The 57,384-nt window shown below is 71.1% G+C and carries 49 protein-coding genes (1 of these 49 cut by a window edge); 25 read left to right on the forward strand and 24 right to left on the reverse strand.

Features of this window, described 5'->3' with window-relative positions; genetic code table 11:
* Positions 1-135: 135 nt before the first annotated feature.
* Together ACFWYW_RS40670 and ACFWYW_RS40675 are read left to right on the forward strand one after the other, a co-directional pair.
* Entirely contained in the window at positions 136-1,383 is a 1,248-nt protein-coding gene (locus ACFWYW_RS40670) for an LLM class flavin-dependent oxidoreductase (RefSeq protein ID WP_379620565.1), read from the forward strand.
* Complete coding sequence (locus tag ACFWYW_RS40675) at positions 1,380-2,228, forward strand: TIGR03619 family F420-dependent LLM class oxidoreductase (RefSeq protein ID WP_379620563.1); 849 nt, start codon at positions 1,380-1,382, stop codon at positions 2,226-2,228. Before ACFWYW_RS40670 ends, ACFWYW_RS40675 begins: the two co-directional genes overlap by 4 nt.
* Here ACFWYW_RS40675 and ACFWYW_RS40680 read toward each other — a convergent pair.
* Complete coding sequence (locus tag ACFWYW_RS40680) at positions 2,212-2,748, reverse strand: hypothetical protein (protein WP_379620561.1); 537 nt, start codon at positions 2,746-2,748, stop codon at positions 2,212-2,214. The genes ACFWYW_RS40675 and ACFWYW_RS40680 overlap by 17 nt on opposite strands.
* Entirely contained in the window at positions 2,732-3,139 is a 408-nt protein-coding gene (locus ACFWYW_RS40685) for a hypothetical protein (RefSeq protein ID WP_379620559.1), read from the reverse strand. The genes ACFWYW_RS40680 and ACFWYW_RS40685 overlap by 17 nt, the downstream gene beginning before the upstream one ends.
* A gap of 63 nt (positions 3,140-3,202) precedes the next feature.
* Between ACFWYW_RS40685 and ACFWYW_RS40690 the strand changes: the two genes are divergently transcribed.
* From ACFWYW_RS40690 to ACFWYW_RS40700, 3 genes are all read left to right on the forward strand, one after another.
* A complete protein-coding gene (locus ACFWYW_RS40690; protein WP_379620557.1) occupies positions 3,203-3,742 on the forward strand; it encodes a TetR/AcrR family transcriptional regulator in 540 nt (179 codons plus the stop codon).
* Positions 3,743-3,980: 238 nt separating this feature from the next.
* Entirely contained in the window at positions 3,981-4,787 is an 807-nt protein-coding gene (locus ACFWYW_RS40695; protein ID WP_379620555.1) for a HipA family kinase, read from the forward strand.
* Entirely contained in the window at positions 4,784-5,179 is a 396-nt protein-coding gene (locus ACFWYW_RS40700) for a DUF3037 domain-containing protein (protein WP_379620553.1), read from the forward strand. Before ACFWYW_RS40695 ends, ACFWYW_RS40700 begins: the two co-directional genes overlap by 4 nt.
* On the opposite strand, the gene ACFWYW_RS40705 is transcribed toward ACFWYW_RS40700, so the two are convergent.
* From ACFWYW_RS40705 to ACFWYW_RS40715, 3 genes are all read right to left on the reverse strand, one after another.
* Positions 5,165-6,097, reverse strand: a complete 933-nt coding sequence (locus ACFWYW_RS40705; RefSeq protein ID WP_379620551.1) for a GTP cyclohydrolase, FolE2/MptA family — start codon at positions 6,095-6,097, stop codon at positions 5,165-5,167. The two genes, ACFWYW_RS40700 and ACFWYW_RS40705, sit on opposite strands and share 15 nt — an antisense overlap.
* A gap of 25 nt (positions 6,098-6,122) precedes the next feature.
* Entirely contained in the window at positions 6,123-6,791 is a 669-nt protein-coding gene (locus ACFWYW_RS40710) for a dihydrofolate reductase family protein (protein WP_379620548.1), read from the reverse strand.
* Between the two features lie 204 nt (positions 6,792-6,995).
* Positions 6,996-7,367, reverse strand: coding sequence for a nuclear transport factor 2 family protein (locus ACFWYW_RS40715; protein WP_379620546.1), 372 nt, complete (start codon positions 7,365-7,367; stop codon positions 6,996-6,998).
* A gap of 84 nt (positions 7,368-7,451) precedes the next feature.
* Between ACFWYW_RS40715 and ACFWYW_RS40720 the strand changes: the two genes are divergently transcribed.
* Positions 7,452-8,102, forward strand: a complete 651-nt coding sequence (locus ACFWYW_RS40720; RefSeq protein WP_379620544.1) for a TetR/AcrR family transcriptional regulator — start codon at positions 7,452-7,454, stop codon at positions 8,100-8,102.
* Here ACFWYW_RS40720 and ACFWYW_RS40725 read toward each other — a convergent pair.
* The 3 genes from ACFWYW_RS40725 to ACFWYW_RS40735 are packed head-to-tail and all read right to left on the reverse strand — an operon-like array spanning position 8,074 to position 11,147.
* Positions 8,074-8,589 carry a disulfide bond formation protein DsbA gene (locus ACFWYW_RS40725; protein ID WP_379620542.1) on the reverse strand — a complete coding sequence of 172 codons (516 nt, stop codon included), beginning with the start codon at positions 8,587-8,589 and terminating at the stop codon, positions 8,074-8,076. The genes ACFWYW_RS40720 and ACFWYW_RS40725 overlap by 29 nt on opposite strands.
* A gap of 50 nt (positions 8,590-8,639) precedes the next feature.
* Complete coding sequence (locus tag ACFWYW_RS40730; protein WP_379620649.1) at positions 8,640-9,482, reverse strand: GNAT family N-acetyltransferase; 843 nt, start codon at positions 9,480-9,482, stop codon at positions 8,640-8,642.
* Positions 9,483-9,518: 36 nt separating this feature from the next.
* On the reverse strand, positions 9,519-11,147 hold the full coding sequence (locus tag ACFWYW_RS40735) for an alpha/beta hydrolase (RefSeq protein WP_379620540.1): 1,629 nt from the start codon (positions 11,145-11,147) through the stop codon (positions 9,519-9,521).
* A 136-nt stretch (positions 11,148-11,283) separates the two neighbouring features.
* Between ACFWYW_RS40735 and ACFWYW_RS40740 the strand changes: the two genes are divergently transcribed.
* Positions 11,284-13,515 carry a xanthine dehydrogenase family protein molybdopterin-binding subunit gene (locus ACFWYW_RS40740; protein WP_379620538.1) on the forward strand — a complete coding sequence of 744 codons (2,232 nt, stop codon included), beginning with the start codon at positions 11,284-11,286 and terminating at the stop codon, positions 13,513-13,515.
* Here the strand turns inward: ACFWYW_RS40740 and ispG are convergent.
* From ispG to ACFWYW_RS40755, 3 genes are read right to left on the reverse strand one after another with little or no spacing between them, the layout of a single operon-like run.
* On the reverse strand, positions 13,499-14,671 hold the full coding sequence (gene ispG / locus ACFWYW_RS40745) for a flavodoxin-dependent (E)-4-hydroxy-3-methylbut-2-enyl-diphosphate synthase (RefSeq protein WP_379620536.1): 1,173 nt from the start codon (positions 14,669-14,671) through the stop codon (positions 13,499-13,501). The two genes, ACFWYW_RS40740 and ispG, sit on opposite strands and share 17 nt — an antisense overlap.
* 10 nt (positions 14,672-14,681) lie before the next feature.
* A complete protein-coding gene (dxr, locus tag ACFWYW_RS40750) occupies positions 14,682-15,914 on the reverse strand; it encodes a 1-deoxy-D-xylulose-5-phosphate reductoisomerase (RefSeq protein ID WP_379620534.1) in 1,233 nt (410 codons plus the stop codon).
* Between the two features lie 34 nt (positions 15,915-15,948).
* Positions 15,949-17,091, reverse strand: coding sequence for a mandelate racemase/muconate lactonizing enzyme family protein (locus ACFWYW_RS40755; protein WP_379620532.1), 1,143 nt, complete (start codon positions 17,089-17,091; stop codon positions 15,949-15,951).
* 146 nt (positions 17,092-17,237) lie between these two features.
* Between ACFWYW_RS40755 and ACFWYW_RS40760 the strand changes: the two genes are divergently transcribed.
* From ACFWYW_RS40760 to ACFWYW_RS40800, 9 genes are all read left to right on the forward strand, one after another.
* The gene (locus ACFWYW_RS40760; RefSeq protein WP_379620530.1) at positions 17,238-18,209 is read left to right on the forward strand and encodes a LacI family DNA-binding transcriptional regulator; all 972 of its coding nucleotides are present in this window, start codon (positions 17,238-17,240) and stop codon (positions 18,207-18,209) included.
* Positions 18,210-18,279: 70 nt separating this feature from the next.
* The gene (locus tag ACFWYW_RS40765; protein ID WP_379620528.1) at positions 18,280-19,638 is read left to right on the forward strand and encodes an ABC transporter substrate-binding protein; all 1,359 of its coding nucleotides are present in this window, start codon (positions 18,280-18,282) and stop codon (positions 19,636-19,638) included.
* Positions 19,635-20,501: a carbohydrate ABC transporter permease gene (locus ACFWYW_RS40770; protein WP_379620526.1), complete on the forward strand. Its 867-nt coding sequence runs from the start codon at positions 19,635-19,637 to the stop codon at positions 20,499-20,501. Before ACFWYW_RS40765 ends, ACFWYW_RS40770 begins: the two co-directional genes overlap by 4 nt.
* Positions 20,498-21,346, forward strand: coding sequence for a carbohydrate ABC transporter permease (locus ACFWYW_RS40775; protein WP_379620524.1), 849 nt, complete (start codon positions 20,498-20,500; stop codon positions 21,344-21,346). Before ACFWYW_RS40770 ends, ACFWYW_RS40775 begins: the two co-directional genes overlap by 4 nt.
* A gap of 21 nt (positions 21,347-21,367) precedes the next feature.
* The gene (locus tag ACFWYW_RS40780) at positions 21,368-23,644 is read left to right on the forward strand and encodes a hypothetical protein (protein WP_379620522.1); all 2,277 of its coding nucleotides are present in this window, start codon (positions 21,368-21,370) and stop codon (positions 23,642-23,644) included.
* Positions 23,644-25,836, forward strand: a complete 2,193-nt coding sequence (locus tag ACFWYW_RS40785) for an FAD-dependent oxidoreductase (RefSeq protein WP_379620520.1) — start codon at positions 23,644-23,646, stop codon at positions 25,834-25,836. Before ACFWYW_RS40780 ends, ACFWYW_RS40785 begins: the two co-directional genes overlap by 1 nt.
* Positions 25,836-26,678 (forward strand): NAD-dependent epimerase/dehydratase family protein, encoded by an 843-nt coding sequence (locus ACFWYW_RS40790; RefSeq protein ID WP_379620518.1) that lies wholly within the window; start codon positions 25,836-25,838, stop codon positions 26,676-26,678. The genes ACFWYW_RS40785 and ACFWYW_RS40790 overlap by 1 nt, the downstream gene beginning before the upstream one ends.
* Before the next feature lie 121 nt (positions 26,679-26,799).
* Positions 26,800-27,789 (forward strand): trypsin-like serine peptidase, encoded by a 990-nt coding sequence (locus tag ACFWYW_RS40795; protein WP_379641244.1) that lies wholly within the window; start codon positions 26,800-26,802, stop codon positions 27,787-27,789.
* A gap of 55 nt (positions 27,790-27,844) precedes the next feature.
* Positions 27,845-28,969, forward strand: a complete 1,125-nt coding sequence (locus ACFWYW_RS40800; protein WP_379620514.1) for a trypsin-like serine peptidase — start codon at positions 27,845-27,847, stop codon at positions 28,967-28,969.
* A 12-nt stretch (positions 28,970-28,981) separates the two neighbouring features.
* Here the strand turns inward: ACFWYW_RS40800 and ACFWYW_RS40805 are convergent, their stop codons facing one another.
* Positions 28,982-29,623, reverse strand: coding sequence for a DNA alkylation repair protein (locus ACFWYW_RS40805; RefSeq protein WP_379620647.1), 642 nt, complete (start codon positions 29,621-29,623; stop codon positions 28,982-28,984).
* A gap of 57 nt (positions 29,624-29,680) precedes the next feature.
* On the reverse strand, positions 29,681-30,256 hold the full coding sequence (locus tag ACFWYW_RS40810; protein WP_379620512.1) for a TetR/AcrR family transcriptional regulator: 576 nt from the start codon (positions 30,254-30,256) through the stop codon (positions 29,681-29,683).
* A gap of 127 nt (positions 30,257-30,383) precedes the next feature.
* Here ACFWYW_RS40810 and ACFWYW_RS40815 point away from each other — a divergent pair, with 127 nt between their 5' ends.
* Positions 30,384-31,292, forward strand: a complete 909-nt coding sequence (locus ACFWYW_RS40815; protein ID WP_379620510.1) for an alpha/beta hydrolase family protein — start codon at positions 30,384-30,386, stop codon at positions 31,290-31,292.
* Between the two features lie 10 nt (positions 31,293-31,302).
* Here ACFWYW_RS40815 and ACFWYW_RS40820 read toward each other — a convergent pair whose 3' ends face one another.
* The 4 genes from ACFWYW_RS40820 to ACFWYW_RS40835 all read right to left on the reverse strand — a co-directional run bounded on the left by ACFWYW_RS40820 (position 31,303) and on the right by ACFWYW_RS40835 (position 37,989).
* The gene (locus ACFWYW_RS40820) at positions 31,303-31,920 is read right to left on the reverse strand and encodes a LysE family translocator (protein WP_379620508.1); all 618 of its coding nucleotides are present in this window, start codon (positions 31,918-31,920) and stop codon (positions 31,303-31,305) included.
* The gene (locus ACFWYW_RS40825; RefSeq protein ID WP_379620506.1) at positions 31,920-33,449 is read right to left on the reverse strand and encodes a B12-binding domain-containing radical SAM protein; all 1,530 of its coding nucleotides are present in this window, start codon (positions 33,447-33,449) and stop codon (positions 31,920-31,922) included. The genes ACFWYW_RS40820 and ACFWYW_RS40825 overlap by 1 nt, the downstream gene beginning before the upstream one ends.
* A gap of 254 nt (positions 33,450-33,703) precedes the next feature.
* Complete coding sequence (locus ACFWYW_RS40830) at positions 33,704-36,541, reverse strand: NACHT domain-containing protein (RefSeq protein ID WP_379620504.1); 2,838 nt, start codon at positions 36,539-36,541, stop codon at positions 33,704-33,706.
* Between the two features lie 20 nt (positions 36,542-36,561).
* A complete protein-coding gene (locus ACFWYW_RS40835) occupies positions 36,562-37,989 on the reverse strand; it encodes an aldehyde dehydrogenase family protein (protein WP_379620502.1) in 1,428 nt (475 codons plus the stop codon).
* A 361-nt stretch (positions 37,990-38,350) separates the two neighbouring features.
* Here ACFWYW_RS40835 and ACFWYW_RS40840 point away from each other — a divergent pair, with 361 nt between their 5' ends.
* The gene (locus ACFWYW_RS40840) at positions 38,351-38,983 is read left to right on the forward strand and encodes a TetR/AcrR family transcriptional regulator (RefSeq protein ID WP_379620500.1); all 633 of its coding nucleotides are present in this window, start codon (positions 38,351-38,353) and stop codon (positions 38,981-38,983) included.
* Here the strand turns inward: ACFWYW_RS40840 and ACFWYW_RS40845 are convergent.
* Positions 38,973-40,340, reverse strand: a complete 1,368-nt coding sequence (locus tag ACFWYW_RS40845) for a PucR family transcriptional regulator ligand-binding domain-containing protein (protein WP_379620498.1) — start codon at positions 40,338-40,340, stop codon at positions 38,973-38,975. The two genes, ACFWYW_RS40840 and ACFWYW_RS40845, sit on opposite strands and share 11 nt — an antisense overlap.
* Positions 40,341-40,459: 119 nt before the next feature.
* On the opposite strand from ACFWYW_RS40845, the gene gabT reads away from it, so the two are divergent.
* Together gabT and ACFWYW_RS40855 are read left to right on the forward strand one after the other, a co-directional pair.
* Complete coding sequence (gene gabT, locus ACFWYW_RS40850) at positions 40,460-41,776, forward strand: 4-aminobutyrate--2-oxoglutarate transaminase (RefSeq protein WP_379620496.1); 1,317 nt, start codon at positions 40,460-40,462, stop codon at positions 41,774-41,776.
* Between the two features lie 177 nt (positions 41,777-41,953).
* A complete protein-coding gene (locus tag ACFWYW_RS40855; RefSeq protein WP_379620494.1) occupies positions 41,954-42,169 on the forward strand; it encodes a hypothetical protein in 216 nt (71 codons plus the stop codon).
* Positions 42,170-42,173: 4 nt separating this feature from the next.
* Here the strand turns inward: ACFWYW_RS40855 and ACFWYW_RS40860 are convergent, their stop codons facing one another.
* The 4 genes from ACFWYW_RS40860 to ACFWYW_RS40875 form a co-directional block, all read right to left on the reverse strand.
* Positions 42,174-43,379: a saccharopine dehydrogenase family protein gene (locus tag ACFWYW_RS40860; protein WP_379620492.1), complete on the reverse strand. Its 1,206-nt coding sequence runs from the start codon at positions 43,377-43,379 to the stop codon at positions 42,174-42,176.
* Positions 43,380-43,540: 161 nt separating this feature from the next.
* Positions 43,541-44,665 (reverse strand): extracellular solute-binding protein, encoded by a 1,125-nt coding sequence (locus tag ACFWYW_RS40865; protein ID WP_379620490.1) that lies wholly within the window; start codon positions 44,663-44,665, stop codon positions 43,541-43,543.
* A 66-nt stretch (positions 44,666-44,731) separates the two neighbouring features.
* Positions 44,732-46,237 (reverse strand): CoA-acylating methylmalonate-semialdehyde dehydrogenase, encoded by a 1,506-nt coding sequence (locus ACFWYW_RS40870; protein ID WP_379620488.1) that lies wholly within the window; start codon positions 46,235-46,237, stop codon positions 44,732-44,734.
* Positions 46,224-47,498 (reverse strand): aspartate aminotransferase family protein, encoded by a 1,275-nt coding sequence (locus ACFWYW_RS40875; protein ID WP_379620486.1) that lies wholly within the window; start codon positions 47,496-47,498, stop codon positions 46,224-46,226. Before ACFWYW_RS40875 ends, ACFWYW_RS40870 begins: the two co-directional genes overlap by 14 nt.
* A 149-nt stretch (positions 47,499-47,647) precedes the next feature.
* Between ACFWYW_RS40875 and ACFWYW_RS40880 the strand changes: the two genes are divergently transcribed.
* Positions 47,648-51,028 carry an FHA domain-containing protein gene (locus tag ACFWYW_RS40880; RefSeq protein WP_379620484.1) on the forward strand — a complete coding sequence of 1,127 codons (3,381 nt, stop codon included), beginning with the start codon at positions 47,648-47,650 and terminating at the stop codon, positions 51,026-51,028.
* On the opposite strand, the gene ACFWYW_RS40885 is transcribed toward ACFWYW_RS40880, so the two are convergent.
* Complete coding sequence (locus ACFWYW_RS40885; RefSeq protein WP_379620482.1) at positions 51,001-51,897, reverse strand: DUF6531 domain-containing protein; 897 nt, start codon at positions 51,895-51,897, stop codon at positions 51,001-51,003. The genes ACFWYW_RS40880 and ACFWYW_RS40885 overlap by 28 nt on opposite strands.
* Before the next feature lie 238 nt (positions 51,898-52,135).
* On the opposite strand from ACFWYW_RS40885, the gene ACFWYW_RS40890 reads away from it, so the two are divergent.
* Positions 52,136-52,840, forward strand: a complete 705-nt coding sequence (locus ACFWYW_RS40890) for an alternative oxidase (RefSeq protein WP_379620480.1) — start codon at positions 52,136-52,138, stop codon at positions 52,838-52,840.
* Here ACFWYW_RS40890 and ACFWYW_RS40895 read toward each other — a convergent pair.
* Positions 52,837-54,297, reverse strand: coding sequence for an MFS transporter (locus ACFWYW_RS40895; protein ID WP_379620478.1), 1,461 nt, complete (start codon positions 54,295-54,297; stop codon positions 52,837-52,839). The two genes, ACFWYW_RS40890 and ACFWYW_RS40895, sit on opposite strands and share 4 nt — an antisense overlap.
* Positions 54,298-54,352: 55 nt before the next feature.
* Here ACFWYW_RS40895 and ACFWYW_RS40900 point away from each other — a divergent pair, with 55 nt between their 5' ends.
* From ACFWYW_RS40900 to ACFWYW_RS40910, 3 genes are all read left to right on the forward strand, one after another.
* Positions 54,353-55,054, forward strand: a complete 702-nt coding sequence (locus tag ACFWYW_RS40900; RefSeq protein ID WP_379620476.1) for a TetR/AcrR family transcriptional regulator — start codon at positions 54,353-54,355, stop codon at positions 55,052-55,054.
* A 13-nt stretch (positions 55,055-55,067) separates the two neighbouring features.
* Entirely contained in the window at positions 55,068-56,675 is a 1,608-nt protein-coding gene (locus ACFWYW_RS40905; RefSeq protein ID WP_379620474.1) for an AMP-binding protein, read from the forward strand.
* Between the two features lie 101 nt (positions 56,676-56,776).
* On the forward strand, positions 56,777-57,384 hold the beginning of the coding sequence (locus tag ACFWYW_RS40910) for a PucR family transcriptional regulator (RefSeq protein WP_379620472.1). Its footprint extends 1,009 nt past the window's final position; only the first 608 of its 1,617 coding nucleotides appear in the window; it begins with the start codon at positions 56,777-56,779; the stop codon falls past the right edge of the window.

Below are 57,384 nucleotides of genomic sequence, written 5' to 3' on the forward strand. Positions count from 1 at the left end.
ATCGCCAGATCGGTGGAGAACATCGTGACGCCCAGCCGCATTGCCGACCTCCCATGTCAACCAAGCGATTGCTCGGCTAAGATTCTTAGAGTAGCTTGCCGGTCAGAGAAACGCCCCGCGGAAAGAGGACTCCCGGTGAAGTTTTCCATCTTCCTGAACCCGCAGATTCCAGGCTCCGGATATGCCGCCGAGGAGAACGCCAAAGCCAAGCGGCCCATCGGACGGGACACCGAGTCATACCAGCGACTGCTGCACGAGGTGCGGGAGATCGCCGTCCACGCCGACCAGATCGGCTTCGACGCGCTCATGATGACCGAGCACCACTTCCACTCGGAGGGGATGGAGTTCTCGGTCAACCCGCTGATGTTCCTCACCGACCTCGCGGCCCGCACGGAACGCATCCTGCTGGCCCCGCTCGGCATGGTCCTGCCCGCCTGGGACCCGATCCGGGCCGCCGAGGACGTGGCGCTGCTCGACCAGTTCTCCAAGGGACGGCTGCGCCTGGGCGTCGCCCGCGGCTACCAGAACCGCTGGATGAACGTCCTGGGCCAGCGCTGGCACGCCGCCGCGGCCCGCTCGGACGGCTCGGCGTCGGACACGCGCAACTTCGACGTGTTCGGCGAGGTCCTGAAGATCATGAAGATGGCCTGGACCCAGGAGACGCTGCGTTACAAGTCCGACGTGCTGGACTACGAGGTGCCCTTCCCCTTCGACGGCATCGAGGGCTGGCCGGCGCAGGAGTGGACGAAGACGTTCGGCGCGCCCGGCGAACTCGACGACGACGGGAAGGTCCAGGCGGTCTCCGTCTGCCCGCGGCCGTACCAGAACCCCCACCCGGAGCTGTGGCAGCCGTTCACGATCTCCGACCGCTCGGTCATCCGCGCCGCGCAGGAGAACATCCTGCCCTGGATGTTCACCCCCAACCCCGACGACCACGCCGCCAAGGCCAAGCTTTACCAGGAGGAGTCCGCCCGGCAGGGCCGCGACTACAAGCTGGGCGAGCACACCGGCATCCTCAAGATCGTCGGCATCGCGGACACGACCGAGGAGGCCATCAACACCTTCGGCCGCAGCATCCCCAAGGACTTCGCCGCCTTCTTCGGCCCCTTCGGCTACCTGGAGGTGCTGCGCAAGAAGGAGGACGAGAAGCACAAGCCCATCTCCCCGGAGAAGGGCGACGCCAAGCGCATGAACGACGTCGAGATGGCCCTGTTCGGCACCCCCGACGACGTCAAGCGCGGCATCCAGCGCATGCTCGACCGGATGCCCGACCTGGAGTGGTTCGGCCTGTACATGCAGGGCCAGCAGGGCGTGCTGCCGCTCGACACGGTCAAGCGCAACCTGGAGATGTTCGCCACCAAGGTCATCCCGGAGTTCCAGTGAGGTTCTGGCTGGGGGCCTCGTTCGTCCCCACCGACCAGTTCGTGGAGCTGGCGCGGGCCGCCGAGCGCTGCGGGTTCGACACGCTGACGCTCTCCGACCATATCTTCTACGCCGACTTCGCCTCGCCGTACCCCTATTCCAAGAGCGGCAGGCCGCGCTGGGACGCCGGCACCCACTGGCCGGACACGTGGGTCACGATCGGCGCGATGGCGGCGGCGACCAGCACGCTGCGCTTCTCCCCCAACGTCTACATCGCGCCGGCCCGCGACCTGTTCACCGTGGCCAAGCAGGTCTCGACGGCGGCGGTGCTGTCGGGCGAGCGGGTGACGTTCGGGGTCGGGGTGGGCTGGTGCAAGGAGGAGTTCCAGGCGACCGGCCAGGACTTCCACACCCGGGGACGGCGGCTGGACGAGATGATCCCGGCCCTGCGGGAGTTGTGGACGGGCTCGGCGGTCAAGCTTGACGGCCTGCCCGAGCTGTCCATCTGCCCGACGCCGTCCGGGAACATCCCGATCTACGTCGGCGGGGACAGCGAGGCCGCGCTCACCCGCGCCTCCCGGCTCGGCGACGGATGGATCGGCAACCGGATCTACACCGAGGAACAGCTCGACCCCGTCCTGGCCAAGCTGCCGAAGGACCGCCCGTTCGAGGTCGTCGCGCCGCTGGCGGTGATGCCGGACGCCGCCGTCTACCGGCGCTTCGCCGCGAAGGGCGTCACCGCCACCATGGCCGCCCCGTGGTGGCTGGCCACGCCCGAGGAGAAAGCCGAGCACGGCGAAGGCACCCTGGAGCTCAAGATCGCCACCATGGAGCGCTTCGCCGAGGAGGTCATCGCGAGGTTCTAGCCTTGATCGACGACAGGATGGCCCAGCGCACCAGCCCGCTGCCCAGCCGGATCACCGCCCAGTAGCGCAGGAAGGCCCGGCGGGCGTCCGGGCTGGTGGCCGCCACCCTGGTCTCGGTCACCAGCCTGATCCGGCCCGGCCCGGCCTCTTCCAGCACGAAGCTGAAGGTGCCCTTGGCGTATCCGGGACGGTCGAAGGCGGTGAACTCCTCGGCGGTGCCGACCGAGTCGACGCCCTTCGAGCGGCCGAGCCGCCACCACTGGCCGACGGTGCCGAGCACGACCTCGCGGCCCGGCTCCTCCGCCAGCGGCGTGAAGGTGGGCATGTCCCGCTGCTCGTGCCCGTTCAGCAGCCTGGAGATCAGGTTCCTGAGCGCGAACAGCGGCTTCACCAGGCGGATGTCGGAGGGGTCCGGCCGCCTGACGACCTCCCACACCCGCTCGCGGGGCGCGGCGATCACGATCGCGTGCCGTTCTGACGCGTCGGGAACCGGGATGAACCCCTCAGCCAGCGTCGGCATGTGCGACCTCGCGCTCCAGGTTGTCGAGAAGCCCTTCGAGCGCCGTGTCGTGATGGCGCCGGATGATCAGCGGCCAGAGCAGCGCGAACACCCCCGACAGCCGCCCCTTGAGGTGATGGCGCACCAGCGTGCCGCCCTCCACGGGGAACAGCTCGAAGCCGTGCCCGCCGCTGATCGTCTTGCCGAGGTCGAACCAGAGCTTGCGGCCGGGCTCGACGACGGCGACCCGGTAGCGGGCACGGTCGTGCCGGACCGGCGCGCCCTCGAAGAGCCCCTCGGGCAGCTCGAACGTCCCGCTGCTCGCCGGGTAGATCCGCCCGACGTCCGCGAGCTTCGCCCACACCTCCTCGACCGAGCCGGCGATGACCCGTTCATGCACGTTGTAGACCATGTCACGACCTCCATACGGATGCGTATGGAGCGACTATACGCCACCGTATGGCAGGCTGTTCCGGTGGGTAAGTTGAACGCCGACGACTGGGCGCGGGCCGCGCTCGCCGCCCTGGCCGAAGGCGGCCTCGCCGCCGTCGCCGTGGAACCTGTGGCGGTACGGCTGGGCGTCTCCAAAGGCAGCTTCTACTGGCACTTCGCCAACCGGCGGGCCCTGGTCGAGGCGGCCCTCGCCTACTGGGAACGCGGCACCGAGCAGATCATCCATGGCCTGGAGAAGATCCCCGATCCACGCGAACGACTCCGGACCCTGCTGGAGCTCGCGTTCGCCGACGCGGCGGAGGCGGCGGTGTCGTTCCGCCTGATCAGCGAGGCCGACGACCCGGCCGTGGCCGAGGTGGCCAGACGGGTGAACGAGCGCCGCCTGGCGTTCATGACGGCGACGGTCGCCCAGACGGGAATCGGCGAGGAGGCCGCCGAACGCCGCGTGCTGGCCGGATACGCCAGCTACCTGGGAGTGGCGGCGCTGCGGCGGCTGGGCATCATGCACGAGGACACGGCAGCCCTGGTCAACCTGGCACTGGCGGAACTGCTGGGCGAGTGAAGCGGCTTCACCCGCACGTGCCTGGGGCGGGGTTGTGGCCGCCGCGTGCCGAGGGCGGAGTTGTGGCCGCCGCGTGCCGGGGGCGGGGTTATCGCCGCCGCGTGCCGAGGGCGGAGTTGTTGCGGCGAGAAGCCCGTGAGCCCTCACGACCATCGCTCGACGGGCGCGCGCCGGGGGCGGCGGTGCGGGTGGGCGGGCGCGAGCCGTAACGGATAAAAGGAGAGGTAACCTCGATCACGTGGAAAGGATCGCGGCGACGAGGTATGTGACGCCGCTCAGGGAGGGCGGGTCGCTGCCCGGGGTGGTCGAGGCCGACGATCTCGGCACGTATGCCGTCAAGTTCCGCGAAGCCGGTCAGGGCAGGCGGGTGCTGGTGGCCGAGATCATCTGTGCCGAGCTGGCCAGGCGGCTCGGGCTGCGTACCCCCGAGCTGAAGCTCATCGACCTGGACCCGCAGTTCGGCGACCGCGAGCCCGACGAGGAGGTCCAGGAGCTGCTGCGCAAGAGCGCCGGGCTCAACCTGGCCGTCGACTTCCTGCCGGGTGCGCTCGGCTTCGAGCCGCTGGCCTGGCCGCCGGACCCCGGGTTCGCCTCGCGCGTGGTCTGGTTCGACGGCCTGATCCACAACATCGACCGTAGCTGGCGCAACCCCAACCTCCTGGTCTGGCACAACACCGTCTGGCTGATCGACCACGGCGCCGCGCTCTGGTTCCACCACAACTGGCGCACCGCCGACCCGCAGCGGCGCTTCGACGCGAGCGACCACGTCCTGGCCGCCTACGCCACCCAGCTCGACGCGGCCGCCGCCGACCTGTCTGCCCGCATCACCCCCGGCCTCCTGCGCGAGGTCACCGCCCTGGTCCCCGACGAGTGGCTGGACGGCGAGCCCGGCTTCGGCTCGGCGGCCGACGTCCGCCAGGCCTACGTCGACCACCTCCTCCAGCGCGCCCACGGCCCCGGCAACTGGCTGGTCCGCGGCGAGGAACCCAAGGCGAAGCCCGGCCCGTCCTCGGTCGGCGAGTTCTGGCGAGGAAGCGAACGATGAGCAGGGACGCCTACGAGTACGCCGTCATCCGCGTGATCCCGCGCGTGGAGCGCGGCGAGCAGATCAACGTCGGCGTACTCCTGTACTGCCAGCCCCGCTCCTACCTCTGCGCCCGGATAGACCTGGACGAATCCCGCCTGCACGCCCTGGACCCGTCCGCCGACCTCCCCGCACTCCGCCAGGCGCTGGCCGCCTACCAGCTCACCTGCGACGCCTCCTCCGGCCCCCTGTCCAGCCAGCCCCTGGGCGCCCGCTTCCGCTGGCTGACCGCCCCCAGAAGCACCATCGTCCAGACGGGCCCCGTCCACGCCGGCCTCACCGCCGACCCGGACGCCGAACTCGACCGCCTCCTCACCACCCTCGTCCACATCCCCCACTCACTTCAGCGGTGAGAGCTCGGCGAGCAGGGCGGTCGCCGGGATTCTGAGCTGGGCGCTGATGTCGTGACCGTGGATCGACTCATAGCTCTCCGCGGACACGTCCAGTTCGACGTCCTCAAGGTCGGGCGCGCTCTCCGCGAGCCCGCGCGCCAGTCCTTCCGCCACGCCGCGCACCACGTCCTCGACGAACTGCGGCCGCAGATGGGAGCGCCGGACGAGGTCGTACTCGTCGGGCCGCTTGAGCAGTTCCTGCGTCAGCGTCGTCTGGCCGCCGAGAAGGCGGTGGAGGAAGGCGTAGTCCGGCAGCCGGCGGGCGTCCGGCGCGGTGACCTCCACGCGGACCCGTCCCTTCTGGCTGTGCGTGGCGATCGGCACGCGCTCCATGAGCCGCCGTCCCTCGTCGGGGCCGAGGCCGAGCTCGCCGACCAGCTCGCTCAGCGCGTACCCCTGCATGCAGGGACAGGCGGTGATGTTGGTCGCCGCGAGGGACAGCCCGGCGGACGGCCGCGGCCCGGCGACCGCGACCGCCGCGACCTCGACGGTGTCCGGCGAGGCCAGCCCGGTGACGCGGGTGCGGGTGCGTAGCGGCGCGAACGCCCGCAACGTCACCCGCGCCGACTCCTGCGTCTGCGTGTCGCGGACCTCCCTGGCGATCGCCGAGGCGATCACCGCCAGCGGCAAAGCCCCGGGAGCGTTCACGAACGCGCCCTCGATCCGTGACATATGGATCCCCCGCTGGCCCGCGGCCAGCGACACCTCCGCCCGCGCGTCGCACAGGAGCTCCCGCACTCCCCCGAACAACTCGTCGGCCACGTCGAGAAGCACGCGCTGGCCGTGGACACCGACCCGGTCCAGCGCGATGCCGACGGCGGGTTTCTGTGCGGGGACATCGTAAAAATCATCGGCATAGGGCTGCTTCGTCACCGTCATGCGTGTGCGTCCTCTCACCGGCGGCCTAGCCGGGAACCGCGCAGGTCGTCCAGACTCGGCCGCTTGGGGTCCGATATCGAAGGAACACTTCCTGATCGGCGGTGGTGGCCGACACCAGCGTGTAGCGCTGCGGCGACAGCGGCCCCGCGGTGACCGGGGCGGCGTCGCTGCCCATCAGCCACGGCGTGACCGTGTAGAAGAGCTCGTCCACGAGGTCGAGCCGGCACAGCGACGCGTAGAGCCGGCCGCCGCCCTCGTAAAGCACCCTGGAGTGGCCGAGCGCGCCCAGCCGGTCGAGCACACCGGGCAGATCCGGCACGTCGGTGATCACCTGGACATGGCCGGGAATCTCTTCCGTACGGGCCTCACCCGGCAGGAACAGCGTCATGTCCGTGGGAGTGGTCCAGAACGGATCCTCCCAGTCGAAGTCCGCCCGGGTGGCCACGACCGCCAGCGGCGGGACGGACCCGCCGCCGCGTTCGGCGTACTGCGACCGCAGGTCGGGGAAGGTGAACCGGATGCGCCGCCGGTCGACGCGTACGGTGCCGGCCCCGTAGAGCAGCACGTCCGCCTGGGCCCGCAGCCACTCCAGCATGTACCGGTCACGCCGGCTGCCGAGGATCGGCTGGTCACGATGCCAGATGTGGCCCGTGAACGAACCGCCGAAGCTCGCCGCCAGTAAAGGCCTGCGCATGGCTCCCTAAGGGTGGGAAACGGGGCTGCCGATCGACTACGAGCATGCCGTCGCCCCGCCCGCCCTGTCTACCGCGGCCTCCGCACGGCTGTGGTGAGGGCGGTCAGCGAGCTGGGGTCCAGGGGCCTGGAGTGATGACGACGGCGTGGTCGATGCCTCTATGCCCAGCCTCGCCCGGCCGCCGGAGAGCGCTGACGCGCATGGCTAGCCGCCCATCTGTCGCAGCGGCCCGAGGTGGACGCTGGCGACCCTCCACCCGGCCTCCTGGCGGACGGCCGACAGCGTGAGCCGGAAGCGGCCGGAGTTGTCGCGCCCGCCGAACGTGGTCTCCTGCGCGTCCACGCCGACGACCACCGCGGCCGAGCCGTGCTCGTGCACCTGCGGCTCCTCCACCACGAAGGCGCTGTTGACCAGGCCGTTGTCGAACCGCACCAGCCACTGTTCACGCGTGAGCACGAACCCCAGCGGGCCCACTCCGACGAAGCCGTCGGCCAGGAGCCCGTCGAGGGCGGTGGCGTCGTTGGCCTGCTCGGCGGCGGCCCAGCGGTTGACCAGATCGAGAACTTCCGCGGACATGCTGTTCCTCCTCGCTCGAATCGTGTACTTACTCTCAATCTAGAGTTACTATCGACTTATAGCAACTCTAAGTTTGGAGCCAAGGTGGGGCTGCGGGAGCGCAAGAAGGAGCTGACGCGTCAGCAGATCATGGAGACGGCCTGGCGACTGTTCTCCGAGCGCGGCTTCGACCGGGTGACGGTCGCGGAGATCGCCCGGGAGGCGCAGGTGGGGCCGGCCACCGTCTTCAACTACTTCCCCGGCAAGGAGGACCTGTTCTACTCGGGCCTGGACGAGTTCGGGGCCCGCCTGGTGGCCGCCGTTTCCGGGCGGGCGGCGGGTGAGCCCGTGATCGCGGCCGTGCGGCGGTTCCTGCTGGAGTCCGGCGGCCTGCTGGAGGCCATCGCCGAGGGCGACGAGCAGGCGCTCTCCCGCGCCCGCACCGTCCACCGGGTCATCTCCGAGAGCACCGCCCTGCAGGCCAGGGAGGCCCAGGCCTTCACCCGGCTCACCGCCGACCTGGCCCGCGCGATCGCCGCCGACACCGGCGACGAGACCACGGCCCGGGTGGCGGCGGGCGCGCTGGTCGGGGTGCACCGGGCGATGGTGGATCTGGCCCGCGTCCGGCTGCTGTCCGACGATCGGGTGCGCGATCTCGCGGGCGACGTGCGCCGGTACGGCGAGCGCGCCTTCACCCTCCTGGCCCGGGGACTCCAGGACTACGCGCCTAGATCTCGGCGTGCGGACCGCCCTTGAGCTCATGGAAGCCGGGCGTAGCGGCCATGACCAGCGCGGCGTCCCACAGGGCTCCGGCGGCCGCGCCCCTCGGGATCTGGGAGATCACGGGGCCGAACCAGGCCGGGCCGTTCTCGACGGCGATGATGGGGGTGCCCACGTGCGGGCCGACCTTCGCCACGCCCTCCGCGGTCGAGGCGCGCAGGTGGTCGTCGTGGCCGGTGTTCTCCGCCGCCGCGGCCAGCTCCGGCGGGAGCCCGGCGGCTCGCAGGGCCACCGTCCAGTCCCAGCCGCCGAGCTTTTGCATCTCCTCGTAGAAGCGGCCGAGCGCGGCCGAGCCGTGGGCGAGTTCCACGGCGGCGCAGACCCGGGCCGGGAACCACAGGTAGCCCTCGGTGTCCCCTTCCGGGTCCACCTCCAGGTGCTCGTTCAGGGCGGCCAGGCTGAGCAGGCGCCACCGGAGGTCGAGCGGGCGCACGTCGGCGGCCTCGACGAGCCACCGGGACACGATCCACGTATAGGGACAACTCGGGTCAAACCAAAAGGACACCAACATAGCTAGAAAAGTACCGACATGAAGGTGTCCACTTCGTGGAACCCGACCTTCCGGTACACCGCCCGCGCCGAGCGGTTGAAGTCGTTGACGTACAGCGTCACCACCGGCGCGAAGCAGGCCAGCGCCGCCTCCACCACGGCGGCCATCCCGGCCACCGCGTGCCCCTGCCCCCTGAGCTGCGGGTCCACCCACACGCCCTGGATCTGGCAGGCCTGCGGCGTCACCGCCCCGACCTCCGCCTTGAAGACGACCCGGCCGTCGTCGATCCGGGCGTAGGAGCGCCCGATCCGGATGAGCTCGGCCACCCGGGTCCGGTAGAGGGCGCCCCCGTCACCGGCGTTGGGCGAGACCCCCACCTCCTCGGTGAACATCGCCACGCAGGCCGGCAGCAGGCGCTCGAACTGCTCCGGCCGCACCCGCCGTACCAGCGGATCGGCCGGAACCAGCGGCTTCTGCGCGGTCGCCATCACCGGCTGCGCCCAGCGGATCGCCCGCGCCCGCCCCCAGTGCGGCTCCAGGCGCTCCCACAGCAGCGACACCGCGCCCTGCGGGCCCACGATGGACGAGCACCGCCGGCCCTGCTTGCGGGCACGGTCCGCGAAGGCGTGCACGGCTTCAGGACCGGCGTTGACGGGCACCAGGTTGGCACCGGCATAACAGAGCGAGACGAGACCGCCGCGCGGCCCGAAGCCCCACATCTGACCACCCAGCCGTGCCGGATTGAGTCCGACGGTCCGCACCCGGGAGGCGACGAAGACGTTGGCGACCGGATCGGTGTCCAGGAGGTCGAGCACCTCATCGCGATCGCTGTCATCGAGCACGCGCGACGCCGATGTACGCAGCATCACACGGTCAGACTACGCGAACGCCCCCCGATTGGCTCATCTCGCAATGACGTCGGTGAGCCTTTCGTGACCCTGGGGCAAACCGGACGACATACGAGCCGCCGGCCGCGGAGCGGGCAGACTCGGGCAAGTAGCGCCGAACTTGGGCACAGTGGTGTCGGCGAGGTAGGCGGCCAGGGCCTTGTCCACGCAGCGGTTGCCGGCCAGCGAGATGCCGTGGTTGCCGCCGGACTCGGTGAGCATGCGGGCGGTGGGGAAGAGCTTGCGCATGTTCAACGCCCCCACGTACGGCGTGGCCGCGTCCCCCTTCGACTGCAGCATGAGCACCGGCGGCAGTTCCTTGGCCCCCTGGATCCTGGGCGGCTTCCCGCCGGGCACGGACCAGTAGGCGCACGGCGCGTTGTACCAGGCGTTGGGCCAGGTCAGGAACGGCGCCTTGCGGTGCAGCTGGCTCATGTCGGACTGCCACACCTTCCAGTCACGCGGCCAGGCGGCGTCGCGGCACTGCACGCCCAGGTAGACGGCGTAGCCGTTCTCGTCCTCCGCGTCCTTCTCGCCGTGGCGCTTGAACGCCGCGACCAGGTCCTTCGTCTCACCCTTGCGGACGTAGCTCGCCCACGCCTGCGCCAGCGAGGGCCAGATGGTGTCGGTGTAGCCGCCGACGGTGAAGATGTCGTCGAGCTCGCTCGGCCCGACCACGCCCCCGGCGGGCCGCCCGCGCAGGCGCGAGCGCATCTCGTACCAGGCGAAGCTCGTCTGCTTGGCGGTACGGCCCAGCTTGTACACCTTGTTGTTCTTGGCCGTCCAGGCGAGGAAGTCGCGGTGCCTGCGCTCGAAGCCGCGGTCCTGGGCCAGGTTGGCCTTGTACCAGACGCCGTCCGGGTCGACGCTGCTGTCGAGCACCAGGCGCTTGACCCGCTTGGGGAAGAGCGTGGCGTAGGCGGCGCCGAGGTAGGTGCCGTAGGAGTAGCCGAGGTAGCTGATCTCCTGCTCGTCGAGCGCGGCGCGGATCGTGTCCATGTCGCGGGCGACGTTCTCGGTGGTCATGTGGGGCAGCATCCAGGCCCACAGGTTGCCGCAGCGCTCGGCGTACTCGCGGGCGCGGGCCTGCAGCACGTTCTGGTCCCGGCCGGTACGCGGCACCGCGTCGGGCCGCGGCGGCGCGTAGAACTTGGCCGGGTCGACGCAGCGCAGCGCGGGCTCGCTGGCCCCGACGCCGCGCGGGTCGAAGCCGATCACGTCGAAGCGCTCGGCGAGCTTGCCCGGCAGCGCGGCGGCGACGTACTCGGCCAGTTCCCGTCCGGAGGCGCCGGGCCCGCCCGGGTTGACCAGGAGCGTGCCGAGGTGATGGTGGTCACGCGAGACGCTGCCCTTGACCCGGTTGAGGGCGATCTTGATGGTCTGTCCCATGGGCTCGCGATAGTCGAGCGGCACCCGCAGCGTGGCGCACTCGACGCCCGGCCCCGGCGGCTCCTCGTCGACCAGCCCCGTGCCGCCGAGCACGTTCCCGGTCACCGATCCCTGCTTCTTGTTCGCGCACTTCTCCCAGACGATGTCCGCGCGCCCGGAGGACGCCTCGGAGGGCGCGACCACCGCGCCGCCCATGCCCACGGCCCCCGTGGCCAGCACCGCCAGTCCCGCGACAATCCCGACAACCCGCTTCACCCGGCTGTTCCCCCGCTCTAGTCGTACGGCACTGCGATGGTGCCGCCCGCGGCGGATCCACTACATTCGGTATGGAGAAACTCTTACCATGGTGTAATCGCTTGATTGCCTTCTGTAATCGGCCCAGAATCACGACATGGTCATCGGTTCCAGGACACCCCGCAGGGAAGACGCGCGACTTCTGACGGGCACGGGCCGGTTCGTGGGCGCGGTGCGCCTGCCCGGCATGGTCCACGCGTTCGTGGTCAGGAGTCCGATCGCGCACGGCCGCCTGCTCGGCTGCGCGGCGGACGCGGTGCGCGGCCTCGACGGCGTCCTGGACGTGATCACCGCCCGCGAGGCGCCCGGCGCCGCGCTCCCGTGCGTCACCGTCGCCCCCGGCCAGGCCCAGACCAGCTACCCGGTGCTCGACGACACGCTCCGCTACGTCGGCCAGCCGGTGGCCCTGGTCGTGGCCCGTACTCCCGAACTCGCCCGCGACGCCGCCGACCTCATCGACCTGGACCTCGCCGAACTGCCACCGGTCGTGGACCTCGGCGAGGGCGAGGTGGTCACGGACTTCACGCTGGGTGACGCCGACGCGCTGGAGATCGAAGCGGCCCACGTCGTGGAGATGTCCTTCCGGTACGGCAGGGCCGCGCCGTACGCCATGGAGCCCCGCGGCGTCGTGGCCCACCACACCGGCGGCGACCTCACGTTGTGGACCGCCACCCAGGCCCCGCACCACGTCCGCGACCACGTGGCGCACGCGCTCGGCCTCACGCTCGACCGCATCCGGGTGGTCGCCGGCGACACCGGCGGCGGCTTCGGCTCCAAGGAGCACCTGTACCCGGACGAGGCGCTGGTGTGCCTGGCGGCGATGCGGCTGGGCCGTCCGGTGGCCTGGGCGGAGACACCGGGCGACCGGCTGGTGGCGTCGCTGCCGGCGCGGGCGGCGGCGCACCGGGCCCGGCTGGCCCTGGACGCGGACGGGCGGTTCGTGGCGATCCACGCGGACGTGCTCGGCGACCTGGGCGCGCATCCCTCCAACGTGGGCACCTCGCCGTTCGCGGTGACCGCCTCGATGCTGCCGGGGCCGTACCGGTTCGAGCGCGCGGGGGCGCGGCTGCGGTGTGTGCTCACCAACACCGTGCCGACCGGCTCCTACCGCGGCTTCGGCATGCCGGAGGCGGCGATGACCAGGGAACGGCTGATCGACGAGGCGGCCAGGCGGCTCGGCCTGGACCCCGTCGAGCTGCGGCTGCGCAACCTGATCGGCCCGGAGGAACTGCCCTACACCAGCCGGATGGGCCAGGCCTACGACTCGGGCGACTACCCGGGCGCGCTGCGCGCCCTGTGCGAACTGGTCGACGCGCCCGCCAAGGACGACGGGCGGCGGCGCGGCGTCGGGTACTCCTGCCAGGTCGAGGGCACCGGCCTCGGCCCGTCGGAGGCGATGCGGCGGATGGGCATGCGGGCGGGCGGGTTCGAGACCGCTGTGGTGCGCATGGAGCCGGACGCCTCGGTGGTCGTGTCCGCGGGGGTGGCCGGGATGGGGCAGGGCATCGAGACGACGCTGGCGCAGATCGCCGCCGAGCGTGTCGGGGTGCCGCTGGCTGGCGTGCGGGTGGTGCTGGGTGACACGGCGGCCACGCCGTACTCGGGGATCGGCTCGATCGCGAGCCGGTCGCTGGTCGTCGGCGGCGGCGCGCTACGGCAGGCCGCCGACCGGCTCAAGGAACGTGTCCTCGCGCTTGCCGCGCACCGGCTGGAGGCGGCGCCGGAGGACCTGGAGCTGGTCGACTCGACGGTGCGGGTGAAGGGCGACCCCCATGCGGCGCTGACGCTGCGGGAGATCGCCACGCACGCCTGGCGCGGCTGGGACCTGCCCGAGGGCTTCTCGCCCGGCCTGGAGGAGCGGGCGTCCTACGACCCGCCGGACACCACCTACGCCTACGGCGCGCACGCGGCGGCCGTGGCCGTCGATCCGGAGACCGGGAAGGTCGAGGTGGAGGGCTACTGGGCGGTCGCCGACTCCGGCGTGGTCGTCAACCCGGCCATCGTCGAGGGGCAACTGGTCGGCGGCATCGCGCAGAGCATCGGGATGGCGCTGACCGAGGAGGTCGTCTACACGGCGGACGGGCAGCCGGGCGGCATGTACCTGACCCCGACGGTGCGCGACGTGCCGAACGTCACGGTGGTGCTGCACAGCTCCCCGTCGCCGGTCACGCCGGGCGGCATGAAGGGCGCCGGGGAGTCGGGCACGATCGGGCCGCCGGCGGCGATCGCCAACGCGGTCGCCGCGGCACTGCCCGAGGTCGCCGAGCGGGTGACGCGCACCCCGATGACGCCCGAGGTGGTGTGGGGCTGGCTCAGCTCGCCACGGTGACCTGCGGGCCGGGCGCGTCCTCGTCGTCGAGGTCGATCTCGACGCCCATCTCGTCGGCGATGCGCATGGCCTCCTCGATGAGGGTCTCCACGATCTGCGACTCGGGGACGGTCTTGATGACCTCGCCCTTGACGAAGATCTGGCCCTTGCCGTTGCCGGAGGCGACGCCGAGGTCGGCCTCGCGGGCCTCGCCGGGACCGTTGACGACGCAGCCCATGACGGCCACGCGCAGCGGCACCTTCATGCCCTCAAGACCGGCCTGGACCTGCTCGGCCAGCGTGTAGACGTCGACCTGGGCGCGGCCGCAGGACGGGCAGGAGACGATCTCCAGGCCGCGCTCGCGCAGCCCGAGCGACTCCAGGATCTGGGCGCCGACCTTGACCTCCTCGACCGGAGGAGCCGACAGCGAGACGCGGATGGTGTCGCCGATGCCCTCGGCCAGCAGCGCGCCGAAGGCGACCGCCGACTTGATCGTGCCCTGGAAGGCGGGCCCGGCCTCGGTGACGCCGAGGTGGAGCGGGTAGTCGCACCGCTGGGCGAGCAGCCGGTAGGCGTTGATCATCACGACCGGGTCGTTGTGCTTGACCGAGATCTTGATGTCGCGGAAGCCGTGCTCCTCGAACAGCGAGCACTCCCACAGCGCGGACTCGACCAGCGCCTCGGGGGTGGCCTTGCCGTACTTCTGCAGCAGGCGGGGGTCGAGCGAGCCGGCGTTGACGCCGATGCGGATCGGGGTGCCCGTCTCGGCGGCGGCCTTGGCGATCTCACCGACCTTGTCGTCGAACTTCTTGATGTTGCCCGGGTTGACCCGCACCGCCGCGCAGCCCGCGTCGATGGCGGCGAAGACGTACTTCGGCTGGAAGTGGATGTCGGCGATGACCGGGATCTGCGACTTCCTGGCGATGATGGGCAGGGCCTCGGCGTCGTCCTGGGACGGCACCGCGACGCGGACGATCTGGCAGCCCGAGGCGGTCAGCTCGGCGATCTGCTGCAGGGTCGCGTTGATGTCGGCGGTGACCGTGGTCGTCATCGACTGCACGGATACCGGCGCGTCGCCGCCCACCGGCACGTTGCCGACCATGATCTGGCGGGAGTGCCGGCGTTCGGCGAGCGGCTTCGGGCGGACCGTCGGAATGCCGAGTGCTACAGAAGTCACGGAACCCAGTCTAGGCAACGCCGGTGAGCTCACCGGCACGAGTGCGGGCCCAGGCGTCGGCGGCGAGCACTTCCTCGACCGAGTCGGCCGGGGTGACCTGGCGTTCCGCGACGACCTCGGCCACGGTGTCCACGATCGCGAGGAACGGCAGCGCCCCGCGCATGAAGGCGTCCACGCAGACCTCGTTGGCCGCGTTGTAGACGGCCGGGGCGGTGCCGCCCTCGGTGCCGACGTGCCTGGCCAGCTCGACGCTGGGGAAGGCCTCGTTGTCGAGCGGCTCGAACGTCCAGGTGTGGGCGGTGCTCCAGTCGACCGGCCGGGCGGCGCCGTCGATGCGGTGGGGGTGGCCGAGCGCCAGCGCGATCGGCAGCCGCATGTCGGGCGGGCTGGCCTGGGCGATGGTGGAGCCGTCCACGTACTCGACCATGGAGTGGATGATGGACTGCGGGTGGACGACGACCTCGATGCGCTCGAAGCCGATGTCGAACAGCAGGTGCGCCTCGATGACCTCCAGGCCCTTGTTGACCAGGGTCGCGGAGTTGATGGTGATGACCGGCCCCATCGACCAGGTGGGGTGGGCGAGGGCCATCTCGGGGGTGACGCCGGTGAGCTCGGCGCGCCGCCTGCCGCGGAACGGCCCGCCGGACGCGGTGACGATGAGCTTGCGGACCGCCTCGGGGTCGTAGCCGGAGGGGCCCGAAGCCCACAGCGACTGCTGCAGCGCCGAGTGCTCGGAGTCGACCGGCACGATCTGGCCGGGCTTGGCCCGCCGCTTGACCAGGGGTCCGCCGATGATCAGGGATTCCTTGTTGGCCAGCGCGAGCGTGCGCCCGGCGTCGAGCGCGGCCAGCGTGGAGGTCAGGCCGAGCGCCCCGGTGATGCCGTTGAGCACCAGCGGCGTGGCGCCCGGCGCCCAGGCCGCCCCGGGCAGGTCGCCGGACCCGCTGGGCGTCCAGGTGGCGACCTCGGCGACGCCCTCGGGCCCGGCCAGCACCTCGGGCCGGACGCCGCGCGCCGCCAGCGCCTCCTTCAGCGCCGGTACGGCCGCCGCGTCGGCCACCGCGACCGCCTCGACCCCGAACCGGGCGGCCTGCTCGGCCAGCAGTCCGGCTCTGCCGCCCCCGGCCGCCAGCGCCACCACGTGGAAGCCGGCCGGGTGGGCGGCGATCACGTCGAGCGCTTGGGTGCCGATCGAGCCGGTGGAGCCGAGGACGACGACGGGGCGGGAGATGTCTGCATGCACGGCTCCATTCTCCCGCCCGGGAGTGCCGCCCTGTTCACCAGTTGGTGAAAGCGCCGTCCGAGCCGCGTAGATGGGGCCGCTCCGCGGCGACGGCCCGGTAGCGGCGGGCGGCGTCCCGGTCGATGTCCACCCCGATACCGGGAAGGTCGGAGATCTCCACGCGGCCGGCGTGGATCTTCGGCCGGGCGGTGAACAGCGCGTCGATCTCGGGCTCCGGCTGCTCCTGGTGCTCCTGGATCGCCACGTTCGGGCAGGCGAGGTTGAGGTGGAGCGAGGAGGCCGCGGTGACGGGACCGAGCGGGTTGTGGGTGGCGAGCTTGACGTAGTGGGCCTCGCACATGGCCGCGATCTTCTTGGCCTCGGTCAGCCCGGCCGCCACGCCCACGTCGACCCGGGCGTAGTCGATCAGGTCGGCCTCCACCAGGCGCTGGAACTCCCACTTGGAGCCGAACTGCTCGCCGGCCGCGAGCGGCGCCGCCGTACGGGAGCGGAGCATGCGGTAGGCGTCCAGGCCCTCGCTGCGCAGCGGGTCCTCCACGAAGTACGGCCGCGCCGCCTCGATCTCCCTGCACAGGGTGAGCGCCTCCGGCGGGTCGAGCCGGGTGTGGACGTCGAGTATGAGCTCGACCTCGTCCCCGACCGCCGCCCTGACCTGATGGAACAGCTCGATCCCCGCCCGCATGGAGGCGCGCTGGTCCAGGACGCCGTCCGGCGCGTGGGGTACGGCGAAGCGCAGGTGCCCCCAGCCTTCCGCGACCAGGTCCCGGGCCTTGGCCAGGAAGCGCTCGCGGTCGTCGTAGCCGTCGCCCAGGTGGATGTAGGCGGGCACGTGGTCGCGTACCCGGCCGCCGAGCAGTTCGTAGACGGGCACGCCGAGGGCCTTGCCCTTGATGTCCCAGAGCGCCACGTCCACCGCGGCGATGGCCGCCGACACGAAGCGGTCGGCCGGGAAGAAGCCGCGGCGGAACATGACCTGCCAGAGGTGCTCGATCCTGGCCGGGTCCTCGCCGACGAGCAGCTCGCCGAGGTGCTCGATGGCGCCGGCCACGGCCTTCTGGCGCGAGCGGATGCCCACCTCGCCGATGCCGTGCAGGCCCTCGTCGGTATCCAGGACCAGCAGCATCATGCTGTCGCCGTGGTCGGGCAGGGTCAGCACTTCCCAGCCGGTGATCTTCACTCGTGCTCCTATGAAAACGTTCCCGAGAATCTCAGGAACGCATCATGACATCTCCGCGCAATCTGCAAAAGATCTGGATTTATCACTCTTGACGCATGGCGGTAACGTTTGCAAGCATCCTGGCTACCAACGAAGAGGAGGCCGGAGTGGCGGTAACCATCAAGGAAGTGGCGAGCGCCGCCGGGGTCTCCGTCTCGACCGTCTCGCGGGCCTTCACCGCGCCCGACCAGGTGCAGCCGCAGACACTGCAGCGCATCCTGGACGCGGCGGCCAAGCTCGGCTACGCGCCCAACCCGGCCGCCCGCTCCCTGCGCGGCGGCAGGACCGGCTCGCTCGGGCTGATCATCCCCGACATAAACAACCCGTTCTTCCCGCCGATCTTCAAGGCCATGCAGGCCAGGGCCCGGCGCCAGGGGTACACGATCCTGGCCGCCGACACCGACGAGCGGGAGTTCGACGAGCTCGAGACCATCGCCACCGTCTCCAAAAGGGTCGACGGCCTGGTGCTCTGGGCGTCCATGCTCGGCGAGGACCGGCTGCGCGAGCTGGCGGCGGAGATTCCCCTCGTGCTGGTCAACCGGCACGTCGAGGGCATCCCCGAGCTGCGCATCTCGCTGGCGGCCGGCATCTCGCAGGCCGCCGAGCACCTCAAGGCCTACGGCCACACCCGCTGCGTGTTCGTCAACGGCTCGCGACCCGAGCTCGAACGCGGCAAGTCCATAAGGGAGTCGTTCGAGGCGCACGAGCTCTCGCTCGCCGAGCTCGGCCCCTACGAGCCCCGCTTCGAGACCGGCGTGCACGCCGCGACCCTGGTCGCCTCCGGCGACGCCACGGCCGTCGTCGCGCACAACGACCTGGTCGCCCTCGGCGTGCTCCACCAGCTCGCCAAGCTCGACGTCAAGGTCCCCGGCGCCGTCAGCGTGATCGGCATCGACGACACGCTGCTCGCCGCCACGTCCACCCCCTCGCTGACCACGATCAGGATCTCCGCCGACGAGGTCGCCACCCAGGCCGCCGACCTGCTCATCGACACGATCGCGGGCCGGGGCGGGGGGCGCGTGGTGGAGATCGGCTCGCGCCTGATCCCGCGCGCCTCCACGGGGCCCGCCCCGCGCTGAACCCACCCTCCTGAAGGTGCGGCGATCGCCGTACCTCTATCCCCACCTGCCCCAACGCGGGAGAGTCATCATGAAACACACCGCCGCCCTTCTCGGCTGCGCCGTCCTCGCCACGGCGCTCGCGGCGTGCGGATCACCCAGCGCCGACGACGGCGCGGTCGTGATCCGCGTGCAGGGCATGCCGCCCGCCACGGACAAACCCGGCCTCGCCCAGTTCAAGACGATGGTCGCGGACTTCGAGCGGCAGAACCCCGGCATCAAGGTTCAGGGCTCGACGACCGCCTTCGACCCGCTGACGTTCTCCGCCAAGCTGGCCGGCGGGCGGGCCGAGGAGGTCATCAAGGTCCCCCTGACCGAGCCACAGGGCCTCATCGCGCGCAAGCAGGTGCAACCCCTGACCGAAGAGCTCGGCAAGTGGGCGCACTACAAGGAGTTCAACCCGCAGGTCCTGCAGCCGCTCAGCGACGGCTCCGGCCAGGTGTACGGCGTGCCGCAGGCCCCCTTCGCCCAGGGCCTGGTCTACAACCGCGAGCTGTTCACCAAGGCCGGTCTCGACCCGGACAAGCCCCCCGCCACCTGGGAGGAGGTACGCGCGGCCGCCAAGCGGATCGCCGGGAAGACGGGCAAGGCCGGGTTCGTCCACGAGTCGAAGAGCAACCAGGGCGGCTGGCAGCTCACCATGCTCACCTACACCCACGGCGGCGAGATCGAGAAGGACAGCGGCGGCAAGTACGTCGCCGCCTTCAACGCCGAGCCCGCAAAGAAGGCGCTGACCCTGCTCAAGGAGATGCGCTGGAGCGACGACTCGATGGGCAGCAACCAGCTCAACGACCAGAACGACGTCATCAAGCGCTTCGCCGCCGGCGAGATCGGCATGTACATGGGCACGCCGGGCACCTACCGCCTGGCCAAGATGACCTACGGCATGGAGAACACCGACGCGTTCGGCATCGGCCCGCTCCCCCAGGCCGGCGGCAAGGCCACGCTGACCGGCGGCGACGTCTACCTGGTGCCCAAGTCGGTGAGCAAGGAGAAGGCCGCGGCGGCGGTGAAGTGGCTGCTGTTCGCCTACGCCCAGCCCGCCTACGACCCGGCCGCGGCGGCGGAGCGGGCCAAGCAGCTCGCCGCCGATCCCGAGTCGGCGGTCGGGGTGCCGACCCTGCCGATGTTCGACGCCGCCCAGCAGGCCAAGATCGACGCGGCGGTCAAGCCGTACGTGAACGTCAAGCTTGAGCACTTCGCGCCCTGGCTGGAGGGCACGCCCGCGCTCACGCTCAAGCCCGAGCCGCCCGTGCAGGCCCAGCAGGTCTACGCGGTGCTCGACACGGTCGTGCAGGCGGTGCTCACCGACAAGGACGCCGACGTCGACGCGCTGCTGGCCAAGGCGGAGACCGACGTGAACGCCAAGCTCGCCGCCGCCCAGCGATGATCCGCAAGAACACGCTCACGGCACTGGTCTTCCTGGTGCCCGCGCTCATCGTCTTCGGCGCCTTCTCCTGGTGGCCGATCGTGCGCGGGCTGCTGATCAGCTTCCAGAGCACCAACCTGGTCGACCCCGCCGAGTGGGTGGGACTGGCCAACTTCACCGCCCTGTTCGCCGACCCGCTGCTCGGCGTCTCGATCCGCAACACCCTGCTGTTCGTCGGGCTGGCGCTGCTGATCGGCTTCCCGGCCCCGCTGGTGCTGGCCACGGTCATGGCCACGGTACGGCGGGCGGCCGGCCTCTACCGGTTCCTCGTCTACCTGCCGGTCGTCATCCCCCCGGTGGTGGCGATCCTGCTGTGGAAGTGGTTCTACGACCCCGGGCACGGCCTGTTCAACGAGCTGTTCGGCCTGGCCGGCCTGGGACCGTTCCCGTGGCTGGACTCGCCCGGCAGCGCGATGCTCAGCCTGGTGCTCCAGTCGACGTGGGCGGGGATGGGCGGGGCCGTCCTCATCTACCTGGCGGCCATCGTCGGCATCCCCTCGGAGCTGTACGAGGCCGCCCAGATGGACGGCGCCTCCATCCGCGCGCGGATCTGGCACATCACACTGCCGCAGCTGCGCCCGGTCATCGGGCTGCTGCTGCTCATGCAGCTCATCACCACCATGCAGGTGTTCACCGAGCCGTACGTCTTCACCGGCGGCGGCCCGGAGAACTCCACGCTGACCGTGCTGCTGCTGATCTTCCGCTACGCCTTCCAGGACGGCGCCTACGGACAGGCCGCCGCGCTCTCGCTGCTGCTGGCGATCGTCCTGGGCATCCTGTCCGCGGTCTACCTGCGGGCCACCCGGAGCTGGAGCGCCTCATGATGATCTCGCCGGTGGAGGAGCGGCGGCCGGCCGTACGGGCGGCGCTGCGCTCGATCCAGTGGGTCACGCTCGGCCTGCTGGTGGCGCTGGGGATCGGGCCGCTGTACATGACGGTCAAGGGCGCGATCTCGCCCTCGGCCGACCTGATCGCCAAGCCGCTGGAGCTGTGGCCGGCCGACCCGCGCCCGGAGAACTTCGCCACCGCCTGGGCCGATCTGGGCGTCGGCGGGTACCTGCTCAACACGCTGCAGGTCGTCGGCGGCGCGTGGGCGGTGCAGCTGTTCGTGGCGGTGACCGCCGGGTTCGCGCTGTCGGTGCTGCGGCCCCGGTTCGGCCGGTACGTGTACGGGGCGATCCTGGCCACGATGTTCGTCCCCTACACGGTCTCGATGGTCAGCCTGTTCATGACCGTCATCGACCTGGGGCTGGTCGACACCTACTGGGCGATCTGGCTGCCGGCGGGCGCGAGCGCGTTCAACGTGCTGCTGGCCAAGCGCTTCTTCGACGCGCTGCCCGCCGAGCTGTTCGCGGCGGCGCGCATCGACGGGGCGACCACCTGGCAGCTGCTCACCAAGATCGTGCTGCCGATGAGCCGGCCGATCGTGGCGGTCATCAGCCTGCTGGCCGTCATGCACAGCTGGAAGGACTTCATCTGGCCGCTCGTGGCCATCACCGACCCGGAGAAGCAGCCGATCAGCGTCGCGCTGGCCAACCTGGCCGAGCAGGCGCCGCAGGACGAGCTGATCGCCGCCATGGCGATGGCGCTCGCCCCGCCGGTGCTGGTCTTCCTGGTCTTCCAGAAGTACATCGTCGCCGGTCTGGGATTCACCGGCGTCAAGGGCTGACAACTCGCGAAAGGCACCCCCATGCCGGAAATCTCACCCCTGCCGGAAATTTCACGACGCAACGCCCTGCAGATCGCGGGCGCGGCCGCCATCGCACCCGCCGCCGCCGTCGCACCCGCCCTCGCACCCTCGCCCGCGCGGGCGAGCACAGCGCCGACCGCCACCGCGCCGATCACGATCGAGGCCGACGGCATCGTGCTGACCGCCGGGACCGACGGGTCGATCACGGTCGGCGACGGCACGGACCGGATCAAGCTCACCCATTTCATGATCAAGGACAGCGTCTTAGGGCAGCAGCGCACGTTCGGCGGCACGCCCTCCCTGATCACCGTGGACGGGCGGCAGGCCATCCAGATCGCCTACGTCATGTCCGCCTCCGCCCAGGCGGTCACGGTGCGCGGGATCTTCACGGTCGCCGCCCGCCGGGCCCGCCTGCGCTGGGAGGTCTCCGGCACCACGACGCTGACCCCGACCGGCTACATGTTCGCCAGGACCCTGCTGGCGCCCTCCGCGCCCGAGCGCTACGTGCCCGCGACCAAGTGGACGCGCGATCCCCGGGGCGGCGTGCCGTACGAGGTGAATGACGGCGCGCTCTACCAGGAGACGTGGAGCGACACGCAGGCCTACTTCCGGCTGGCCAAAACCACGCCCGGCTTCACGAACGCGAGCTGGATCCACGCCCCCGCCGGCGCCGACGGCGCCACCGAGGTCGAGCTGGTGCTCGGCGCGATGCGTCCGGCCGCCGCCAACGCGCTGGGCGCCGGCGCGCCGCTCAGCGTCGACGTCTGGAGCGAACAGCCCTTCGGCCTCTACGGCAGCGCCGCGCCCATGGCGTTGAAGGCCCAGGTCGTGAACGGCGCCGCCGTACCACGGCAGGTGACGCTGACCTGGTGGGCCCGCGACTTCGACGGCGGGCAGGTCGGCGGCGGCACCCTGAACAGGACCCTCGCGCCCGGCGCCGTCTGGGACGAGTCGTTCACCGTCGCGGGAGCCCCGCAGGGCATCGTCTTCACCGAGGTCAAGGCGGTCGCCGGGACCGACGAGGTGTTCGCCCGCACCAACCTGGCCACGCTCAAGGACCACGCCTACCAGGCCGAGGGCCGCTTCGGCATCGCGAACTACACGTGGATGCTCGTCCCGGACAAGGCGGCGGTCGGGCAGCTGATGAAGAAGATCGGCGTCAAGTCGGTGCGCATCGCCTACGACGGCGCGCCCGGCCACTCCCCCGCCGAGCTCGACGCCCTCGGCATCCCGCACAACGTGCAGCTCGGCGGCGTCATCTTCAACGGCACGCCCGAGCAGATCACCAAGTGGGCCGACGAGAAGGCGGCGATCGCCCGCGCCTCCGGCGCCCGCTACTTCGAGGTGGCCAACGAGCTCAACCAGCCGTGGATGTCCGGCCAGAAGGCGGCCGAGTACGTGCGCGACGGGCTCAAGCCGATCCACGACCGCCTGAACGGCTCCGGCATCAAGCTCATGAACTGCGGCCTCGGCGGCATGGACGTCAACTGGACCGCGAACTTCCACAAGGCGGGCGGCTGGCCGCTCATCGACGTCTTCGCCTTCCACCCGGGGCGCGGCAACTTCACCCCGGACTACGCGCCGCCGCCGTCGGAGTGGCAGCAGGGCGAGAACGGGACGTACTGGAACTTCCTCGGCGCGCTGCGCGAGGCGCGCAGGACCGTCGACGCGCACGGCGGCGGCAAGGAGCTCTGGCTGACCGAGGCCTACGCCTGCACCCGGCCCAACCGCTGGTGGAACGACAACCACCGGCAGGCGGCGGAGAACACGCTGCTCACGCTGGCCCTGGCGCTGTCGGAGGGGGTGGACGGCGTGAACTGGTACCAGCCCCACGACAGCACGATCCACCACCCGCAGGAGGCCGACCCGAACAACGCCGAGTACCACTTCGGCCTCATGAACCGCGACACCAGCGTCAAGGCGGCCCTGCTGGCCTACGCCACCGCCACCAGGACGCTGGAGGGCGCCAGGTTCGTCAAATGGATGACCTTCAAGGACAACCAGGTCAAGGGCCTGCGGTTCGACGGGTTCGCCATCCTGTGGACCCGCAAGGACGGCTACCACCTGAACGCCGACCACGGCCCCGACCAGTGGTACCCGCACAAGGAGGCGTGGGTGGACCACTGGCCGACCAAGACGCGGCTCACCGTGGCGGCCAAGGGCGCGCACGTGCGCGTCGTGGACTGCATCGGCCGTGAGACCCGGATCCCGGTGAAGAACGGCAAGGTGACGCTGACCCTGGACGGCGCGCCCCGCATCTACTACGGATTGTGCTAATGCGACAAGAAACCATAAAAGCTGACATCACGGTGATCGGCGGCGGCCTGGCCGGAACCTGCGCCGCCATCGCCGCCGCCCGGCTCGGCCGTACCGTCGCCCTGGTCAACAACCGGCCGGTGCTCGGCGGCAACTCCAGCAGCGAGGTCCGCGTCTGGGTCTGCGGCGCCACCGGCCACGGCAAGAACCACCACGCCCGCGAGGGCGGCATCATGGGCGAGCTGTTCGTCGAGAACCAGTACCGCAACCCGCACGGCAACCCCTACTTCTGGGACACCACGATCCTCGACGCCGTCCGCGCCGAGCCGAACCTCTCGGTCTTCCTCAACACCGACGTCCGCCACGTCACCGCCGGCCCCGGCGGCATCGAGTCGGTCACCGGCTGGATGATGGGCTCGGAACGGGAGATCACCTTCGACTCCGCGCTCTTCCTCGACTGCACCGGCGACGGCCTGGTCGGCCACCTCGCCGGCGCGAGCCACCGCATCGGCCGCGAGGGCCGCGAGGAGTACGGCGAGCCGTGGGCGCCGGAGGTCCCCGACGACATCACGCTCGGCAGCACGCTGCTGTTCTACACCAAGGACGCGGGCGAGCCCGTCCGCTACGTGCCGCCGGACTTCGCCAAGGACATCACGCGGACCTCCATCCCCGAGCGCCGCATCATCAAGGCCGGCGACAACGGCTGCGCCTACTGGTGGATCGAGTTCGGCGGCGAACTCGACACCGTCCACGACAACGACCGCATCCGCGACGAACTCTGGTCGGTCATCTACGGCATCTGGGACCACATCAAGAACTCGGGCCAGTTCGACGCCGACACGATGACACTCGAATGGGTGGGCGCGCTGCCCGGCAAGCGCGAGTACCGCCGCCTGCTCGGCGACTACGTGCTCACCCAGCACGACGTGCTCGGCCAGACGCCGTTCGAGGATCGTGTCGCCTTCGGCGGCTGGTCCATCGACCTGCACCCGCCGCAGGGCATGTACGCCACCGAGGCCGGCGCCAAGCAGCAGTACGCCGACGGGATCTACCACATCCCCTACCGCTCGCTCTACTCCGTCGACGTGCCCAACCTGCTCATGGCCGGCCGCAACATCTCCGCCTCGCACGTGGCGTTCGGATCCACCCGCGTCATGGCCACCTGCGCGACGATCGGCCAGGCTGCGGGCACCGCCGCCGCCCTGTGCGCGGCGACGGGCGCGCGACCGCGCGACCTGCCGGTCGCCGACCTGCAGCGCACCCTGCTGCGCGAGGACGCCTCCGTCGTCGGCCTGCGTTACGACGATCCGGCCGACCTCTGCGGTACGGCCGCCGCCACCGCGTCCGGCACCCTCACCCGGCTCGTGGCCGACACGCCCCAGGAGGCGTGGCGGCTCGACGCCGACGCCGGGATCGTGCTGCCGGTGGACCCGTCGCTCACCGGGGTACGGCTGCTGCTCGACGCCGCCGGCGACACCACGCTCACCGTCGAGCTGCACGACCCGGTGCTCGGCCAGAACTACGTGCCGCGCGAGCTGGTCGCCACCCGGGAGATCGTGCTCGCGGCCGGTGAGAAGCAGTGGGCCGAGCTGGGCCTGGACTGGCGCCCGGAAACGGCGCGCAACGCGTTCCTGCTGGTCAAGGCCAATCCCCTGGTGTCCCTGCACGTGGCGGACCAGGCCACGCCCGGCGTGCTGTGCTTCACGCGGGTGCCGCTGCCGCCGCAGGCCGAGTCGCCGCAGCGGCTGCGGGAGTGGAGCGATCGCGGGTTGCTGCGCCGTACCTTCTGCCTGGAGACGGGGGCGACGGCGGCCTTCGCACCGGACAAGGCGCTCGACGGCTACCAGCGCCCCTACGCCGGGCCGCACATGTGGGTCTCGGCCACGCTGCCCGCCGAGCTGGAGCTGCGCTGGCCGGAGCCGGTGACGATCGGGCGGGTGGAGGTCATCGCCGACGACGACGTCAACGAGGATCTGATCAACCTGCATCACCACCGCACACCGTTCGAGATCATCCCGACGCTCGTGCGCGACTACCGCGTCGAGGTGCTCGCCGGCGGGCAGTGGCGGCAGGTCGCCGAGACCCGCGGCAACCGCCGCAGGCGGATCGCGCACCCGCTGCCCGAGCCCGTGACGGCGGAAGGGCTGCGGATCGTCGTCGAGGCGTCGAACGGGGCGCCCTCGGCGCACCTGATCGCGGTCAGGGCCTACTGATGAACCGTGTGCTGGTGACCGGCGCCGCGGGCCGGATCGGACGGTCGGTGCTCACCCTCCTGAAGGCGCGGGGTGTCGAGGCGGTCGCGCTGGAACGTTCGGACCCCGGCGACCTGCCCGCCGCGCGGGTGGTGACCGGTGACGCGACCGATCCCGCGGCGGTCGGGCGGGCGCTGGCCGGCGTGGACGCGGTGATCCACCTCGCCGCCATCGCCACGCCGGAGTGGCTGCCCGCCGAGCAGGTGTTCGGGGTGAACACGCTGGCCACCTTCACCGTGCTGGAACAGGCCGGGCTTGCGGGGGTGCGCCGGGTGTGCCTGGCCAGCTCGATGGCGGCCGACGGGGTGCCGTTCGCGGCGCGGGAACTGCATCCGGCCTACGTGCCGGTGGACGAGCGGCTGCCGTCGCGGTCCGAGGACCCCTACGCGCTGTCCAAGCAGGTGGACGAGCTGACCGCGGCGACGATGGCGCGGCGGCACGGGATGGGGATCGTGGCGTTGCGCCTGCCGTACGTGGGCGGGTTCGATGAGCGGCTCGACGCGTTCGCCGCGCGCTGCGCCGCCGACCCCGGCGCGCACGCCCGCGGCTACTGGGCCTACCTGGAGACCCGCGACGCCGCCCGCGCGTGCGTGCTGGCTCTGGGGGTGCCGGGTCCCGGCGTGGAGGTGGTGAACGTCTGCGCCCCCGAGACGATGGCGAAGGAGCCGACCGAGGACCTGCTGCGCCGCTACCACCCCGACGCGGAGGTACGCGCTCCGCTGCCCGGCCGGACGGTCCCGGTCGACCTGTCGAAGGCGGAGCGGCTGCTGGGTTTCACGGCCGAATACCGGCTACAGATGTGACACCAGATAATTGACGGGATTAATGCCCGAATATCGCTATATCTGTTCGCGTAAATCTTGAGAAATCGGGATATTGGCACCGCTACCTTCCAACCCCAGGTCCGGTTTCGGGAGGTACGTAATGCACCGCAGAGTCGCTCTGCTTTCCCTCGTCACCCTCGCGGCCGGGAGCTTCCTGCTCCCGGCCGGGGCGGCGCAGGCCGCGGCGGGCCCCAAGCCCGCCGCCAAAGCCGCCGCAGACAGCAAGTCCGAGCAGCGCGAGGTCCTGTCCTACTGGACCCCGCAGAAGATGGAGGACGCGCAGCCGCTCACTCCCCCCGCGCCCAAGGCCAACGCCAAGCACGGGCCCGGCACCCCCGGCGAGCCCACCACGGGCAACCCCTGGGGCGTCCCGCCCACCGGCACCCCGCAGCAGCAGGCCCAGGCCAGCGGCGGCGCCCCGTGGACCCGCGGCGGCGCCGTCGCGCAGACCACCGGCCGGGTCTTCTTCACCTACCAGGGCCGCAACGCCTCCTGCTCGGGTTCGGCCGTGACCAGCGCCAACGAGAGCGTCGTCATCACCGCCGGGCACTGCGTCAAGATGGGCGGCGCCTTCCACACCAACTGGGTCTTCGTGCCCGGCTACAACGCCGGACAGCGGCCCCACGGCACCTGGCCGGCCACCAGGCTGCTCACCACCCCGCAGTGGAACGCCCGCGAGGACATCAACTTCGACATGGCCGCGGCGGTCGTCGCGCCCTTGTCCGGCAAGACCCTGACGGACGTGGTGGGCGGGCAGGGCGTCTCCTTCAACCAGGGCCGGAGAGTGCAGATGCACGCGTTCGGCTACCCGGCGGCGGCGCCGTACGACGGGTCGAAGCTGATCTACTGCGCCGGGCGGACCTTCGACGACTTCCTGCTCTCCCGCGACCACGGCCTGACATGTAACATGACCGGTGGTTCGAGCGGCGGTCCATGGTTCCAGAGTTTCAACGAGAGTTCCGGGCTGGGCACGCTCAACTCGGTCAACAGCTTCAAATACAACTTCGCCCCCAACTGGATGTTCGGCCCATACTTCGGGACAGAAGCCCAGGCCGTCTACAACTCCGCTCAGAGCACCGACGCCCTCTGACGAATTTACCGAAAGTAGTCACAAGAACACCCGACGTAGTGCACACTCGGGGTTCATGACCCTGAGCACCCCCCTGCTTGCGGCGGCACCGCTCGTCGCGGGACTGGTGGGACCGGCACTCATCGGCGCGACGGCGCTCGCGCCCGCCCAGCAGCCAGCCGACCGCCCGTCCGTCACCAGCGTCGAGCGCGCGGCACCCCGCGCCGAGGTCGTCGAGCACGTCGCCGCCCGCACACCCGCGGACCAGCGGCGCGTGCTCGGCTACTGGACACCTCAGCGAATGGCCGGAGCCCTGCCGATCGACCTGCTCGGCATCGTCATGAAGGACGGCGGGCTGCTCAGCGGACCGTCCAGCAAGTCCGGCGTCGGCACTGCTCCCGAGGTGGCCGGGGGCGCTGCCAAGATCGTCACCCGCGAGCTGCCCGGCAAGGCGGCGGTCCCCGGACTGGCGGGCGGCGCGACTCCCCGGCACCAGTCGGCCCGGCCCCAGGCCACGACCTCCGGCTCCCGCTGGGTGACCGGCGGCCTGGTGTCCAGGACCACCGGCCGGGTCTTCCTCACCGTGGGCGGCGTCGACTTCGTGTGCTCAGCGGGCACCGTCAGGAGCGCCAACCGGGACGTCGTCGTCACCGCCGGCCACTGCGTGAAGGACGGGGCCGGGGAATGGGCGGACAACTGGACGTTCGTCCCCGGGTACCAGGAGGGCGGGGGGCAGCCGTACGGGGCGTACACGGCCAGGCGGATGTTCGTCGCCGGACCGTGGTCCCGCAGCGGCGACGACAGCTACGACGTGGGCATGGTCGCCCTGAACACCTCGCGGGGCAGGCACGTGGCCGACGTGGTCGGCACCCAGGAGATCGCCTTCAACGGCAGCAGGGGCGGCCAGGCCTACGGCTTCGGCTACCCGGCCGACCCCCCGTACGACGGCGAGCGCCTGTTCTACTGCGCGGGCCGCCTGCGCAACGACCCCTACGGCCAGACCCGCGACCAGGGCCTGGGCTGCGACATGACCGCGGGATCGAGCGGCGGCCCGTGGCTGACCCGCTTCGACGCGGCGACCGGCAAGGGCACGGTGACCTCGGTCAGCAGCTTCAAGTACTCCGACGACCAGGGCACCATGTACGGCCCCTACTTCGGCGACTCCGCCCGAGCCCTCTTCACCACCGCCCAGAACGCCTGAAGCCGCGCCCGGCTAGGCGTGCTGGCGGCTCACCATCTCGGCGATCCAGATGGGCGCGAACGGGGACGTGCAACCCGGAGAGGTCGGGTAGTCCTTGAGCACCTCCAGGCGTTCACCGATGCCAACGGCACGGGCGCGGTGCTCGGCGTGCTCGATCCCGATCTGCGCCAGACAGTGGTTCATCGCCCACTGCAGGCGATCCGGGGCGCCCTTCATCTCCGTCTCGATGACGTCGAGCAGCCCCGCCAGGTCGAGGACGCCGGGCTGCTTCGCCACGCGTTCGCTGGTCAGCGCCCAGCCCGCGCTCGCCACGACCGGATCAGGATCGGCGAACCAGGCCACGCGCAGCTCTTCGGCGTGCGGGTTCTTCTTCACCACGTAGTTCACGAGCCAGTCGTGCACCTTGGGCGTGCCCGCGTCGCGAATCATGGCGTCCAGTTCGTCGCGCTCGAACGCCTTCGGGCGGCAGATCAGGAGCGCCAGCAGCCGCGCCGCGGTGTCGCCCGTCTTCCACAGCTCACGGGCGAGTTCCTGCTGCGTCTTCAGCCGCTTGGCGACCGCGCGCAGCTTGGTGAGGTTCACGCCGTGGTCGTCGCCGTGTCGCTCGTTCACCTCGCGGATCTTCGGGTCCTCGAGTGCGGCCAGCTCGGCCATCACCTCGGCCACCGTGGTCTCGGCCACCAAAAACCTCCCGTCCGTCACGTGCGGGACTCAGCCTACGTGCCCGCGTAGCCCCGCGACCAGGAGCGCGACCAGGCGGCGGGCGTCGTAACGAGGGTCGGTCTCGGCGCCGACGCAGAGGTTTCCGATGCCACGCATGAGCTGGTACGCGTCGAGGTCGGACCGGATCTCACCGGAGGCGGCGGCGGCTTCGAGGAGCCGGGCGCAGACTGGCAGCAGGCGGTCGAGGAAGTAGGCGTGCAGGGTCTCGAAGCCGGTGCCGTCGTTCCGCATCGCGGCGGCGAGGCCGTGCTTGGTGACCAGGAAGTCGACGAAGAGGCCGACCCAGCTTTCGAGGGCGGCGTACGGGGTCGGGCCGGATGCCAGCAGGGCCGGTCCGGCTTCCGCGCAGGCGTCGACCTGGTGCCGGTACACGGCGATGACGAGGTCCGCCCGGGTGGGGAAGTGGCGGTAGATCGTCCCGATGCCGACCCCGGCCTTGGCCGCGATGTCGCGCACCGGTGCTTCCACGCCCGCGGAGACGAAGACCGCCGCGGCCGCGTCCAGCAGGGCCTGCTGGTTGCGGCGGGCGTCCTTGCGTTTGGACCCGGTCGCGCTGTCGTTCACGGCGGACTCCTTCCAGGGGAACTTGCAAAGCGGAACCGTGTTCCGTATTGTTAGCGGAGCAGCGTTCCGTTTCGCTCATGATGGCAGATCAGAGGCCTGTCGGCCAACCCGAATGGAGAGCACTTCCATGTCCCACCCGACCACCACGGTGGTATCCGCGCACCCGGTCGTCCTGCCCGTCCCCGGCCGCGGCGAGGACCTTCAGGTCCGCGTCTCGGCCCCCGCCACCGGCAGCGGCCTGCCCGTCGTCGTCTTCTCGCACGGCTTCGGCTGGTCGCTGAACGGCTACGCCCCGCTGGCCGACCACTGGGCCGCCAGCGGTTTCGTCGTCCTGCAGCCCACCCACCTCGACTCCAGGACGCTCGGGCTCCCGGCCGACGACCCCAGAACGCCGGACATCTGGCGCATCCGCATCAACGACCTGACCCGAGTCCTGGACGAACTCGACGTCCTCGAAGCCTCGGTGCCGGGTCTCGCCGGCCGCGTCGACCGCGACCGCGTCGCCGTGGCCGGGCACTCCTGGGGAGCGCAGTCGGCGAGCACGCTGCTGGGCGCGCGTGTTCTGGACTCCGCCGGCGTCCCCGGCGAGGACCTGTCCGACCCCCGCGTCAAGGCGGGCGTACTGCTCGCGCTGACCGGCCTGGGCGACGACCTGGTCCCGTTCGCCGCCGAGCACTTCCCCTTCATGCGGCCGTCCTTCGACGGCATGACCACACCGGCCCTCATCGTCGCCGGCGACAACGACCAGTCCCACCTGTCCACCCGCGGACCTGACTGGTTCGTCGACCCCTACGTCCACAGCCCGGCGGACAAGAGCCTCCTCACGCTGTTCGGGGCGGAGCACTCGCTCGGCGGCATCGTCGGCTACGAGGTGGCCGAGACGACCGACGAGAACCCCGCCCGCGTCGCGCTGATCCAGCGGCTCACCACGGCCTTCCTCCGCAGCGCCCTCTACCCGGAGGACACCGCGTGGAAGGAGGCGGCCACCGCCCTGGAGCAGGACCCCAACCCGCTGGGCACCCTGCGGAGCAAGTAGCCGACCTCGATCACCGAAGAAACAGGTGGATGAGGGACCAGGCGGCGAAGCCGAAGAAGACCAGGGCCACCAGCCGGCTGATCATGGGGGCCGCCCTGCCGTACGCGTGCCGCAACGCGAGAAGGCCCGAGATCCAGGCCAGCAGCGCGCCCGAGGCCAGGCAGCCGAGGAGGCCGGCGGCGAGGAAGAGCGGGATCGTGGCCACGGTGAGCAGTTCGATGCGGTCGCCGAGCACCGCGGTGAAGACGGCGAGCGTCACCGGGTAGCTCTTGGGGTTGGTCATGCCGAAGGCGGCGCCCTGCAGCATCGCCCGCCGGCCGGTGAAGGTCGCCGCCCGCTGCTCGGTGTTCGCGGCGGCCAGGGCCCGTACGCCCAGGTAGATCAGGTAGAGGGCGCTGGCCACGGTCAGGGCGGCGAAGAAGACGGGCGAGATCAGCCGCACCCATCGCAGCGCCACCAGCGCCAGCAGCGACCACATCAGGTCACCGGCCAGGTGACCCAGCACGAAGACGAAGCTGGAGCGGCGGCCGCCACTGGCCCCGAGGTGGAGCACCATCAGCACGCCCGGACCGGGGGTCAGGACGACGAGGGCGCACGACAGGACAGTGGCGGCCAGCAGCGAGAGCACTAGAACGATCCGAGGGTGGCGTGGGTGATGCGGCCGGAGCCGGTGACGGTGCCGACGCGCTCGGCGTAGGAGCGGATGGAGTGGGTGGCGTCGATGAGCTCGTCCCAGGTCGAGTGGCTGAAGATCTTGCACCAGTCCTTGGAGACCTCGTCGAAGTCCACGATGTCGCTCGTGCCGTACTTGGCGGGCATGAGGTCGAGCAGCTCCTCGTCGTAGATCTCGAACCCCCGCTCCTTGGCGACCTGCCTGGCCAGGTCGGGGTTCATCATCCATTTGCCGGTCAGGGCGCCGAAGTCGGGATAGAGCGGCTGGGCTTCCAGCGAGGCCATCATCCCGTTGTCGATCAGCCAGCGCCCGAACCTGACCGTGTTCTCCAGGCTTTCGGCGTTCTCGCCGGGTCCGCCCAGGACCAGCGAGCCGTGGATCAGGATTCCGGCGTCCTGGAACAGGTGGCAGGCCCGCTGGTTGTTCTCCAGGCTGTCGCGCGGGCCCTTGAGCACCTTGAGCATTCTGGTGTCGCCCGCCTCCAGGCCCATGTTCACCCGGTAGACGCCGAGCTTCTGGTAGAGCTCGACCAGGCGCGGGGTGGTCTCGGCGGCCTGCGTGTACACGAAGAACTTCGGGTCGCCGATGTCGTCCGGCTTGGCGTCGACCACGGCCTTGATCCAGCGCGGCGAGCTGCTCATGCTGTCGAACGCCTCGTAGAAGATCGAGGCCGAGATCTGCTCCTGAGCGGTGCGCACGTCGTTCCAGAACATCTCAGGAGAGGAGAAGCGCAGGCTCAGGTCCATGATGCCGCAGAAATGGCAGGGCGCCTTCACCCGCGCGCAACCTCGGGCGCGGTTCATGGTGGTGACGCCGGTGACCTCCTCGTCGTCGTGGAACCCGCCATAACGGTTCAGGTAGTTGTCCAGGTAGCGCTCCCAGTTGTTGTCCGGCATCAACGTGCGGTCGGGCACGGGGATGGCGTCCAGGATCATGGTCTTGAACGCGCCTCCGCTGCCCTTGATCACGTCCGGGGGAATCTCCGGCAGGCGGTTGTGGGCGAGCCCGTCGGGCGTGCGGTAGAGGAGTTCGGGCACGGAGTCGATCGGGCGCTCCCCCTTCACCGCGCTCACCAGGGCGGACAGGGCGAACTCGCCGACGTCGGCGGCGCACACGTAGTCGACGACCTCGCGGTGCTTCAGGATCCGCTCGGCCATGGCCGTGGCCTGGTCGTTGCCGAAGACCGTGACGGCCCCGGCGTCCTTGCCGAGTTCGGCCAGCCGCAGCGCGTTGCCGTAGGACGTGGCCAGCACGCCCACGCCGAGGATGTCGGGGTCGAGATCCCTGACGAGCTGTTCGATCTCCGCCATGGGCGTGATCTGGCCGTCGACGGCGATCACGTCCAGGTCGGGGTGGTCGCGGCGCAGCACGGTCGCCAGCGAGACGACACCGAGTGCGGGGAACGTGCCGTCGTTCGCGATCGAGGAGACATCAGCGTCGCTGCCGGCGTTGACGAGCAGGACACTCTGTACCTTCTTGGTCATCGAGTACCTCTCAGCGGGTTCCAGGCCGACGTGCCGGTCCAGCCAGTACGGGCAGGCAACCCCGCGGGCACACACATCGAGGCCGGACCGATTCACCCGGTCAACGGCTTCCCCCAGGCCAGAGCGCGCGGCTGTCCGACCACGACGGCTCCATGCGCTCACTGTCGCTCACGATCGCGGACAGGCTCAATGCACCGGACAGATAGAGTTGACAGCAGTCATCCGCTATTGACACCCTCCATGCCCTAGGTGTACTAGCGGGAATGCAGGCGCAGGATCCGGCTCATCAGCCGCTGTCCGGCGATCGAGCCGCGCGAGACCTCGTCGACCACCTCGCTCACCTGGCCCTCCCGCAGCGTGGCCATGTCCCCGGCGATCGCCCTGATGACGGCCTCGGTGATCACGTGGTCGCTGAGGTAGTGCACGTACTCGGCCAGCGCCAGGTAGGAGCGGGCGCGGCCGTCCTCGTTCGGGCCGCGCAGGACCAGAATCTCCAGGATCTCGCGCAGCAGCGACTTGCCGCCGTTCCAGGACAGGGCGGCGCCGAGCACGGGTTCCAGCGCGTGCAGGAAGAGCGTCTCGTGCGGCAGGAACGAGAACAGCACACCCTGGCGGGCCCGCAGGTACGCGCCGGTGTCGGGCGGGGCGATCCAGGAGGTGTCCATCGGGGTGAGATCCCAGGTGGAGCCGGTGTCCAGGGCGAGCTCCAGGTCGGCGGCCCCGCCGACGGACGCGGCCCGCACCACCCTGGTCAGGCTGTCCCACTCCTCGTTGGCCAGCTGGGAACGCCACAGCAGCGCGAAGCGCCGCCACTCGGTGAAGGGGTCCTCGTGGCCGGGCCGTACCCGGGACCAGAGGAGGCGGGCGGGGTCGCAGGCCAGGGCGACCTTCAGCAGGTTGGCCGTGTAGTAGGCGTTGCGGCGGGCGGGCCCGGCGGTCCACGGGCGGTAGGCGGGGTGGGCGAGCTGGTCGCGCAGGTCGGCCAGCGCGAACAGGCGAGTGGCCAGCCCGCGCCAGGCCGGGTCGGCGGACTCGCGCAGAAACGTGATCACGGGCGGCCTCGTGGAGAGCGTCGACCAGGACAGCAGCGTGCCGAGCATGCCGTCGCTGACCTCCTCCACGACCAGCCGCGACTCCTGGACCAGCATGTCGTCCAGGAGCCTGCCGACCAGCCGGGCGATCAGGAACTCGCCGAACGTGGCGTGCAGGAACTCGTAGGTCTGCAGGATCTCGCCGCCGTCGCGGGTGGCCTGGGCCTGGTGGACGAAGAAGAAGCGGCCGAACGCCTGCTCGCCGGCGGTCAGCGGGGTAGCCAGCGAGGTGGGGCGGCGGGCGGACAGGCGCAGCGCCTCCAGGTCGGCGTCCACCTCGGCGGCGGTCGCCCACTGGCGGCCCCGGTTGAACATCGCGAACGCGACGATGCCCAGCAGCAGCAGTTCCTTCTCGACCAGGGCCGGGATCCGCTCGCGCGGGTGGCTCTTCTCCAGTTCCCGCTCGGCGAAGGCACGCATGAGGCGCTCGTACAGCTCGGCCTCGCCGATGCGGTCGGCGAGGTTCCTGCGCAGGGCGTTGCCGTAGGCGTCGTAGAGGGCCAGCATGAGCAGCAGCAGCGGCTGCTCGGCCAGGTTCCGCTGCGCGCGGGCGACCTCCATGGACAGCGGCAGCAGTCCCGCCTGGTCGAAGTAGGCGGCGTTGGCGTGGTTCCACACCTCCAGCCACTGCTCGATCTCCTCCAGGTCGAACGGCTCCAGCCGGGTCACCAGCGAGCCCTCGGGGTAGTCGACGCGGTCGGCCACCGCCGTACGGGAGGTCACGATCACCGCGACGGCGCGCCCCGCGTCGAGCTCGCGCTGCTGGAAGCGGGCCACCTTGGCCAGGTAGTCGGACTGCCGCACGCCGGTGGCCTGCAGCAGTTCGTCGAAGCCGTCGAGGATCACGACGGGCAGCGCGCCGTCGGCCGCCCGCGCCAGGTCGGGCCAGTGCAGCCGCTCGCCGCTGAGCTGGTAGACGGCCTGTTCGATCTGTTCCTGTACGTCCGCGCCGGCCGCCACGTCGCGCAGCGGCACCCGGACGGGCACGAAGTCGGCGGGCAGGCGGGCGGCGAGCACCTTGGTCAGCACCGACTTGCCCGCCCCGGGCTGGCCCAGGACCATGAGCGGCGTCCTGCCCGCCTCCGGCGAGGTGAGGTAGCCGGCGAGGAAGCGCGGCAGGCCGTCGCGCACCTCGCGCTCGCTCCACCAGGCCTCCTGGCTGGGGTCCTCCGCGCGCTCCGGCCGGCCCGAGCGGAAGCGCGGGGTGACGTAGGCGTCGCCCAGGCTGGGCAGTGCCAGCCCGGCGGGCACGTCACCGGTCTCGGCGACCGGGCGGCGCAGCGCCGCCCGGTGCAGGTTGCCCAACGCCGCAAGCCGGGCGTCCTGCGCGCGGGCCGGGGCCAGGCCGTCGAGCAGCCGTTCGAGGTCGGCCAGCCGTGCCCGGGTGGCTTGGTGCTCGACCATCGCCGACCAGAATCCGAACTCCGGCACGTCCAGGGCCAGCCGGCGGTAGCCGTCCTCGTACCTGCGGATGGCCGCCGTGGCGAGTGAGCTGTCGAAGACCCACTCCCGCTGGTGCTCCTGCAGCCGTTCCCAGAGGCTCAGCCCCTCGGCGAAGCTCCGCAACGCGCCGCGCAGCCGCTCGTACCGCACGAGGATGACGCTCTTGGCCTCCTCGAACGGCAGTTGCGGCGACGGGCAGACCGGGCTGCCCAGATCCACCCCGCGCAGCAGCGTGACCTGCTCCGTCTTGCTCATCCGCAGCTCACGGGCGCTGAACGGCAGTTCGATCCCGTCCAGCGCCTCGAAGAACGCGGTGAGGACCAGGATGGTGTGCGCGGCCTCGATGCGGTCCGTACGGCCGCGCCACTCCTTGCCCGCCCGCCAGTCCCGCCACCGCCCGAGCAGGTCGTTGCCGACCCGGATCAGCTCGCCCTTGGCGTCGATCAGGTCCCAGAGCCCCAGAGTGGCGGCGCCGAGAACCGTGTCGAGCGCCCTGACCGCCGGGTCGTCACCGCCGAGTAACCGCACGGCGTCGGCGTACCGGTACTCCCTCGCCATGCCGCCGATTATTGCGGGATTTAGAGGGTCAGCCCCGTCAGAACCATCACCTTCTCGTAGGTGTAGTCCTCCATCGCCGAGTGCAGGCCCTCGCGGCCGATGCCCGAGTCCTTCACCCCGCCGTACGGCATCTGGTCGGCCCGGTAGGAGGGGACGTCGCCGATGATGACGCCACCGACCTCCAGCTCCCGGTTGGCCCGGAAGGCGGCGTCGAGCGACCGGGTGAACACGCCGGCCTGCAGGCCGTACTTGGAGTCGTTGACCAGCGCGTACGCCTCGTCGATCGAGGCGGCCCGCTGCAGGATCATGACCGGGCCGAAGACCTCCTCGACGTTGACCTTGGCGTCGTGCGGGACGTCGGCCAGCACCGTCGGCGCGACCGTGGCGCCGTCGCGGGTGCCGCCGGCCAGCAGCCGGGCGCCGCTCGTGACGGCCTCCTGGACCCACTGCTCGACGCGCTCGGCGGCGGCCAGCGAGACCAGCGGGCCCACCTGGGTCTTCTCGTCGGCCGGGTCACCGGTCACCAGGTCGCCGACGGCGGGCACGAGGCGCTCGACGAAGGCGTCGAACACGGGCTGCTCGACGATCACCCGCTGGACGGCGATGCAGCTCTGACCGGCCTGGTAGTTGGAGAACAGGGCGATGCGCCGGGCCGCCCAGTCGAGGTCGGCGTCGGCCAGTACGACGGCGGCCGCGTTGCCGCCCAGCTCCAGAGTGACGTGCTTGCGCGGGATCTGGTCGGCGATGGAGTAGCCGACCGGGGCGGAGCCGGTGAACGACACCACGGGCAGGCGCGGGTCGTCGACCAGGGACGAGGCGCGCTCGTTCTCGATGGGGAGCACGGAGAACATGCCCTCGGGCAGGTCGGTCTCGGCCAAGATGTCGCCGAGCACGAGCGAGGACAGCGGGGTGGCGGGGGCGGGCTTGACGATGACCGGCGCGCCGACCGCGATGGCGGGGGCGACCTTGTGGGCGACGAGGTTCAGCGGGAAGTTGAACGGCGTGATCGCCAGCACGGGCCCCTTGGACACGCGGGTCACGTAGGCGAGCCGGCCGGCGGCGGCGGGCTCGGTGTCGAGCCGCTGCGTGGTGCCGGACCAGCGGCGGGTCTCCTCCGCGGCGAAGCGGAAGGTGGCGACGGCCCGGCCGACCTCGCCGCGGGCCCACATGATCGGCTTGCCGTTCTCCGACATGATCAGATGGGCGATCTCGTCGGCCCGCTCGGCCAGGCGGCGCGAGACATGGGCCAGGGCTTCGGCGCGCACGTGGACGGGCAGCGCGGCGGCCTGCCCGGCCACCGCGGCGGCGGCCGCCACGGCCTCCTCGACCTGCGCGGCGGTCGGCACCGAATATCGCCCGACCTCGCGACCGTCGTGGGGATTGGTCACGGTGAGCTCGACGTCCCCGGTGGCGGGGCGCCCTGCGAGCCAGAAGGTACGCACGTCCATACCCATGACGTTATGCCACCAGGAAGATCGGCGATTTACACCGGGGTGCACAAGCCCACCCCGGGCCTCCACCGTTACGTACAACCCACGACGAGGGACGGCATTTCGGAGGGTGCCGTCGATCAGGCCATGGGTAAGATCTCTAACCCCAAGTCAGGGTAAGGCCTGCTCCCTGATCGGCGCCCCGGGCTTGGCGTCACTGTTGCCACGCGGCCCTCATGTTTACCCGTTGTGTAACAGAAGTAGTACTAAATCGGGATGTTTACCGTGTGGAGCGGTTTGAACGATCGCCGCCATGGCTAAGTCATCGTGTGCGGGTCTCCAGCGCGGCGGGCCCCCGAGCTAGAAAGGCGTGGGCCCCGTGACCGAGCAGCATGCTTCGGCTCCGCTCGGGCTTCAGGGTGCCTACCTTCTGGGCGAGCGGGCCGGGCAGGACGAGCTGCGTTCGCGCCTGCTCGACGTCGCCGTCGCCCTGCTCGACAGCGACGGCCCGGAAAGCCTGAACATGCGCAGGATCGCCACCGAGGCGGGCTGCACCACCACCGTCATCTACACGATGTTCGGCAACCGGGAGGGCCTGGCCGAGGCGCTTTACCTGGAGGGCTTCGAGCGGTTCCGCCGCTTTCTCGACGCGGTGCCACACCGGCGCGATCCCTTCGAGTACCTCACCGCGCTCGGCCCCGCCTACCGCCAGGCCTGTCATGCCGAGCCCGGCTACTACTCGCTGATGTTCGAGCGTGCCATCCCCGGCTTCGAGCCCAGCGAACGCGCCCGTACGCTGGCCCGCGCGGCGCTCAACATCCTCGACCGGGTGATCTCCGACTGCATCGCCCAGGGCTACCTCATCCCGACCCAGCCCAGGAAGATCGCCGACGCCCTCTGGGCAGCCGCCCAGGGCGCCATCAGCCTGGAGCGGGCGGGTCACCTGCGCGACGGCCGCACCTACGAGGCGGTCACCACGGCCACGATCTGCTGCTACCTGGTCAACAAGTAGCTTCCAGGGCGATCCAGAGCTCCGCGCGCACCCCCGGGTCGTCCAGGTCGCGGCCGAGGAGTTCGGCGACGCGTTTCATCCGGTAGCGCAGGGTGTGGCGGTGGATGCCCAGGCGCTGGGCGGCCGCGTCCCAGTGGCCGTTGCTGGCCAGGTAGGCGCGCAGGGACGCGATGAGGTCGGCGCGGGAGCCGTACTGGCTGAGGGGGGCGAGCAGCGCGGACGAGAACGCCTGGGCGGCGGCGGGATCCAGCAGGGCGAGCAGCCCTTGCCCGGCCAGGTCGGCGAAGCGGACCGGCCTGCCCGTGCTGGCCTGCAGCGCGCGCCGTGCCTGGTCGAGCCCGCCGCGCAGGTCCCGGTACGGGCCCGGTCCGCTCACCCCCACCCTCCCGGCGGCCCGGCCGGCCGCCTCCGCGGTGACCACCGCGACCGCGGCGCCGTCGTGGAGGGCGGTGAAGCCGTGGGGTTCGAGGAGGTCCAGGGCGTCGGGGGCGGCGGCGAGGACCACGACCGGCTCGTCCGGCAGGTGGGCGCCGACCGGGGCCAGCACCGCGCGCGCCGCACCCTCCTGCCCCGCCAGCAGCAGTTCCAGTACGGCGCCGCGCACCCGCCGCTCGGCCTCCCGGTGCGCGCCCCCTTGCTCGACGGCCAGCGTCAGCAGGGAGCCGGCCGCGTTGATCACGGTATGCGTGACAGGGGAGAACGCCTGCCCGGCCCCCACGGCGAAGAACCCGCGCGGCCTGGCCCCGCCGCCGAGCGGCTGCACGACCACCTGCCCGTCGGGCCCCGACATGGCCACACTCGCCGGAAACCGCCCGCCCCGGCGCCGAAGCGCTGACTCCACCTGGTCCGTCCGTGTTCCGGCGGTGGCGTGCAGGATCTCCCCCGTCTCCGACACCAGAGCCGCCCACCCGCCCACCTCCTTGGCCAGCCGGTCGATCACCGCGTGCATCCCCTCGGGCCGGAGCGCCGCCCGGGTCAGGCGTCCCTGGGCGGCGAAGGCACGGGTGATCTCCTCGTACTGCTCGGCGGCCAGCAGTTCGCTGACGGCCTTGCCGATGGCGATGAACGGCGTCTCGCGGGGCACCTCCAGCAGCGGCAGCCCGGCGGCGGCAGCGGCGGCCACCAGCTCGGCCGGAACCTCGTCGTGGGTCAGCCCGACCCCGAACCCCAGCCCCGCGACGCCCCGCTCCACCAGCCGCCCGACATATCCGGGAAAGTCGCCTGCGCTGCTCAGCCGCATCCCCGTGGTCAGCACCAGTTCGGCGCCCTCCAGGAACGGCGTGGGGTCCTCGAGTTCGCTGACCGCGACCCACCGCACGTCCGAGTCCAGCGACCCGGCCAGGGGCCGAAGGCCCATCCGTCGCACCACGGTTCCCAGAGAAGGCGGCATTTTGTCCAGTCCGGCAGATTAAGACCCCTCAAGTGTGACATATCGACGTATCGGCGCAGGTCATCACCCGCCGTACCGTCAAGAGCATGAGCATTCCGCAGGAGCGTCGTCTCGTCACCGCCATCCCGGGGCCGAAGTCCCAGGAACTGCTGGCCCGCAAGCAGGCCGCCGTGCCCCCCGGCATCGGCACCACGCTGCCCGTCTTCGTGACGCGCGCGGGCGGGGGCGTGCTCGAGGACGCCGACGGCAACTCGCTCATCGACTTCGGCTCCGGCATCGCCGTGACCAGCGTCGGCAACGCCGCTCCGCGCGTGGTCGAGCGGGTGAGCAAGCAGGTGGCCGACTTCACCCACACCTGTTTCATGGTCACGCCGTACGAGTCGTACGTGGAGGTCTGCGAGAAGCTCAACCAGGTCACCCCGGGCGAGCACGAGAAGCGCACCTTCCTGGTCAACTCCGGCGCCGAGGCCGTCGAGAACGCCATCAAGGTCGCCCGCTACGCCACCGGCCGCCAGGCCGTCGTGGTGTTCGACCACGGCTACCACGGCCGCACCCTGCTGACGATGACCCTGACGGCCAAGAACATGCCGTACAAGCAGGGCTTCGGCCCCTACGCGCCCGAGGTCTACCGGGTGCCGCTGGCCTATCCGTTCCGCTGGCCCGGCGAGAACCCGGCCGACGAGGCGTACGCCCAGGCCGTGGACATGATCGAGAAGCAGGTCGGCGCCCAGAACGTGGCCGCCGTGGTCATCGAGCCGATCGCCGGAGAGGGCGGCTTCATCGAGCCCGCCAAGGGCTTCCTGCCGAGGATCGCGGAGTACTGCCGCGCCAACGGCATCGTCTTCGTCGCCGACGAGGTGCAGACGGGCTTCGCGCGTACCGGGGACATGTTCGCCTGTGAGGACGAGGGCGTGGTGCCCGACATCATCTGCACCGCCAAGGGCATCGCGGGCGGCCTGCCGCTGGCCGCGGTCACCGGCCGCGCCGAGCTCATGGACAAGGTGCACGTGGGCGGCCTCGGCGGCACGTACGGCGGCAACCCGCTGGCCTGCGAGGCGGCACTCGCCGTACTGGAGACCATCGAGCAGGACGACCTGGTCGCCAAGGCCCGCCGGATCGGCGAGATCATGCTCCCCCGCCTCAGGGCGCTGCAGGAGCGCTTCCCCATCATCGGCGACGTACGCGGACGCGGCGCCATGATCGCCATCGAACTGGTCGAGCCCGGGACGAAGAACCCGAACCCGGCCGCCGTCCAGGAGATCGTCAAGCGCTGCCACGCCGAAGGCCTGGTCATCCTCACGGCCGGAACCTACGGCAACGTGCTGCGTTTCCTGCCGCCGCTGGTCATGCCCGAGCACCTGCTGGAGGAGGGCCTCGGCATCCTGGAAAAGGCGTTCTCCTAGAAGAACCCCCACAGAACGGGCCATCCACCTTGATGGGGATGGCCCTGTTTTGTTGGTGTACCGCACGCCACCCGGCAGTGATTTCACCTGAGCTTGACGCTGTGCTAGCCGATCGGCGGAGCGACCGGGGCTATAACGGATCCGGTATAGGGGTGGGCGAACGCCTGGGGGAGAGTGATGGACTGGGGTTCGATGCCGACGTTCGACCCTGACGGCCTGAGCTGGGCCCAGCGTGACGGGGACGCCTGCGTGGTCTGCCACAAGAGGTGGCCGCGTCCCCGGGTGCGGGTGGGCCGCTTCCCCGACGACACCGCCGTGCTGGCCTGCCACGACTGCGCGGAGGCGCTGCGGCCCGCGCCGCTGGCCACCGTGGTGGCCTTCCGGGCCCGATGAGGCCTCAGGCCGCCTGACGCATCCCCCACGGCGAGCCGTACTCCGTGAGCAGGTCGAGGAACGGCACCGCGTCGAACGCCTCGGGACCGAGCACGCCCGTCCCCTTCCAGGCGCCGCCGGCCAGCAGTTCCAGCGCGACGACCGGGTGGATGGCGGTCTGCCAGACGACGGCCTGCGAGCCGTACTCGCGCATCGACCACTCGTTGTCCACCACGTGGTACAGGTACACCTCGCGCGGCGCGCCGTCCTTGCCCGTGCCCTTCACCCACGTCCCCGCGCAGGTCTTGCCGCGCATGCGCGAGCCCAGCGTGGCCGGGTCGGGCAGGCTCGCGGCCACGAGGTCGCGCGGCGCGACCTCGGCCGTGCCCACCCTCACCTTGTCGGCGCTGTCGAGCCCCAGCTTGTGCAGGGTCTTGAGCACGCCGATGAACTCCTCGCCGAGCCCGTACTTGAACGTCACCCGCCGCGCGTCGATCCAGCGCGGCACGAGCAGCACCTCTTCGTGCTCGACGTTGACGCACTCGACCGGCCCGATGCCCTCGGGGAAGTCGAACACCTCCGGCTCGCTGAACGGCTCGGTCGTGCGCCATTCGCCGTCCTCCCAGACGACGGGCGGATTGAGGCACTCCTCGATCGTGGTCCAGATCGAGAACGTCGGCGCGAAGTCGTAACCGTCCACGACCAGGTTGGAGCCGTCCCGCACGCCGATCTCGTCGATGCGCGCGAACAGGTGGTCGGCGGCATAGCGGGCGAACACGTCGGCCAGCCCCGGCTCCACCCCCATCCCGACCAGCGCGAGCTGCCCGCTCTCGCGCCAGCGCGGGTCGAGCTCGAACTGCCGGTCGCCGAGCTTCACCCCCGTCTTGCTGTACGGCTCGCGCGGATGCGGCTGCGACAGCGACATCGCCATGTCGAGGTAGTGCGCCCCGGCCTCCAGCGCCGCCTCGAACAGCGGCATCGTGAAGCGCGGATCGACGGCGTTGAACAGCACGTCGCAGTCGTGGGCCCGCAGCGCCTCGGCGACCTGGGCCCGGTCGGCGGCGTCGAGCTGGATGGCGCTGAACCGGGCGTCGTCGACCTGGGCGACCGCTCGCGCGGCCCGGTCCTGTTTGGAGTCGGCCACCACGATGTGTTGGAAGAAATCTCGGCGGGCCGCGATGGGCACGACAGCGGATCCGACGCCTCCGGCGCCGACAAGGAGGATTCTCATGCCCGAACTCTTTCACTGACTGGCTATTCAGTCAATTGCAGGGGCAAAAAGGGAGGCGTCCCGGGTCGGGGGGAACGCCCGGGACGCCTCAGGCAGGCGATGCCCAGCGGGGGGACGGGCACGCCCGCAGCATGTGCGAGCGGGCCCCCGACATCACCCGCTCAGCTCACAAGATCGGTCCACCTGTCTTCCCAGGTGTCGTAGTCAGTGCATTCCCGCTCCTGCGGACGGCAATCCCCCGGTGGCCGAACGGCAAAGGCGATCCGGTCGAACCGCGACTTCTTGCCCACCCCGTACGCCTCGCAGACCCGCCTGGCCTTCCCCTTGCACGCCTTGTCGTTGGCCGGGGCCAGCCCTGCCCACGCCGCCGCGGCACGCTGCGTATCGGCCGAAGCCGTCCAGCTCAGCCACCGGTAGGCGCAGTCGAGATTCGCCCCGGACGCGCCCAGCATCCACGAGTCCACCCACCCCGTGCTCCGCGCGGACGGCACCGTCTTCACCGGCTTGCCCGCCGTCTGCAACACCAGCCGCAGGTACGGCGTGGCCTGCGCGAAGTCCAGCCGCCCAGTCGCGAACCCGGTCACCACGTCCAGCGGGTCGTCCCAGTAGACGCGCTCGTCCTGCCGCCCGAGCATCTCCATCGCCTTGTCCAGCTCGGCCTCGGTCAGCGAGAACGGACTGCCGGACTTCCCGGCCGCCAGAGCCGCGTCCGCGATCGTCAGCGGGTCGTCCCTGAACGCCGCCTTGGGCGAGGCGAAGACCTGGTCCATGCCGGGCGCCTTGATCCGGCTCGCGTCGTAGAGGTACTCGTGAGAGCCCCACAGGTACGGCACGCCGTACACCTTGCCGCCGGAGGTGGTGAGGTCGCGCAGCGACTTGCCCAGCTCGGCGTACCCGTCGACCTTGGCCAGCTCGATCGGCAGCACCTGCTTGTCCGCGATGAGGCTCCCGGCCAGCCCGGGACCGGCCGAGACCACGTCGTAGGGGCGTTCCCTGAGCCGGGTGGCCATCTCCCCGGGGGTCTGGACCTGGTCGAGCCTGGCGATGCGGCAGCCGGTGGCCTTCTCGAAGGTGCCGGTCCAGTTGACCTTGGGGCTCGTGCCGCCGTACTCGGCGTAGCCGCGGTAGGTGAGGATCTGGAGCGTGCCGTCGCTCTGGGTGGGGGTGGGCGTCGGCTTGGCGGTGGACGGAGTGGGTTTGGGGATGGGGTTCGCCTGTGCGGCACCTGCCGAGGACACCACCACGGCCAGCGCCGCCAGCGCCAGGGCGGGTGTGCGGCGGTTCAACAGGATGCCCCCTTCTCGTTGCGGTCTGCGCTGGAGTTTACCCGGGCAGACCGCAACGGGAGGGTGTCACCTGTTCGTCGGGAAGCCCAGGTTCACGCCGCCGTGGGACGGGTCGAGCCAGCGCGAGGTGACGACCTTGCCGCGGGTGTAGAAGTGCACGCCCTCGGTGCCGTGCACGTGCGTGTCGCCGAACAACGACGACTTCCAGCCGCCGAAGCTGTAGAACGCCATCGGCACCGGGATCGGCACGTTGATGCCGACCATGCCGACCTCCACCTCGTTCTGGAAGCGCCGCGCGGCGCCGCCGTCGTTGGTGAAGACGGCGGTGCCGTTGCCGAACTCGAGCCCGTTGATCAGCTCAAGCCCCTCCTCGTAGGAGGAGACGCGCACGATCGACAGCACCGGGCCGAAGATCTCCTCGGTGTGGACCCGCGAACCGGCGGGAACGTTGTCGAGCACGGTCGGGCCGAGCCAGAATCCGGGCGTCTCGGCCGCCGGCGTGCCGCCGAGCACCTCCGTCCGCCGCCCGTCCACGACCAGCGTGGCGCCCTCGGAGACGCCGAGGTCCAGGTAGGAGGCGACCTTGTCGCGGTGCGGACCGGTAACCAGCGGGCCCATCTCCGAGCGCGGGTCGTCGCCGGGGCCGATCACGAGCTTGTCCACCCGCTCGACGATCTTCTTGACCAGGTCGTCGCCGACCGGGTCCACGGCCAGCACGACCGAGATCGCCATGCAGCGCTCGCCCGCCGAGCCGAACCCGGCCGAGACCGCCGAGTCGGCCACCAGGTCGAGGTCGGCGTCGGGCAGCACCAGCATGTGGTTCTTGGCCCCGCCCAGCGCCTGGACGCGCTTGCCGTGCGCGGTGCCGGTCTCGTAGACGTAGCGGGCGATCGGCGTGGAGCCGACGAACGAGACCGCCTTCACGTCCGGGTGCTCCAGCAGCCGGTCGACGGCGGCCTTGTCGCCCTGGACGACGTTGAAGACGCCGTCGGGCAGCCCGGCCTCCTGCCACAGCCGCGCCATCAGCAGCGAGGCCGACGGGTCCTTCTCCGACGGCTTGAGGATGAAGGCGTTCCCGCACGCGATCGCGATCGGGTACATCCACATCGGCACCATCGCCGGGAAGTTGAACGGCGTGATCCCCGCCACGACGCCGAGCGGCTGCCGGATCGAGTAGGAGTCGACCCGGGTCGAGACGCCCTCGGAGAAGCCGCCCTTGAGCAGGTGCGGGATGCCGCAGGCGAACTCCACGACCTCCAGGCCGCGCGACACCTCGCCGAGCGCGTCGGAGTGCACCTTGCCGTGCTCGGCGGAGATGAGCGCCGCGATCTCGTCACGGTGGGCGTACATCAGCTCGCGGAAGCGGAACAGCACCTGCGACCGCTTGACCAGCGAGGAGTCACGCCAGGCCGGGAAGGCCGCGAGGGCCGCGGCGACCGCCGCGTCCACGTCCGCGGCCGTGGCCATCGCGACGGTCCCGCTGACCTCGCCGGTCGCCGGGTTGTAGATCTCCTGGGTACGGCTGCCGCCGTCGGCGAGCGCGCCGTTGATCCAGTGCTTAACGGACTTCATCGTTGATGGTCTCCAGAGCGTCGACGATGATGCCCAGGCCTTCGGCGGCCTCGTCCATCGTCAGGGTGAGCGGCGGGGCCATGCGGATGGCGGTGCCGTACAGGCCGCCCTTGCCCGCGAGCAGGCCCGCCTGCTTGGTGAGCTCCATGAAGCGGCCGGTCATCGCGGGCTCGGCCAGCTCGATGGCGAACATCAGGCCCTTGCCGCGCACGCCGGTGACGATCGGCAGCCGCTCGGCGGCCGCGCGCAGCCCGTCGATGATGTGCGCTCCGGTGCGGGCGGCGTTGGCCTGCAGGTCGTGGTCGAGTACGTAGTCGAGGGTGGCGTTGGCGGCGGCCATGGAGATCGGGTTGCCGCCGAAGGTGGACAGGCCGACCGCGTGCAGGCCGTCCATGAGGTCGCCGCGGGCGACGAGGCCGCCGACGGCGAAGCCGTTGCCGAGGCCCTTGGCGAACGTCATCATGTCGGGCGTCACGCCGTGGTTCTGGATGCCGAAGAACGCGCTGCCGGTGCGCCCCCAGCCGGTCTGCACCTCGTCGGAGATGAGCAGGATGCCCTCCTCGTCGAGCACCTCCTTGTAGGCGGCGAACAGCCCGTCGGGCGCCATCGTGAAGCCGCCGACGCCCTGGATCGGCTCGGCGATCAGCGCGGCGACGTCCTTGGAGACGCCGGTGGCCAGCACGTGGCGCAGGTCTTCGACGCACACCTTGATGTAGTCGGCGTCCGACAGGCCCTTGAACTGCGACAGGTGCCGGTCGGCGCCGTGCAGGAAGTGCACGTTGAGCGGCGAGAGCGAGTTGTTCTTCCAGGTGCGGTTGCTGGTGACGCTGACCGCGCCGAAGCTGCGGCCGTGGTAGCTCTGGCGCATGGCCAGGACCTGGTCGCTCTTGCGGGCGTAGGTGGCCAGGAGGAGGGCGGTCTCGTTGGCCTCGGTGCCGGAGTTGGTGAAGAAGACCTTCGCGTCGGGGATGCCGGAGAGCCGGGCGATCTTCTCGGCCAGCTCGACCTGGCCGCGCAGCAGGTAGACGGTGCTCGTGTGGACGACACCGGTGGCCAGTTGCCGCTCGACGGCCTCGCGTACCTCGGGGACGTCGTATCCGATCATGTTGGTCAGGATGCCGACGAAGAAGTCCAGGTAGCTTTTGCCGTCGCTGTCGACGACGCGGCTGCCCTTGCCGCTGACAATCTCGATGGGCTCGTGGTAATTGAGGGCCAACCAGTTGGGCATCACTGCCCGGTGGCGCGCGAGAAGCTCCGACATGTTCCGAGTATCGCCGCATTCCGGAGCACCTTACACCTGCAACATGTCGGAGTGCAGGCCGGATGCCTTACATGTCGTAACCCTGCGGAAGCCGGGACAGAAGGGCACTTCGCGAGGCACGCTTGAGGTCCCCGCCCTGCGAGGGTTCGATGATCATACGACTGACCGTCCGCGACCCCGAACTGACCGCCGAGCACGACCTCGAAGTGGCGGCCGAGCCGGGCACGAAGCTCTCGACACTGCTCGGCGCGCTGCCGCCGCGGCCCTGCTACGCCGGTTCCGCCAAGCTCGATCCCGAGGCCACCTTCGCCGACGGGCCGCTGGTGTCCGGAATGGTGGTCGGCGTGGGCGAGCCGGCCCGCGACGAGCGGGCCAGACCCGCGGGGGCCACCGGCGGTCTGCGGGTGGTCGGCGGCCCCGACGCCGGGCGGCTCGTCTGGCTCTCGCCCGGCGCGCACGTCGTGGGCAGGGATCGCGACGCCGCCGTCCGCCTCGTGCGCGACCACCGGGTCTCCCGGCTCCACGTCCGCCTTGAGGTGAGCGTGACCGGCGAGCTCACCGTCACCGACCTGGGCTCCACCAACGGCACGCTGGTGGGGGGCGAGCAGGTGAGCGGCTCGGCCCCGCTGCGGCCGGGTGAGGTTCTCCAGGTGGGCGACGATCTGCTGCGCTGGGTGCCGTTGCCGGCCGCCCGGCCGCATGCCGTACGCGGGGCCGACGGCATGATCGCCTTCGACCGCGCGCTCGCCCGCCGGGAGCAGGGAACGGCATCCGATCACGTGCCCGACGAGCTGGACCTGACCCTGGCCGCGCTGCGGGAGGGACCGGGGCTGTGGTCGCGCGACGCCGCCTCCCCCGACGGGCTCATGCTCCGGGTGGGGGTCACGGGTGAGCCCGCCGTACCGGCTGCCGTGGACCTGCGGGAGGCCGGCGTGCTCGGCGTCGTGGGGCCGCGCCCGCCGGCCGACGGGCTGGTGCGCTGGCTGCTGGTGCAGCTCGCCACCCTGCGCGCCCCCGCCGAGCTGCGGCTGGTGATCCTGGCCGAGGAGGGCGGCGAACATCTGGCCTGGACGCGCTGGCTGCCGCACCTGCGCGGCGGCGGGCGGGTGCCGTGCCTGATCGGTACCACCGAGGAGACGCGGGCCGAGCGCGTGGCCGAACTCCTGGCGCTGATCGCCGACCCGCCGGAGGGCGAGGAGGTGGTCGTGCTGCTCGACGGCGCGCGCTCGCTGCGGGAACTGCCGGGCCTGCGCGAGGTGCTGCGCGACGGCCCCGCCGCCGGCGTGTACACGATCTGCGCCGATCGCCGCGGCATGAGCGAGTGCCGGGCCATCTGCGAGCTCGACGGCACCGACCTGCTGCTCACCCGGCCTGGCGACGGCCTGCCCGCGCCGATCCGGCCCGAGTACGTGGACACGGAGTCGGCCGAGCGCATCGCCCGCGCGCTGGCGCCGCTGCGCGACCGCGCCGAGCCCGACTCGCCCGCGCGGCTGCTGGACCTGCTCGGCATGCAGACGCCCGCCGTGCGCTGGTCGGACGCGCCGGTGACCAAGGTGGTGGTCGGCGCGGCGGTGGCCGGGACCGTCAGCGTGGACGTCGCCGCCGAGTCCCGCCTGCGCCTGGGCGGCGCCGGGCCGGACCTCGCGCGCGCCCTCGTCGCCGCGCTGCTCCTGGCCAATCCGCCGGACGCGCTCGCCCTCGTCCTGGTCGGCGAGAGCCTGCGCCCGTTCGCGACCTGCCCGCACGTGACCGGGTGGTTCCCGGCCTGGGAGCCGCGCATGAGCACGGCCCTGACGGCCGAGGCGCAGCGGCGCACCGCGCTCCTGGCCGCGCACGCCGCCCCGCCGCCCCGCCTGGTGGTGATCGCCGAGGAGGACCACGCGCCACCGCAGCCGGTGGAGAACGCCCAGCTCGGCATGCACCTGGTGCTGGTCACGGCGCTCACCTCCCGCAGCCGCGGCCTCGGCATGATCATGCGGCCGGGCGGCCAGCCACACCTGTTCAGGACCGGCGGGCTCGGCGACCCTCCGCCCGCGTGGGGCGCTCCCGCCCGCGTGCGTGTGGTGTCCTGGGCCGAGCTCGGCGACCCCCGCCCCGCCGATCCGCCCGCCGGCATGCCCACCGACCTGGAGTCCACCCTCGCGGCGATCCTCGGCGCGGCCGAGCGCCGCGGCACCCGGCCGCCGTTCCGCCCCATCCCGCCGCCGCTCCCCGAGCTCCTCCACGATCCGGTACGGCTACCGCATCCCCCCGCGCCGCGTAACACCCAGGTGGTGCCCTACGGCCTGGCCGACGACCCCGCCCACCAGGCCCAGCCCGTGGCGGCGTTCGACCTGCGCGGCACGGACCGGCTGCTGGTAGCGGGCCGCGCCGGATCCGGCCGTACCACCTTCGCCCGCACGCTCATCAGCGCCCTGACCCGGCACCCCGCCTGGATCTACGCGATCGAGGACAAGCCCGGCGAGCTGGCCGCCTACACCGCCCACTGCGGAGCCGTCGTCTCCCGCGGAGAGCCGGACCGGATCCGCCGCGTCATCACCTGGCTCGCGGGCGAGGCCGAGCGCCGCCTGGCCGCCGGGCCGGGCGATCCGGTGATCGTCCTGGTGGTCGACGGCTGGGAGCGCTTCGAGCGGCCCGACGCGCGATCGCTGATGAGAATCCTGCGCCGCCTGGTCACCAGGGGCCCGGCGGCCGGCATCCACACGGTCGCCGCGGGCCGGCGCGACAACGTGCTGTTCTCCCGCCGGCTGCTACTCGGGCACGGGCCGCCGGGCAGGGCGGCCGACGCGGCCACCGGCCAGGTGGTCCAGATCGCCGTCCCGGCGCCGCCGCGCACGCCGTTGACGGCCGCGCGGCCGTTCCCGCCGGTGCCGGGCAGCGTGGAGCCGGGCGAGCTCGGCCTGGTCACGGGACTCGCGATCGGCGTGGGCGGACAGGACGTGACCACGATCGGCCTGGACCCGCTCGGCGCCGGGCCGCACGCCGTCCTGGTCTCCGGCCCGCCGGGCTCCGGCCGCAGCGGCGCCGCGCTCCTGCTGGCCGGGGCCCTGCTGGAGCGGGGCGTGGACGTCCTGGTGATCGCCCCGCCCGGCTCGCCCGTCGCGGCGCTGGCCGGGGCGCGGGTCCTCACCGGCACGGCCTTCGCCGACGGGGAACTGCGCGCGGCGGTGGCGGGGCGGCAGCGGTTCGCCGTGGTGGTGGACGACTTCGACCAGGTGACCGTCACCGCCGCCGACCGGCCCACACTCCTCGACGAGACCGCCTCCAGCCTGGGCGCGCACGTCCTGGTCCTGGCGGGAGACGCCACGCCGATCCTGGAGGGACGGCCGCACCCACTGGCGCCGGTCGTGACCGAGGTGTTCAGGTCCGGCGCCCGCATCGTGCTGAACCCCCGCGACCGGGCCGCCGCGCTGATCCACGGGCTCGTGCTGGAGAACGACGAGCACGTCCCCGGTCCGCCGGGGCGCGGCTACCTGTCGGTGTCCGGGCGGACCGTGCTGGTTCAGCTCGCGCGGGGGTCGAGTGCGTAGTCGATGCGCTCGACAAGCTGCGACAGCCCGTCGTACAGGTAGACGGTGTGGTTGCCGTCGGCGTCCCTGACCGAGGTGCCGCGTGACTCGTACTCCAGCGTGAGCTCCTGGGGGCCGGACGCGTGTACGCACCGGCCGAGGGCGTCGTAGGTGTAGGTGTAGGCGAGCCGCTGGCCGTCGTCCCATTCGGTGACGCGGCCGGCCCGGTCGTACGCGAAGTGCCGCACCAGTCCCGGGCAGGCGGCTTCCGTCAGGTTGCCCGCCCGGTCGTAGGTGTAGGCGGCCAGGAGCTCGTTGCGCCGCCGGATCGCGACGACGCGGCCCGCGGCGGTCTCGACGTCCAGGGCGCGGCCCGCGGCGTTCACCACCTCGGCCGGGGCGCCGTCCGGGCCGTGGCGCAGCTCGATCCGGCCGCCGTCAGGACCGTCCACCGCGGTCAACGGAAGGCGGTCGCCGGCGCCGGTGTAGTGCGTGGTCAGGCCGGTGCCGGGGTCGGTGACGGCGTAGCCGTACCGGATCCTGCTCAGGCGGGCGCGCCCGGCGCGCTCGCCCGGCGGCGGGCAGGCGGCCACGGACCCGTCGCCGGGATGCGGGAACAGGCGCGCGGCGCCGTCGGCGGCGAACACGTGCACGCCGTCGGCGTGAACCTCCGCCCGCTGGTCGAAGGTGGAGGTCCACGCCGGGCCGAACCACCGTCCGTCCCCGTGACCGGACCGGTGCACGCGCCGCAGTTCCAGCGCGGGCGGTCCGGGCAGGTCCAGGTCGTGCTGCGGCAGGATCACCGTGCCGGTCGCGTAGTGGATCGGTCCGGCGTGTGCGGACGCGCGGTCCGATCCAGCCCCCGATGCGACCGCCTCCCGCACACCCATGGACCATCCCCCCAGAACGGAATTCGGCTGCCCCGTTGTACGCACCCCGCCCACCCGGCGGTTCAATTCCCGAGCAAGATTTTTCCGGGCCCCCTAGGGGGAATCCCGTGCACCTGTCGGTGTACGCCGCCGCCACCCACTACCGCGGCTGAGGCACGGCAAGAGCCGCCTGCGGGCCGACGACCGGAAGGGGGCCGATCACCCACTATCGGATCATCACCACGAACAAGGAGATCCGATGACGAACACCGCCACGCTTACCCGCCCTGACGTCCACCCCGGCCCGCCGAAGCTCGACCGCGACCAGTTGCGCCGCGCCCAGCAGGAGACGCTGGACACCCCGCGCATGAAGTACAGCCTGCTGGCCAAGATGATGTTCAAGCCGGTCGACATCATGTACGGCAAGGAAGGCTCGTTCACCAAGTTCGCCATGCTCGAGATCATCGCCCGCGTGCCGTACCAGGCGTGGGAGCGCATGGGCTACTGGGCGGTCCACCGTCACCGCACCCGCTCCGGGCTGGCCAGACGGGTCTTCGAGCGGATCGTCGAGGCCCGCTCCGACCAGGACAACGAGCAGTTCCACCTGCTGATCATGGAAGACCTGATCGACCGGCAGGGGCTCAAGCGCAACTGGCTGCTGCACCGCGCGGCGCCGTGGCTGATCGCGCTGTTCTACTACCACGTCTCGTGGATGCTGTTCCTGGTCAGGCCCGACTGGAGCTACCGGCTGAACGCCGAGTTCGAGGACCACGCCGAGCACGAGTACATGACGTTCGTGGCCGAGAACCCGGACCTGGAGTTCGTGCCCGACCCCGGCACCTACGCCGACGAGTACGGCCGCTACCGCTCGGTGGCCGACCTGCTGCGCCAGATCGGCCACGACGAGCGGGTGCACAAGCTCGACAGCCTGGAGAACATGCGCGAGCCGCGCATGGCGGCCTAACCGATGGCCGCCTCGACGGACTGCTCCGCCCGCTTGGGAGCGGGCGTACGCAGGACCGCGAGCGCGAGCACGGCGGCCAGGAGGCAGAAGACCGCACCGATCCAGGATCCGACGTGCATCGCGGTGGTGAAGGCCTCGCGGGCGGGGCCTTCCCAGCCGCCCATCCTGAGCGCCTCGCCGATCGACGCCCTGGCCTGGGCGGGCGCGCTCTCCGGCATCGCGGAGGTGTACACCCCGGCCAGGACGCTGCCGAGCACGGCGATGCTGAGGGCCATGCCGACCTGCTGGACGGTGTCGTTCATGGCCGAGCCGACACCGGCGTGCTCCACCGGGATCGCGCCCATGAGCGTCGCGTAGGCCGCGGGACCGGCCAGGCCGCCGCCGATGCCCATGACCACGAGGCCGGCCAGCATGGGCCCGTACCCGGTGGTGACCGCGAGGATGACGAACCCGGCGGCGAGCACGAGCAGCCCCGAGGAGATGAGCGCCCGGTTGCTCACCCGCTGCCCCAGAGCCGCGCCGGCCGCGTTGAAGACGGTCGCCGCGATCACGTACGGCACCAGCGCCAGCCCCGCCTGCATGGCCCCGTACCCGAGGACGAACTGCAGATACTGCGTGAGCATGAGCATCAGCGCGCCCGCCCCGAAGGACATGAGCAGGATCGAGAAGGAAGCGCCGCTGAAGTTGCGCTGCCTGAACAGTTCCAGCGGCATCATCGGATGGTCGGAGCGCCGCTCCCAGACGAAGAAGGCGGCGAGCGCGAGCACGGCCAGGGCGATCGCGACGACGTTCCACTCCCGCTCGATGATGACGTAGACGGCCGAGGTGAGGCCGACGACGGACAGGACCACGCCGACCGGGTCGATCTTGCGGGCCGGGGCCTTCGACTCGGGCATGAGGACGATCGCGGCGATGATCGCCAGCACCGCGATCGGCACGTTGATGAGGAAGACCGAGGCCCAGCCCCAGTTCTCCAGCATGAGGCCGCCCAGCGTGGGCCCGGCCACGACGCCGATCATCGACGTGGCGCCCCAGGCGGCCATGGCCTTGCGGCGTTCCTCCGCGTCGAAGACGGTGATGAGGATGGACAGGGTCGAGGGCATGAGCACCGATCCGCCGACGCCCATGAGCGTCCGCATCGCGATGAGGTGCCACGGCTCGCTCACCAGGATCGCGAGGGCGGAGGCGCCGCCGAACAACGTGAGGCCGATGACCAGCATCTTCCTGCGGCCGAAACGGTCGGACAGGCTTCCGGCGGTGAGCAGCAACCCGGCGAAGACCAGCACGTAGGCGTCCAGGATCCACTGGATCTCGGAGGGCGTCGCGCCCAGATCCCGCACGAGGGTCGGGATGGCCAGGTTCAGCACGGTCCCGTCGACGGCCAGCACGAGCGTGGCCAGGCAGAGTACAGCGAGAGTCCACCAGCGGCGGGGGTCTCGCACAGTGTTCGATTCCACTCGCACACTGTACGACACTTCTCGCACAGTGTGCGAGAGCATTTATCCTGGAGTGGTGACCAAGCAGTTCACCTCCGTCTGGACCCGCGAACCACGCTCGCCGAGGTCCTCGCCCGGCCTGAGCCGCGAGCAGATCGTCCGCGCCGCCCTGGAACTCCTCGACGCCGAAGGCACCGACGGTCTCAGCATGCGCAAGCTGGGCGCCAAGCTCGACGCCGGGGCGACCAGCATCTACTGGTACGTCGCCAACAAGGACGAGCTCATGGAGCTCGCCTACGACGAGATCTGGGCGGACATGGAGGTGGCCGACCCGGACCAGATCAGCTGGCGCTACTCCGCCGCCACGTTCGGCAAGGGCATGCGGCAGGCCATCCTCCGGCATCCCTGGGCGGCCCGCCTCATCGGCCGCCTGCCGGCCATCGGCCCCAACGCGCTGCGCGTCACCGACCGGCTGCGCAAGGCCTTCACCCAGGCGGGCTTCAGAGGCCTGGAGATCGACTACGCGGCGAGCACCCTCACCAGCTACGTCTTCGGTATGACGATCCCCGAGGCGGTCTGGAACGAGTACATCAACGAGCGGCAGCCCGACATGGACGGCATGCGCCAGGCCGTGGTGGCCGCGGTGGCCGGCTACCCGGAGATGCAGGCACTCGTCAAGGACATGCAGGCCCACGACCCCCAGGAGATCCGCGCGATGAGTTTCGACTTCGGCCTGTACACGGTGCTCGACGGTCTTGAGGCGCGCCTGGTCACGTAGCAGGATTCCGGTCATGAGCGATTTCCGAGCCGCGCGCGACCTGCTGCTCCAGTCCGACTACGACACCGCCCGCCGCGACTTCCGCTGGCCCGACCTTCCGGAGTTCAACTGGGCGCTGGACTGGTTCGACGGCGTACTGGCGGCCGAGTCGCCGGACGCGGTCGCCCTGAACATCGTCGGCAAGGTCTCCTATACCTTCGCCGAGCTGTCAGAACGCTCCAACCGGGTGGCCAACGGGCTGCGCTCGGCCGGGGTACGGCGCGGCGACCGGATCCTGCTCATGCTGGGCAACCAGGCGGAGCTGTGGGAGTCGATGCTGGCCGCGATCAAGCTGGGCGCGGTCGTCATCCCGGCCACCACGCTGCTGACCGCCAAGGACGTCGAGGAGCGGGTCGCCCGGGGCGGCGTGGCGCATGTCATCGCCAATGCCGCCGACGCGGAGAAGTTCACCGGCGAGGCGTACACGAAGATCTCCGTCGGCGCGGCCGACGGCTGGCGGACCTACTCCTACGGCGAGCCGGACTTCACCCCCGACGGGCCGACGCTCGCGAGCGACACCATGCTGCTCTACTTCACCTCGGGCACGACCTCGCAGCCCAAACTGGTCGAGCACACGCACGCCTCCTACCCGGCCGGGCACCTGTCCACGATGTTCTGGATCGGGCTGCGGCCCGGCGACGTGCACCTCAACATCTCCTCGCCGGGCTGGGCCAAGCACGCCTGGAGCAACGTCTTCGCGCCGTGGAACGCGGGGGCGACCGTGCTGGTCCACGACTACCAGCGTTTCTCCGCGCAGGCGCTGCTCGAAGTGCTGCGTGACGAGCGGGTGACGACGTTCTGCGCGCCGCCGACGGTGTGGCGCATGCTCATCCAGGAGGACCTCGCCGCGTGGCAGCTCTCCCTGCGTACGGCCGTCGCCGCGGGCGAGCCGCTCAACCCGGAGATCATCGACCAGGTCGCCAAGGCGTGGGGCCTGACCATCCGCGACGGCTACGGCCAGACCGAGACGACCGCCCAGATCGGCAACGTACCCGGCGTACCGGTCAAGCCCGGCTCGATGGGCCGCGCGCTGCCCGGCTACGACGTGGTCCTGCTCGACCCGGTCACTGGCGAGCCGGGCGCCGACGGCGAGATCTGCCTGCCCCTGGACGAGCGCCGCCCGCTCGGCCTGATGACCCGCTACGTCGGCCAGGACCCGGGCACCGCCGACGGCTACTACCACACCGGCGACGTGGCCACCCGGGACGCCGACGGCTACATCACCTATGTCGGGCGCACCGACGACGTGTTCAAGGCCTCGGACTATCGCATCTCGCCGTTCGAGCTGGAGAGCGTGCTGCTGGAGCACGAAGCGGTCGCGGAGGCCGCGGTGGTGCCCGCCCCCGATCCGGTACGGCTGGCCGTACCGAAGGCCTATGTGACCCTCGCGCCCGGGTACGAGCCGACGGAGGAGACCGCACGGGCGATCTTCGAGCACTCGCGGCGGGAACTGGCGCCCTACAAGCGGATCAGGCGGCTGGAGTTCGGCGAGCTGCCCAAGACGATCTCCGGCAAGATCCGCCGGGTCGAGCTGCGCGAGCAGGCGGCGGATCGGGAGTTCACCGAGGAGTCCTTCCGTTAACCGCCTGACGGACAAATCCCAGGAAGAGCACCATTTCCCCTATAGCATCTTGTAAGGGTCCAGGTGTCCATAATTACAGGCTGATCGGATAGGCTCGGGCCGTGCTGCCCACTCTCGCCGATGTCCTGGCCTTGGAGACCGTACGCCGGGGGAACCCGCGTGTGGTCGCCGGGGCCGATCGGCTCGACACCAAGGTGCGGTGGGTGCACGTCGGGGAGATCGCCGACATCGCGCACCTGCTGCGCGGCGGCGAACTCGTCCTCACCACGGGCGTGGCCCTGCCCGACGACCCCGAGAAGCTCGCCGACTACATCGCCGAGCTCGCCCAGGTCGGCGCGTCGGGGCTGGTCGTCGAGCTCGGCCGCCGGTTCGTCCGCGAACTGCCCCGAGCCGTGATCAAGTCCGCCGAGGAGCACGGGCTGCCGGTGATCGTGCTGACCCGCGAGACGCCGTTCGTGCAGATCACCGAGTCGGTGCACGCCTGGATCATCGACAACCAGCTGGAGGAGCTGCGCGCCTCCGAGCAGCTGCACGAGGTGTTCACCGAGCTGTCGGTCGAAGGCGCCTCGCCGGCCGACGTGCTCGCCCAGGTCGCGCGGCTGTCGAACCGGCCCGTTCTCCTGGAGAACCTCGCCCACCAGGTGCTCGCCTGCGAGTCCGCCGGCCGCGACATCGGCGCGCTGCTCGCCGGCTGGGAGACCAGGTCGCG

The sequence above is a fragment of the Nonomuraea sp. NPDC059023 genome (genome assembly GCF_042740095.1).
Lineage (GTDB): Bacteria > Actinomycetota > Actinomycetes > Streptosporangiales > Streptosporangiaceae > Nonomuraea.

Bases quoted from the DNA above. Each gene is read 5' to 3' on its own strand.
- ACFWYW_RS40680 (WP_379620561.1), bottom strand. From the start codon at position 2,748: ATGCCGACGCTGGCTGAGGGGTTCATCCCGGTTCCCGACGCGTCAGAA.
- ACFWYW_RS40685 (WP_379620559.1), bottom strand. From the start codon at position 3,139: ATGGTCTACAACGTGCATGAACGGGTCATCGCCGGCTCGGTCGAGGAG.
- ACFWYW_RS40700 (WP_379620553.1), top strand. From the start codon at position 4,784: ATGAGCAGGGACGCCTACGAGTACGCCGTCATCCGCGTGATCCCGCGC.
- ACFWYW_RS40705 (WP_379620551.1), bottom strand. From the start codon at position 6,097: ATGACGGTGACGAAGCAGCCCTATGCCGATGATTTTTACGATGTCCCC.
- ACFWYW_RS40710 (WP_379620548.1), bottom strand. From the start codon at position 6,791: ATGCGCAGGCCTTTACTGGCGGCGAGCTTCGGCGGTTCGTTCACGGGC.
- ACFWYW_RS40715 (WP_379620546.1), bottom strand. From the start codon at position 7,367: ATGTCCGCGGAAGTTCTCGATCTGGTCAACCGCTGGGCCGCCGCCGAG.
- ACFWYW_RS40730 (WP_379620649.1), bottom strand. From the start codon at position 9,482: ATGCTGCGTACATCGGCGTCGCGCGTGCTCGATGACAGCGATCGCGAT.
- ACFWYW_RS40740 (WP_379620538.1), top strand. From the start codon at position 11,284: ATGGTCATCGGTTCCAGGACACCCCGCAGGGAAGACGCGCGACTTCTG.
- ACFWYW_RS40765 (WP_379620528.1), top strand. From the start codon at position 18,280: ATGAAACACACCGCCGCCCTTCTCGGCTGCGCCGTCCTCGCCACGGCG.
- ACFWYW_RS40770 (WP_379620526.1), top strand. From the start codon at position 19,635: ATGATCCGCAAGAACACGCTCACGGCACTGGTCTTCCTGGTGCCCGCG.
- ACFWYW_RS40775 (WP_379620524.1), top strand. From the start codon at position 20,498: ATGATGATCTCGCCGGTGGAGGAGCGGCGGCCGGCCGTACGGGCGGCG.
- ACFWYW_RS40780 (WP_379620522.1), top strand. From the start codon at position 21,368: ATGCCGGAAATCTCACCCCTGCCGGAAATTTCACGACGCAACGCCCTG.
- ACFWYW_RS40785 (WP_379620520.1), top strand. From the start codon at position 23,644: ATGCGACAAGAAACCATAAAAGCTGACATCACGGTGATCGGCGGCGGC.
- ACFWYW_RS40790 (WP_379620518.1), top strand. From the start codon at position 25,836: ATGAACCGTGTGCTGGTGACCGGCGCCGCGGGCCGGATCGGACGGTCG.
- ACFWYW_RS40795 (WP_379641244.1), top strand. From the start codon at position 26,800: ATGCACCGCAGAGTCGCTCTGCTTTCCCTCGTCACCCTCGCGGCCGGG.
- ACFWYW_RS40800 (WP_379620514.1), top strand. From the start codon at position 27,845: ATGACCCTGAGCACCCCCCTGCTTGCGGCGGCACCGCTCGTCGCGGGA.
- ACFWYW_RS40805 (WP_379620647.1), bottom strand. From the start codon at position 29,623: ATGGCCGAGCTGGCCGCACTCGAGGACCCGAAGATCCGCGAGGTGAAC.
- ACFWYW_RS40815 (WP_379620510.1), top strand. From the start codon at position 30,384: ATGTCCCACCCGACCACCACGGTGGTATCCGCGCACCCGGTCGTCCTG.
- ACFWYW_RS40825 (WP_379620506.1), bottom strand. From the start codon at position 33,449: ATGACCAAGAAGGTACAGAGTGTCCTGCTCGTCAACGCCGGCAGCGAC.
- ACFWYW_RS40830 (WP_379620504.1), bottom strand. From the start codon at position 36,541: ATGGCGAGGGAGTACCGGTACGCCGACGCCGTGCGGTTACTCGGCGGT.
- ACFWYW_RS40835 (WP_379620502.1), bottom strand. From the start codon at position 37,989: ATGGACGTGCGTACCTTCTGGCTCGCAGGGCGCCCCGCCACCGGGGAC.
- ACFWYW_RS40845 (WP_379620498.1), bottom strand. From the start codon at position 40,340: ATGGGCCTTCGGCCCCTGGCCGGGTCGCTGGACTCGGACGTGCGGTGG.
- gabT (WP_379620496.1), top strand. From the start codon at position 40,460: ATGAGCATTCCGCAGGAGCGTCGTCTCGTCACCGCCATCCCGGGGCCG.
- ACFWYW_RS40855 (WP_379620494.1), top strand. From the start codon at position 41,954: ATGGACTGGGGTTCGATGCCGACGTTCGACCCTGACGGCCTGAGCTGG.
- ACFWYW_RS40860 (WP_379620492.1), bottom strand. From the start codon at position 43,379: ATGAGAATCCTCCTTGTCGGCGCCGGAGGCGTCGGATCCGCTGTCGTG.
- ACFWYW_RS40870 (WP_379620488.1), bottom strand. From the start codon at position 46,237: ATGAAGTCCGTTAAGCACTGGATCAACGGCGCGCTCGCCGACGGCGGC.
- ACFWYW_RS40875 (WP_379620486.1), bottom strand. From the start codon at position 47,498: ATGTCGGAGCTTCTCGCGCGCCACCGGGCAGTGATGCCCAACTGGTTG.
- ACFWYW_RS40880 (WP_379620484.1), top strand. From the start codon at position 47,648: ATGATCATACGACTGACCGTCCGCGACCCCGAACTGACCGCCGAGCAC.
- ACFWYW_RS40885 (WP_379620482.1), bottom strand. From the start codon at position 51,897: ATGGGTGTGCGGGAGGCGGTCGCATCGGGGGCTGGATCGGACCGCGCG.
- ACFWYW_RS40890 (WP_379620480.1), top strand. From the start codon at position 52,136: ATGACGAACACCGCCACGCTTACCCGCCCTGACGTCCACCCCGGCCCG.
- ACFWYW_RS40905 (WP_379620474.1), top strand. From the start codon at position 55,068: ATGAGCGATTTCCGAGCCGCGCGCGACCTGCTGCTCCAGTCCGACTAC.